This window comes from Streptacidiphilus carbonis (assembly GCF_000787775.1).
GTDB classification, from domain to species: domain Bacteria; phylum Actinomycetota; class Actinomycetes; order Streptomycetales; family Streptomycetaceae; genus Streptacidiphilus; species Streptacidiphilus carbonis.
The window spans coordinates 109,480-162,821 of record NZ_BBPM01000014.1 but is presented as its reverse complement, the minus strand read 5'-3'; the positions used below and the strand labels follow the sequence as shown (position 1 = coordinate 162,821).

The following is a 53,342-nucleotide window of genomic DNA, read 5'->3' as shown; positions in this document are numbered from 1 at the left end:
GCCCCCACCCGTACCACCGTCCCCGCCCGTACCACCGTCGGCATAGTCGGCGCCGGCCCCGCCGGTCTGCTGCTGGCCCGGCTGCTGCACGCCGCCGGCGTCGACTGCGTCGTCCTGGAGAGCCGGGACCGCGCCTATGTCGAGCAGCGGCAGCGCGCCGGAATCCTGGAGCAGGGCACCGTGGACGTGCTGCGCGAGTCCGGTGCCGGGGACCGGCTGGACCGGGAGGGCCTGCCGCACGACGGCATCGAGCTGCGCTTCGACGGACGCGCGCACCGGATCGACTTCCCCGCCCTCACCGGCGGCCGCCGGGTGTGGGTCTACGCCCAGACCGAGGTGGTCAAGGACCTGGTCGCACTGCAACTGGCCGACGGGGCACCGCTGCTGTTCGAGGCCCAGGTGACCGGCATCGACGGCCCGGACTCGGCCGAACCCACCGTCCGCTACACCCACCGGGGCGTCGAGCAGACCCTCGTCTGCGACTACGTGGTCGGCTGCGACGGCTTCCACGGGGTGGTCCGGGACGCGATACCCGCCGATGCCCGGCAGACCTTCGAGCGCACCTACCCCTATTCCTGGCTCGGCATCCTCGCCGATGTGGCGCCGTCCAGCGACGAACTGGTCTACGCCCACTCCCCGCGCGGCTTCGCCCTGCTGAGCATGCGGTCGCCCACCGTCAGCCGGCTGTACCTCCAGGTGCCCAACGGCACCGACCCGGCGGACTGGTCCGACGAGCGGATCTGGGACGAGCTGGAGGCGCGCTTCGCCCTGGCCGACGGCGACTGGAAGCTAGCCCGGGGGCCGATCACCGCCAAGTCCGTTCTGCCCATGCGCAGTTCGGTCACCGAGCCGATGCGGCACGGTCGGCTGCTCCTGGCCGGGGACGCCGCCCACATCGTCCCGCCGACCGGCGCCAAGGGGCTCAACCTCGCCGCCGCCGACGTCACCGTGCTGGCCCAGGCGTTCGCGGAGCTGCACCGAACCGGCTCCACCGAACTGCTGGACGCCTACTCCGACACGTGCCTCAACCGGGTGTGGCGGGCGGAGCACTTCTCCTACTTCATGACCACCACCCTGCACACCGATCCCGAGCAGTCCGACTTCGACACCCGGCTCCAGCTGTCCCAGCTCGACCGCATCGCGTCCTCCCCGCATGCGGCGGCCGAGCTGGCAGCGAACTACGCCGGGCTGCCGATCGTCTGACCGACCGGCATCGGATCAGCAGTCACCGCGGCTGTCAGGCAGCTACCGCCGGCCGCACCCGTCGCAGCCGCTCCGGGGTGCTCCGCGGCGGGGTCTTGTGCAGGAAGGCCCGCCGCAGTTCGTGGTACGGCTCGTCCGGTGCATAGAAGTTGCGGTACATGTGCGCCAACTCCTCGGAGCGGTACCAGGCCAGCGGGCGCTGGGCGTCGGCGTGCTCCCTGGCCCGGCGCTTGGCGGCGAGCCGGTGCGACCAGTCCGCACTGCCGGCCAGTTCCTGGCCCAGCGCTGACGCCTCCTCGGTGAACCGCTGCGGTGTGCAGGCCAGCACCCGGTCGACCAGGCCGAGCCGCAGCGCCTGGGCCGCGACCAGCGGCAGGGCGTCCGCGGTGAGCCGTTCGGCGGCGTCGGGGCCGACCCGGCGCGGCAGGGTGCTGGTCCAGTACTCCGACCCGTACAGGCCCATCAGCCGGTAGTGCGGGTTGAGCACAGCTCCCTCGCGCACCCAGACCTCGTCGGCGGCGAGTGCCAGCATCAGCCCGCCGGCCGCGGCATTGCCGCCGAGGGCTGCGACGGTGATCCGGTCGTGGGTGGTGAGGATCGCCTCCACCAGGTCGTCCATGGCGTTGATGTTGGCCCAGGACTCCCGGGCCGGGTCGGGCGCGGCCTCGATCGCCCCCAGATGGATGCCGTGCGAGAACACGTCCCTGGACGCGCCCAGCAGCAGCACCCGGGTCGGCCGGTCCAGGGCGTGCCGGTAGCCGGCCAGCAGTCGGCGGCAGTCGCCGGTGCTCATCGCCCCGCCGGGGAAGGAGAAGCGCAGCAGCCCGACCGGCCCCTGCTCCTGGTAGCGCACACTGCTCCAGGTCTGCCGGGGGCCGGAGGACGCCACGGGAGAGGCAGGCAGCTCGGGCACTCCGCGCAGGTGGGCGGCCAGCGCGTCAGCGGCCGGTACCTTCGCGGTCGGCGGCCCTCCGGGCAGCCGCCGCGGCCGCGCCGAGCTCAGCCAGACCGCGCCGTCGACGGTGGCCCGGCAGACCGCGCCGCCCCGGGTCGCCAGGAACGCCCCGGGCCGGGTGCGGCCGGGCAGCAGCGGCCCCTCCTCGGGCTGGCCGCCGAAGAGGAAGTAGCCGCGTCCGTCGATCTCGTCCAGGACGCCGGGGCTGGAGTCGGCGATGCGAAGGGCGCGTGACACGCTCGCGGTGGTGTCGCTGCGCCAGTCGATGCGGCGGTTCTCCTGCCGGTAGTAGGGCCGGGCCACCCCGTGCGGGGCCGGCCTGGGCCGGAACCCGCCGCGGGCGAAGCGCCGTACGGCCCGCTCCACGGCCCGGGAGGCGGCGTCGGAGAGCTCGTTGCGGTAGACGTCGCTCTTGCTGATGCCGCCGGAGAGTTGGGGTATCTCGAACGCCTCGGCGGCCCAGATGTCCCCGGCGTCCATCTCGGCGACCGCCTGCAGCACGGTGACGCCCCACTGGCGCAGACCCGCGCCCAGAGCCCAGTCCAGTGACGAGGGGCCGCGGTCCCCGGGTGGTCCGGGGTGCACGATCAGGCATGTCCGGGTGGACCAGACGTCCTCGGGTACGACGCTGGTCAGCATGGGGCAGACGATGAGTTCGGGGTCGTGTCTGCGGACGGCCGCCCGCAGTTCGGCGCCGCTGTCGACGGCCAGGGCCACGGCGATGTCGTGGCCGAGTGCGGCCAGTTCCAGGGTGATCCGCTGGGTGAGACTGTTGAAGGCGCTGGCGTGGACGAGAATGCGTAGCCGCCGCTCGTGCAGGGGTTGGGACATGCTGGCCTCCGGCCGGACCGATGGGGTGCGTGCGGTGTGTGCGGTGCATTGCGGAAGGGGTCCCGCATATGCCGCCGTCCATACCCGAGCGGGGGGTTCGCTACGCTGCGGATCCGATGCATCACACTGCGTCAAAACCCTTGACGGCCGTGCGAAGTGACGCACCGTATGCCCTCATCCGCACCACCGCCGGCCACCGGCACCCCGCACCCCAGCCACCGCCCGGCCCGGTCGCTCCCCGCAACCGCCCCGCTCCCCGTCCCGACCGAAGCACGCCCGGCGCTCCTTCCGCCGCCCGTGCTTCCGCACGCCCCCCGCTCGGCCCTTGCGCTGGGCCGCGACCGCCGGTGGAGAACCCCGCTCAGTCGAAGGTCAGCTCGAACGGGCGGGACGGGACGGAGTCGAGTGCGGCGAGAGTCGTGTCGTCGAAGGTGACGGCGCCCGCGGCGACATTGGCTTCGAGGTGCCCGGCGTCCGCGGTGCCCGGGATGAGCAGGGTGTTGGGGGCGTGCCGCAGCAGCCAGGCCAGGCCGATCTGCGACGGGGTGCGGTCGAGGGACTTCGCCGCGGCCTGGACCGCGGGCTCGTCCGTCACCTTCGGCAGGCCGGGGAAGGCGCCCCCGAGCGGGAAGTACGGCACCCAGGCGATGCCCTCGGAGGTGCAGAGTGAGAGCAGGTCCTCGTCGTCGCGCGACACCAGGCTGTAGGCGTTCTGCACACAGGCGACGCCGACCGGGAGGGCCCGGCGCAATGCGTCCGGGGTCACGCTGCTCAGCCCGATCGCGCCGATGCTGCCCTCGTCGCGCATCGCCGTCAGCACCGCGAGCTGGTCGTCGAGGTCGACCAACTGGTCGCCCTCGGCGCGGAGCCCGGGGCCGATGTCCGCGCGGCGCAGGTTCACCACCGGGATCCGGTCGAGGCCGAGGCTGCGCAGGTTGGCCTCCACGCTTGCCCGGAGCTGCTCGGGACGCTGAGCGAGCCGGATCGGGATCCGGCCGCCCGGGTCCGGGTCGGCACCGACCTTGGAGACGACCACCACGCCGTCCTCGGGATGAAAGGCCTCCCGGATGAGGCCGTTGACGAAGCCGTCGCCGTAGAACTGGGCGGTGTCGACATGGTCGACGCCGAGTTCCACGGCCCGGCGCAGCAGCGCCACGGCCGCGGCGCGGTCGCCGTGCAGCCGTTCCAGCTGCATGGCGCCGTAGCCGATCCGGGAGACGGTGCGGCCGGCCAGGGGGCCGGGGCCGCCGGGGTGCGGAACGCCGGGGGCCGTGGCGGCGGAATCGGTGTTCGCTGGCGTGTTCACGGGCATGTTCGCGGGCGTGTTCGCGGGCATGTCGGACTCCCCGTCCTATGGGATGATGACGGAAGCGGAGGTTCCTCCGCTCCATCGACCGTAGCACTAACGGAGGTCCCTCCGCTTTGTCTGGCACGGACCCGTCCCCGACCGAACCGACGACCCCCCCTCGCCCGCTGCGCGCGGACGCGCGGCGCAACCGCGAGAAGCTCGTCGCCGTCGCCCGGGCCGCCTTCGCCGCAGCCGACGACAGCGTTCCGCTGGAGGACATCGCCCGCGAGGCCGGCGTCGGCATCGGCACGCTCTACCGCCACTTCCCGACCAGGGAGGCGCTGGTCGAGGCGGTCTACGCCGCCGAACTCGACGCCATCGCCCTCAGTTCGCGCGCCCTGCTCGAAGAACTGCCGCCCGACCGCGCGCTGCGGGCCTGGATGGACCGCTACGGGCAGTTCGCCGCGGTGAAGCGCGGGATGGTCGACACGCTCCGGGCCGGCTGGGCCGCCGGTCGCATCGCGACGCCGTCCACCCGGGAGCGGGTCACCGGCGCGATCGCGGCGATCCTCGGCGCCGGGGCGGAGGCGGGCTCGCTGCGCCCTGACGTCGACCCCGACGACGTCACCGCCATGCTGCTCGGAGTGTTCCTGTCCACGGCGGGCAGCGACAGCCGGGAGCAGACCGGACGACTGCTCGACCTGCTGGTCGACGCTCTGCGGACAGGGCCCGCCGGAGCGTGATCGTCTCCTCCCTGAGGAGGAGAAGGGGTGCATCTCTCGGACCACCACCACGGCCCGTTCGGTACATCGCTGGCGGCTCGTGCCGGGGTGTGGCCGGAAACTAGCGTGAGGGCGTCCGCGTATACGCCCGCTGAAGTCCGTCGAGGAACCCACGTCATGATCGAAGCTGTCGGCCTGACCAAACGCTATGGCCCCAAGACCGCGGTGGAGGACCTGAGCTTCACCGTCCGCCCCGGCATCGTCACCGGCTTCCTCGGCCCCAACGGCGCCGGCAAGTCGACCACCATGAGGATGCTGCTCGGTCTGGACGCGCCCACCGAGGGCCACGCCACCGTGAACGGCCGCCGCTACGCCGACCACCCCGCGCCGCTGCGCGAGGTCGGCGCGATGCTGGAGGCCCGCGCCGTCCACACCGGCCGCAGCGCCTGGAACCACCTGGCCGCACTGGCCGCGACGCACGGTCTGCCGATGCGCCGGGTCGACGAGGTGGTGGACCTGGTCGGGTTGCACGAGGTGGCCCGCAAGCGCGCCGGCGCCTTCTCGCTCGGCATGGGCCAGCGCCTGGGCATCGCCTCCGCCCTGCTCGGCGACCCGGCCACGGTGATCCTGGACGAGCCGGTCAACGGCCTGGACCCGGAGGGCATCCTCTGGATCCGCAACCTGATGAAGTCGCTGGCCGCCGAGGGCCGCACGGTGCTGGTCTCCTCGCACCTGATGAGCGAGATGGCCCTGACCGCCGAGCACCTGATCGTGGTCGGCCGGGGCCGGCTGATCGCCGACACCTCGGTCGCCGAGTTCACCTCGCGCGCCTCGGTCGGCCAGGCCGTACGGGTCCGCACCCCCGACTCGGTGCGCCTGGGCGAACTGCTGCGCGACCTGCCCGGCGTGCTGGCCACCCCGGACGAGGAGCGCGCGGACGTCCTGGACGTCACCGGCGCCGACAGCGAGCAGATCGGCCACCTCGCGGCCCGGAACCAGTTGGTCCTCTTCGAGTTGACGCCGCACCAGGCCTCGCTGGAGGAGGCGTTCATGGAACTCACCAAGGACGCCGTCGAGTATCAGACCGGCACCGCAGCGCGGACCGCCGACCAGCGCGTCAAGGAGACCGCAGCATGAGCGCCGTTCTGGAAGCAGCCCGCATCCCCACCACCCTGCCGCCGGAGAGCGAGACCAAGGTCAGCCTGGGCCGGGTGCTGAAGTCGGAATGGATCAAGTTCCGCTCGCTGCGGTCGACGTACTGGACCCTGGCCGCCGGCATCGTGCTGACGGTGGGCTTCGGCGCGCTGCTGTGCTGGGCCATGCTGGACCACTTCAGCCAGCTGCACGCCGAGGAGCGCGCGTCCTTCAACCCGACCGACCACAGCCTGCGCGGCTACTACCTGGCGCAGATGGCGATCGGCGTGCTCGGCGTGCTGATGTTCACCGGTGAGTACTCGACCGGCATGATCCGCGCCACCGTCTCCGCCGTGCCCCGACGGCTGCCGGTGCTGTGGGCCAAGGCGATCGTCTTCGGCGTGGCCACCTGGGTGGTCGGCACGCTCTCCGCGCTGGCCGCGTTCTTCATCGGGCAGGCGATCTTCAGCAGCAAGCACATCGGCGCCTCCTTCGGCGACCCCGGGGTGCCGCGCGCGGTCTTCGGCCTGGGCCTCTACCTCACCGCCATCGGGCTGATCGCGGTGGGCCTGGGCGCGCTGCTGCGCAACACCGCCGCCGGCATCGCCTCGCTGTTCGGCCTGCTGCTGGTGCTGCCGCTGCTGGTGGAGTCGCTGCCGTCCAGCTGGCAGAGCAACATCTCGCCGTACCTGCCCGGCAACGCGGGGGGCGCGCTGTTCACCCTGCACGGCGATCCCGGCCAGCTGAGCCCCTGGGTCGGCTTCGGTGTGCTGTGCATCTATGTGGCCGCGGCCCTGATCGGCGGCGCCGCGGTGCTGCGCCGCCGGGACGCCTGAACACGTCGGTGTGACTGCCCCCGCGGCGAGGAGTGTGAGACTGGTGCCCATGACCGGGAAGCGTTTCGACCTCACCTCGCTGCGGGGGCTCGCCACGAGCGCGGGTCGCGGCCGCTATGCGGTTGCCGTCGACGCCGTGGTCGCCCTGCTGCTGATGTTCCTCTCGCTGGGACGCGCCTTCGCGAGTCACTCGGCGATCCTGCTGGTGCTGACCGTGGGTCTGACGGTGCCGCTCGCCCTGCGCCGGATCGCGCCGTTCCCGGTGTTCTGCGTGGTCGCCGGCTCGGCCTTCGTCCAGTGGCTCACGGTGCAGGGCGGCCTGCCCAGCGATCTGGCCGTGCTGCTGGCCCTGCACACGGTGGCGGTGCACTGCCGACGCGCGCAGACGTGGCTCGCCTACGCGGTGTGCGAGCTCGGCGCCCTGCTCGCCGCCCTCAGCTGGCCGGACCTGGCCAACCGGCGCTTCGAGAACGGTCCGGTGATCAGCCCGACCGACGCGGCCTTCGACATCGTCAAGGTCTTCCTGCTCTTCTCCGGCACGGTCACCGCCGCCCTGGTGCTCGGCTTCAACGTCAGGGCCCGTCGCGGCAGGCTGGCCAACCTGGAGCAGCGGGCGCTGGACCTGGAGCGGCAACGGGACCAGCAGGCGGCGCTCGCGGTGGCCGAGGAGCGCTCACGGATCGCACGTGAGATGCACGACATCGTCACCCACAACCTCTCGGTGATGGTCGCCCTCGCCGACGGCGCGGTCTACGCCAACCCGCACAGCCCCGACCGGGCCACCGCGGCCATGCGCCAGTCCGCCGAGACCGGCCGCCAGGCGCTCACCGACATGCGCCGCTTCCTGGGTGTGCTGCGCGCGGACGAACCCGAGGCGCTGCGGCATCCGCAGCCCGGGATCGGGCAGCTGGAGGCGCTGGTGCGGCAGGTCCGGGCGGCCGGACTGCCGACCGGGCTCTCGGTGTCGGGAGCGATGGAGTCGGTCTCCCCCGGAGCCCAGCTGACGGTGTACCGACTGGTACAGGAATCGCTGACCAACACCCTCAAGCACGCCGTCGGGGTTTCCGGGGCCCGGGTGACGGTCCGGGTCGACGGCGCCGCGATGACGCTGGAGGTCACCGACGACGGCCACGGCACCGCTCCGTCCGACAGTGGGAGTCACGGCCAGAGCCAGGGCCACGGCCTGATCGGCATGCGCGAGCGCGCGGCCGCGTTCGGCGGCGGCCTGACGGCCGGCCCCGGCCCGGGCGGCCGTGGCTGGCGCGTCAGCGCCACCTTCGACCTGGCCGAACCGGCCCCGGAGGCTGCTGCCCCGGAACCCGCTCCCCAGCCCGACACCGCCGAACTGGAGCCTGCGTGACCATCCGGGTGCTGCTCGTCGACGACCAGCCGCTGCTGCGCGTCGCCTTCTCCCTCGTCCTGGAGTCCCAGCCGGACCTGGCCGTCGCCGGGGAGGCCGCGGACGGCGCGGAGGCCGTCCGGATCGCCCTGCGGGACAAGCCCGAGGTCGTGCTGATGGACGTCCGGATGCCCGGCATGGACGGGATCGAGGCCACCCGCCGGATCGTCGCCCAGTGCCCGGGCACCAGGGTGCTCATCCTCACCACTTTCGACCTGGACGAGTACGCCTTCGCCGGGCTGCGGGCCGGGGCCTCCGGCTTCCTGCTGAAGAACGCCCGCCCGGAGGAGCTGCTGGAGGCGATCCGGGTGGTCGCCGCCGGCGAGGCCGTGGTGGCGCCCAGGATCACCCGACGGCTGCTGGACACCTTCGCCTCCCGGCTCCCGGTCGAGGGCGGCGAGGCCGCGGCCGCGCTGCTGACGCTCACCCCGCGCGAGCACAGCGTCCTGGTCCAGGTCGCCCGCGGGCTCTCCAACGCCGAGATCGCGGCGGCCCTCAACCTGGCCGAAACCACGGTGAAGACCCACGTCAGCCGCATCCTCATGAAGCTGGGCCTGCGCGACCGGGTCCAGGCCGTCGTCTTCGCCTACGAGAACAACCTCGTCACCTCCGCCTAGCGCGCAGCACCCCGCTGATCGGGCAGAGTTGGGGCATGGGTACAGGATTCAGCGGTGAGGTGGCCGAGTACTACGCCAAGTACCGGCGCGGGTATCCCTCCGAACTCTTCGACGCGCTGCAGGCGGAGTTCGCATGGACAAAGGAAGATGCCGTACTCGATCTGGGCTGCGGAACCGGCCAGTTGGCGGTGCCGACCGCGGCGAGGGTGCGGGCCGTGGTCGGGATCGACCCCGAGCCCGACATGCTGCGGTTCGCCGGGGAGGCGGCCGCCCGGGCCGGGGCCGGGAACACGGTGTGGGTGCTGGGGTCCGACGCCGACGTCCCGGAGATCGGCGCGCAGATCGGGGCCGGTGCGCTGGCGTCGGTCCTGGTCGGGCAGGCGCTGCACTGGATGCAGCACGAGCTGCTGTTCCCCCGGCTGCTCCCGCTGCTGCGCCCCGGCGGGGGAGTCGCAGTCGTGGCCGACAGCTCCCCGCTGTGGCTGCAGAACTCCGACTGGTCGAACGCCCTGCGGGACTGCCTGGAGGCGCACTTCGGCACCCGGCCCGGCCCGATCGGCGGCAGCTCGCCGCAGGACCGGTCCCGCTACGCCCGGGCCCTGGCGGCGGCGGGCTATGTCGACGTCCATGAGATCACGGTGCGCCGCACCGACGAGTTGACGGTGGATCAACTCATCGGCGGGGTGTTCTCGACCTTCTCCGCCCAGTCGCTCCCCCCGGAGCCCGAACGCGGCGAACTGGCCCAGCGGATCCGCTGGTCGCTGCCGTCCGGCAAGCCGCTGATCGAGGACGCCGAGATCACCGCGGTGCTGGCGCACGCTCCGGCAGTTCTACCGCATCCTCGCTGACCGTCGGCTCCGCAGCACCGGCCGCAGTCGACCGCGCCCTGGCAACGGCCGCGTGGGCCTGGGCCGTTGCCTCGGCCGGGGTGCCGGTGAGGTGGATCGGGGCGCCGAGGTGGACGTGCAGATCGGGTCGGCGCAGCGGCGAAGTGGCCAGCCCGGCCAGCTGCTTGGCGCGGCTGCCGGAGGTGATCCGGCGGGCGCCGGTCTGGCCGAGCGGCACCACCGGCGCCCCGGTCGCCAGCGCCAGCCGGGCCAGTCCGGTGCGGAAGGGCTCGGGGTCGCGGTCGCCGGAGTCGAGGCGGCGCGGCAGCCGTCCCTCGGGGTAGACGACCACCACCCGTCCCTCGGCCAGGGCCTCGGCGGCCAGGTCCAGCGCGTCCGATGCCCGACGGTCGCCGCGGTGCACCGGGATGTGGCCCTCGGCGCGCAACCGCCCGCCCAGCAGCGGTATCCGCCACAGCCCGGCCGCCGCCAGCACCACCGGGTCGTGCACCCCGCGCCGGGCCAGCGCCGCCAGCACGACGCCGGGATCGATCAGTGAACTGTGGTTGGCGGCCACGATGCTGCCGGGCCCGGGACCGTCCGGGACGTCACCGGTGACCTGCAGGTGTCCGAGCAGGGGCAGGACACGTCGGGCGAAGTCGCTGAGCATGGGGCCATTGTGGCGGGGGCCGCACTCTCGGGTCCTGAGTACTTCCACCCGGGTCAATCCGGACGATCACTCGGGGTGCGCACTCGGTCGGATCCACTGACAGGCGGATTCACTGACAGAAGGTGTCAGTGGATGTTCCGAGACTGGTGCCATGGACTCCAGCCACCACCAGCGGCGCAGAGCCGAGCGCCTGCTCGTACCCGCCGCCTTCGCCACCGCCCTCGGCGACAACGTCCAGCTGATCGCGGGCGCACTGCTGATGATCAGGGAGCAGCGGACCATGATGGCCGTCGGCTGGCTCTTCATCGCCGTCGCCGGCCCGCAGGCCCTGCTGTCACCGCTGTGCGGTCGGATCGCCGACCGCTTCGACCGGCGGAAGCTGTGGATCGGCTGCGATGCCGCCAGCGCGGTGCTGGCCCTGGGGCTGCCGCTCTGGCTGGCCTGCGGGGGCGATCCCGGACCTGGGATCTACACCGCCAATCTGGCCCTCGCCGTCGTCAGTTCCCTGTTCTTCCCGGCCAGTTCGGCGCTGATCAAGGAGCGGGTGGCACCGGACCGGCTGCGGCGCTTCAACGCCCGCTACGAGACCGGGACGCAGGCGGGCATGCTGCTGTCGGCGACGGTGGGCGGGCTGGCCGTGCAGGCCTTCGGGGCGGTGCCGCTGCTGGTCTTCAACGCCGGCACCTTCGTGGTCTCCGCCCTGTGCGTCGCGTCGGTGGGGCGCAAGTACGGAGCGTCGGCGGTTGTCGTGGAGGCAACTGCTTGTCCGGCCTCCGCCGTTCCGGCACAGCCGCTCCGGGTCCGCCGCTTCATCCTGCTCTATGCGCAGGGGAGCGTGGTCGTCACCGTGTTCAACGCCCTGCTGCCGACGGCGGTCATCGGTGAACTCCACCTGGGTGCGGGGACGTTCGGTGCCGTGGACGCCCTCGGCAGCCTCGGCTTCCTGGCTGCCACCGGGGTCTACCGGATCGTCAGCAAGCGGTACCCGGACCTGCGCATCGCCGTGGTCGGCTTCCTGCTCTGCAATGTCGGACTGGTGCTGCAGAGCCAGTTCGGGATCGCCGGCTATCTGATCGGAGTGCCGCTCGGCGCCTTCGTCTTCGGACAGGCCCGGATCGCCTCCCGGACCATGCTGATGGCCTCGGCGGACGAGGCCTCGGTGGGCAGGGCCTTCGGCCTGGCGAACGGCGGCGGGCTGGCGGCCACGGTCGCCGTGATGCTGCTGGTCGCGACGGTGACCGACCACAGCGACACCCGCTACGGCTTCGCCCTGCTGGCCGCACTGGCGCTGCTGGCGACCCTGGCCTCGGCGGTGTTGCTGAGACCGTCCTCGGCCCGGGCAGCGTCGCCCGGCCGGTATCGGGCGAGAGTGGCTGCCGCCGCCTCGGCGACCGCACAGCGCAGCTCTTCGGGGGCCAGCACCTCGATGTCGGCCCCGAGCGACAGCAGCGTCGGCACCGCCAGCTCCACCGACTCCAGCGGAACCGTCGCGGTGACCCAGCCTTCGGCATCCGGCGGCCCGGCCGAGGCCTGGACCGCGCGTACCAGGGCTGCGTCGAGCCGGTCGGGGAGCGAGGCCAGCATCGCCGGGCCGATCCGCACCGAGGCCTGAAGCCGCAGCCTGCGGGCGTCATAGGCCTCCAGATAGTCCCGCCAGAAGACCGCGAGGTCGAATCCGGAGGGACGCTCGAAGGTGGTCTCCGCGATCACGTCCAGGCTCAGGATCTGCGACACCCGGTAGGTCCGTACCGGCGCGTGATCGGTGCCTCCGGCCACCGCCGGAGCCACCGCCGGAGCCACCGCCGCGACCAGGTACCAGACGCCGGCCTTGAGAACCAGCCCGTAGGGGTCGAGTTCGCGCTCGACCTCCTGCGGCGCGGCCCAGCGGTGGTAGCGCACCCGGATCCGGTGCTGGTTCCACACGGCGTCGGCGAGCACCGCGAGACCGGGCGGCGAGTCCTGCTCCCGGTACCAGCCGAGGGCGTCGAGGTGGAAGCGCTCGCGGATCCGCCCGGACCGGTCCCGCAGCGGCGCCGGCAGCGCGGCGGTCAGCTTCAGCTGCGCGGCGGCAAGCACCTCGCCCAGCCCCAGGTCGGCCGCCGCACCCGGCAGCCCGGCCAGGAACAGCGACTCCGCCTCGTCGGCGTGCAGCCCGGTCAGCCGGGTGCGGTACCCGTCGAGCAGCCGGTAGCCCCCGCTGTGTCCGGCGTCCCCGTAGACCGGGATCCCCGCGCCGCTCAGCGACTCGATGTCCCGGTAGATGGTGCGCGCCGAGACGCCGAGCTCCTCGGCCAGCTCGTCGGCTGTCATCCGCCCCCGGTTCTGCAGCAGCAGCACGAGCGACATCAGTCGACCGGCACGCATCGACGCCTCCTCCAGCCCGGGACGGGTCCGTCAGGCTACCCGAGCGGGTCCCCTGACGGACCGAGCCGGGCGAGCGCTCTCAGTAGGGTGGCGCGCATGGACGACCGGACGCCCGAAGAGCTGCTCGCTGTCGCCGCCGCCGTACTGCCCGGCACCGACCTGCGGGACGCGAGCTTCGCGCAGGGCGGCTCGCACACCGTGGTGCTGCTGCCGGGCAGCGCGGTGGTGCGGATCGCCAGGACCCAGGCGGCCGCCGCCCTGCTGCCGCGCCGGACCGAACTACTGCGCCGACTGGGCGGGCTGGACCTGCCCTTCACGGTGCCCACGCCGCTGTCCGAGGTGGTGACGGCGGGCGGCTGCACCGCCGTGTCGCTCTCCTGGCTGGACGGCAGCCCCAGCCCCAAGGGCGAGGGCGGCGACGCCAAGGAGCTCAGGGCGCTGCTGGAGGCGCTCCGCTCGGTCGACACCGCGCCGATCGCCCATCTCCTCGCCCGACCGCTCGAGTACGCGGGCGGTGACCGCTGGGCCGAGGTGATGCTGCACCAGGCCGTGCCCCGGCTCCCGGCCGAGTGGCAGGCCGAGGGCCGACGGCGAGTGCAGACCGTGCTGAACCTGCCGCCGGTGCCGCACTCGCTGGTCCACGGGGACCTCGCCGGTGACAACATGCGCTGGGACGCCGACGGACGGCTGCTCGGCGTCCTGGACTGGGACCTGGCCCAGGAGTACGACCCGGCCGTCGACGCAGCGGCCCTGGCCTGGCACGGCTGGGACAAGGTCGCCGCGGTGGTCGACGCCGACACCTTCCGCCGCGCCCACGCCCACTACCTCACCGCAGGCCTGCAACAGATCGCCTTCGCGATCCTCAACGACCGGGACGAGGACTACATCGAAGAGCGCACCCGTGCCATGACGGCATGGCTGGCCCGTACCACCGCGTGAGCGGGGGCTTCTGACAGCAGCGGTTCGACCGCGGCTTGTGCACGGCTTGTCGCGCAGTTCCCGCGCCCCTGGATGGTGCAACTTGCTCGCAGCGGTTCAGTTGCACCATCCAGGGGCGCGGGGAACTGCGCGGTCAGCCACGCAGACGCCGCAGTCAAGATCCCTCATCAGCGACCGTCACCGCGGTGCCACCCGGCGCCCCCCGTCGACCAACAGGTCGCTTCCGGTGACCCACCCGGCCGCAGGGGACAGGAGCCAGACCACGGCCGCAGCGATGTCCTCCGGCTCGCCGAGTCGCTGCATCGGAGTGGCGGAGGCCAGCCGCTGTTGCGCCGACTCCCAGTAGTGCCGGGCCAGTTCCGTTCGCACCAGCCCCGGGGAGACCGAGTTGACCCGTACGCCGGGGGCCAACTCGGCGGCGAGATGACGGGTCAGCTGCAGCAGCGCCGCCTTGCTGGTCTCGTACGCGGCCAACCCCGGTCCCGCCCCGTGAACGCCCTCGGTCACCACATTCACCACCGCGCCGCCGTGCTCCCGCATCCACGCCGTCCACGCGGCACGCACCAGCGCGAGCGGCCCGTGCACATTGACGGCGAAGGTCTCCAACCACACCGCCGGATCCCCGTCGACGGCCGGAGCCAACGGCTGGTTGGCCCCGGCGTTGTTGACGACGAAGTCCACGGAGCCGAACAGCCGCACGCAGCTGCCTACCCACTCAGCTACGGCAGAGGGGTCCCCCGCCGAGCCGGTGCCGCCGTCGACCCTGCCGCGCCGCTCACCCGTGACCGCCCGCAGCCTCTTGACGGCCGCCTCGACACCGGCGCTGTCCCGCGCGGTCACCAGCACATCCGCCCCGGCCGCCGACAATCCTTCGGCGACAGCAAATCCGATACCCCGAGAGCCCCCGGTGACGATCGCCGCCCGCCCGTCCAGTCGCATCCCGCCAGGGTGGGCCGCCCCCCGGAAGAAGGGAACCCCCACGGCCACCCGCCCCTGATCGCTGCGCTCGGATGCGGTCCGGTGTCCGGTGCGCCCCGAGCGCGCACACTGGAGGCATGTGCCGAAGCATCAAGACGCTCCGCCCGCCGGTCATGCCCGAGGTGGAGGACGAGGACATCAGGGCCGCGGCCCTGCAGTACGTGCGGAAGGTGTCGGGGTTCCGGGCGCCGGCCGCGCACAACAAGGACGCGTTCGACGCCGCCGTCGAGGCGGTGGCGGAGGCCACCCGGACGTTGTTGGACGAGCTGGTGGTGAAGGGAGCGCCCAAGGCCAGGGCCGAGGCGGCGGTGGTCCGGGGCTGAGGCCCGGCGGAAGCGGGATCAGACCGCCGACCAGCCGTTGTCGACCGGGAGGATGACGCCGTTGATGTTGCTGGCGGCGTCCGAGGCGAGGAAGAGGATCGCGGCGGCCTGCTCGGCGGCGTCCGCGGTGCGGCCGACGTTGCCCATGTAGGAGCCGAGGACGGCGGGGCCCTGGGCACCCGCGTCCGGCTGGACCTGGATGTTGGTGACGGTGCCGCCGGGTGCGATGGCGTTGGCGCGGATGCCCTTGTCCCGGTACATCACCGCGAGGGACTTGGTGAGCCCGGCCACCGCGTGCTTGGACGCGGTGTAGGCGGCGCCGGCCGCGCTCCCGCGCAGGGAGGCCTCGGACGCGGTGGAGACGATGGTGCCCTTGCCCGCCGCGAGCATGTGCGGCAGGGCGGCGCGGGTGAGCAGGAACGGCGCGGTCAGGTTGATCCGGATCACCCGCTCCCACTCGGCGTCGCCGGTCTCGCCGAGGGCGGACATCCGGTCCATGATGCCCGCGTTGTTGACCAGGACGTCCAGGCCGCCGAAGGAGGCCACAGCGGTGGCTACGACCTCGTCCACCACGCTCTGCTCGCTCAGGTCGCCGACGACCGCGAGGGCGGTGCCACCGGCGGCCTCGATCTCCTCGACGACGGCCTTGGCGCCCTCGGCGTTGAGGTCGGCGATCAGGACCTTCGCGCCCTCGGCGGCGAACTTCAGGGCGGTGGCGCGGCCGATGCCCGAGCCTGCGCCGGTGACGACGACGCTCTTGCCGGTGAGGCCGGTGCTGCTGCTCATGACGTGCTCCCTGCTTACGTGCTGCTTCCTTGCCCATGCGCTGGCGTGCTGGGTCCGACGCTACAACTTTGTGGCAGGAAGTGCCAGAAAGTCAGTGAGTGACGAAAAGCGCTAGCCTGGGGGAATGGAACAGGGGACGGGGCAGCAGGCGTCGGCGCGAATGGGACGGCCGCCGCTGACCGAGCGGCGCAAGGCCGCCACCCGGCTGGAGATCGCCCAGGAGGCCGTGCGGCTGTTCGCGGCCAAGGGCGTGGCCGCCACCTCGGCAGAGGAGATCGCCCAGGCCGTCGGCATCTCCCAGCGCACGCTGTGGCGCTACTTCGCCAGCAAGGAGCAGTGCGTGGAGCCGCTGCTGGCCTCCGGGGTCGGCGTGTTGGCGGAACGGCTGCGCGAATGGCGCCCGGGCACCCCGCTGTTCACCGTGGGTGCGGGCGCGGGGAGGCTGCTCACCGTCACGCCCGAGCAGGCGGAGGCGCTGCGCGGACTGATCCGGCTCACCAGGGACGAGGACGGGCTGCGCGCCGTCTGGCTGCAGGTCCACCAGCAGGCCGAACCGGTCTTCGCCGAGGCCGTGGCCGAAGGCACCGGCCGCGGCGCGGGCGACCTGGAGCCGCGGGTGCAGGCCGCAATGATCAACACCGCGCTGCGGGTCGCGGTGGAGGAGTGGGCGTGGAACAGCGCCGACGGGAGTGCGGCCGGGCTGCACGCCGTACTGGAGCGGGCGTTGCGGGTGGCGGCAGCGGGGCTCCCGGGCTGACGGCCGGTTCAGAGAGTTGGATCCTGCAGCTCCTGCCGGTCGGGCGGGTTGGCGCCGGCGCGGGAGACGGTGACGGCGGCCGCCCGGCCGGCGTGGGTGAGGACGCGGTCCAGGGCGGGGGCCGTCAGGGCGGCGAGGCCGGGACGGGCCGGGGCGCCGAGCAGGTCCAGGGCGGCGAGGGCGTCCAGGGTCGCGGACATGAAGGAGTCGCCGGCGCCGACGGTGTCGACCACCGTGGTGGGGACGGCGGGGGAGGCCACCTCCTTGGCTGCCCCGTCACTGAGGACGAAGGCCGAGGCGCCGTCACCACCCCTGGTGACCAGCACCAGCGCGGGGCCGAGGGCGAGCCAGCGGTCGGCGACCTCCGGAACCGGGAGCCCCGGGTAGAGCCAGGCCAGGTCCTCGTCGCTGGCCTTGACCAGGTCGCTCAGCGCCACGCACCGCTCGACCCGCCGCACCGCCTCCCCGTGAGCGCCCATCAACTCGATCCGGACGTTGGGGTCGTAGCTGACTGTCGCCCGCCCGCGCAGCGATTCGGCGAGTGCGGCGGTGGTCTCCGCACCCGGTTGCTTGACGGCCGCGATGGAGCCCAGGTGGACGTGGCGGGGGGTGGACGGCGGCTGCGTGGGGCGCAGCGTCCAGTCGATGTCGAAGGCGTACTCGGCATGGCCGCCGCCGTCCAGGGTGACCACCGCCGTCGGCGTCCGCACGTGCTGCTGACCGTCCGAGAGCAGCCGCACCCCTGCCGAGCGCAGGTGCGCGGCGATCAGCTCGCCCATCCGGTCGGCGCCGAGCTGGGTCAGCAGTGAGGCGTCGTGGCCGAGCCTGGCCAGGCCGTAGGCGACATTGGCGGGGCTGCCGCCGGGATGCGGCACATCGTCCCGCCCGGGCGTGCGGACGATGTCGGCGACGCTCTCGCCGATCACAAGGAAGTCGGTCATCAGGCCATTCTCCACACCGGGGTGAGCACGGTGGAGTGCGAGACTGCCCCAATGAACCCCGCCTGGCTCGACCTCCCCGTCCGCTCCGCCCTGCCCGGGCTGCGGCGCGCGCTCGCGGAGCGCGGTGCCGCCGTGCTGGAGGCGCCGCCCGGGACCGGGAAGACCACGCTGGTGCCGCTGGCGCTGGCCGGGCTGCTCGGCGGCGGGTCCGAGACCCGGCGGCGGGTGCTGGTCGCCGAGCCGCGGCGGCTGGCGGTGCGGGCGGCGGCGCGGCGGATGGCCTGGCTGCTGGGGACGCCGGTGGGGGAGGACGTCGGCTTCACCGTGCGCGGGGAGCGCCGGGTCGGTCCGAGCGCCGTGGTGGAGGTGGTCACCACCGGGGTGCTGCTCCAGCGGCTGCAGCGGGACCAGGAGCTGGACGGGGTGGACGTCGTGCTGCTGGACGAGTGCCATGAACGCCATCTGGACGCGGACACGGCGCTGGCGTTCCTGCTGGACGTGCGCGCCGCGCTCCGCCCGGAGCTGCGACTGGTCTGCGCCTCGGCGACCTCGGACACCGCCGCCTGGGCCGGACTGCTCGGCGACGGCGCCCCGGCGCCGGTGGTCACGGCCGAGGGGATCCAGCACCCGGTGGAGGTTGTCTGGGCCCCGCCGCCCCGTCCGGTCCGGCCGCCGCAGGGCCTGCGGACCGATCCGGCCCTGCTGGAACATGTCGCCGCGACCGTGCTCAGGGCGCTGCGGGAGCGGGACGGGGACGTGCTGTGCTTCCTGCCGGGGGCGGGTGAGATCGCCCGGGTGGCCGGCCTGCTGGCCGGGGCGGACGGCGCCGAGGTGCTGCAGCTGCACGGCCGGGCCGACCGGGCCGTGCAGGACGCGGTGCTCGGCCCGACCGGTGACCGGCGCCGGGTCGTGCTGTCCACCTCGGTGGCCGAGTCGTCTCTCACCGTCCCCGGGGTGCGCAGCGTGGTCGACTGCGGGCTGGCCCGGGAGCCGCGCACCGACCACGCGCGGGGGCTGTCCAGTCTGGTCACGGTGCGGGCCTCGCTGGCGACCGGGCGGCAGCGGGCCGGTCGCGCCGGGCGCGAGGCCCCCGGTGCGGTCTACCGCTGCTGGGCCGAGGTCGAGGACGCCCGGGCCAGGGCACTGCCGACGCCCGAGATCCTGCTGGCCGACCTCACCGCCTTCGCTCTGCAGGCCGCCTGCTGGGGCGCGCCCGGCGCGGTCGGGCTCGCCCTGCCCGACGCACCGCCGGACGGTGCGATGGCCGCCGCGCGGGAGTCGCTGACCGCGCTGGGCGCGGTCGACGCCGATGGACGGGCGACCGGACGCGGCGCCGGGATCGCCCGCACCGGGCTGCACCCCCGGCTGGCCCGGGCACTCCTGGACGGCGCGCCGCTGGTGGGGGAGCGCCGGGCGGCGGAGCTGGTGGCGCTGCTCTCCGAGGAGCCGCCACGTGCCCTCGGCGACGACCTGGGCGCCGTCTGGCGCACCGTCAGGAACGGGCGCGACCCCTATGCCGCCCGGTGGCGCGAGGAGGTCCGCCGGCTGCGGCGCAATGCCGGTGCTGACGATCCGGACCAAACGGGACCGGGGAGCAGCACGCATATCGCGGACGCCGCCGCGGCCGGCCTGCTGATCGCGCTGGCCTTCCCCGAGCGCATCGCGCGGGCGCGTGGCGGGGCGCCTGAGCCGGGGGCGCGCGCCTCCTACCTGATGGCCTCCGGCACCGCCGCCGAGACCGCCGCGGGATCCGCACTGTCCGGCGCCGAGTGGATCGCGGTGGCCGTCGCCGACCGGCCCGCCGGATCGCCCTCCGCCCGGGTGCGGTTGGCCGCAGCCCTGGACGGGGCCACCGCACGGCGCGCGGGTGCCCCACTGCTGACGGAGCGTGAGGAGGTCCGCTGGGCGGTGCCGCCGGGGGCGCGGCGCGGCGATGTGGCCGCCCGCAGGGTGGAGTCGCTGGGGGCGGTCGAACTCGCGGCCGAGCCGCTGTCGGCCCCGGACCGGACCCTGCTGCGGACGGCGCTGCTGGACGGGCTGGCCGCCGAGGGCGTCGCCCGAATGCTCAGCTGGTCGGCGGAGGCCGACGGACTGCGGCAGCGGCTGGCGTTCCTGCACCGCGAGCTCGGCGACCCCTGGCCGGACGTGTCCGACGCGGCGCTGCTCGACCGGGCCGCCGACTGGCTGGACCCCGAGCTCTCCCGGGCCCGGCGCCGCGCGGACCTGGAGCGGATCGGCACCGCCTCGGCGCTGGCCCGGCTGCTGCCCTGGGCCTCCGGCGCGGCCGGACGGCTGGACGAGTTGGCCCCGGAGCGGATCGCGGTCCCCTCAGGATCCCGGATCCGGGTCGACTACTCCGGCGACCGGCCGGTCCTCGCGGTCAAGCTGCAGGAGCTGTTCGGCTGGCAGGAGACCCCGCGGCTGGCGGGCGGACGCGTCCCGCTGACGGTGCATCTGCTGTCGCCCGCCGGCCGTCCGGCCGCCGTCACCGGCGACCTGGCCTCGTTCTGGCGCGAGGGCTACCGCGCCGTCCGGGCCGACCTGCGCGGCCGCTACCCGCGCCACCCCTGGCCGGAGGACCCCACCGCCGCCCAGCCGACCCGGCGGGCCAACCCGCGCAGGGACGCCTGACGGGTCCGCTCCAGAGCACGTCAACGGGTCAGCACCACAGCGGGTCAGCACCAGAGCAGGCCGAACAGGCCGGACGCCCGCGGGGCCGGACGCGGCGGCGCCAGTGGTGCCGAGGCCGAGCCCAGGACGGTGCCGGGGTCCATGCCCAGGACGATCCGGTCGTAGGCGCGCAGCTGTGCGCGTCCGGACCCGCCGTCCTCGACGGACCCGGCGAACGGGCCCGGACTGCGGGTGTCCCTCGTGTGCCGTTGCGGTACCACGGTCGGTCTCCTTCGCCCCAGGGGTGTACTGCTCCCGGGCGGTCCCGAACGGCCGTCGGACCACCCGCCCCCGTGGGTTCTGGCCGGGCCCAAGAGTACGCCAAACAAAGCAAGTTGGGTGCATATGCCAGATCCGCCGCAGGCGGCCCGGGGCCGGGGGCGGTGCGGCGGGCGGCGATCGGGTACTGTGGCGCTCAGCCAGTGAGGCGCCGACCGGGGAGGTGAGACCGATTACCGCTGTCGCAGTAGTCCGGGTGCTCTCCTCCCGAGCCTCCTAGGCCCTCGCAGAGCCTTCTGGGCCGGTACGGGACGAGCATCCTTCGGTACACCGAAAGGCTTCCCGTATGTCCTCTCCCGTTCTGCCGTCCTCGTTCGACGCCGTCGTCACCAGGCTCCGCGCCGCCGGCTGCGTCTTCGCCGAGGACGAGGCGGCGCTGCTGACCGCCGCCGCGACCACCCCGGCCGAGCTGGACGCCATGGTCCGCCGCCGCGCCGAGGGGCTCCCGCTGGAGCATGTGCTCGGCTGGGCCGAGTTCTGCGGCCTGCGGATAGCTGTTGACCTGCAGGTCTTCGTCCCCCGGGTGCGCACGGGGTTCCTGGTGCGGCAGGCCGCCGCGCTGGCCCCGCCGGACGCGGTCGTCGTCGACCTGTGCTGCGGCACCGGCGCCGTGGGCGTCGCCCTGCTCGCCGCCCTGGCCGCCGCCGGAACCCCCGCCGCCGAGCTGCACGCCGCCGACATCGACCCGGTGGCCGTGCGCTGTGCCCGCCGCAATGTCACCGCCGCCAACAGCCGGGTCCACCTGGGCGACCTCTACGACCCGCTGCCGCCGCGGCTGCGCGGCCGGGTGGACCTGCTGGTCGTCAACGCCCCCTATGTGCCCACCGAGGCCATCGGCCTGCTGCCGGCCGAGGCCAGGGTGCACGAGGCCAGGGTCGCCCTGGACGGCGGCTCGGACGGTCTCGACCTGCAGCGGAGGGTCGCCGCCGGGGCGACCCGGTGGCTGGCGCCCGGCGGCCGGCTGCTGATGGAGACCAGCGGGCGCCAGGCCGCGCAGACCGCCGCGGTCTTCGCCGACGGCGGTCTGCTGCCCCGGATCGATCGCTCGGACGAGCTGGACGCCACCGTGGTCACCGGCTCCAGGCCCTGACCGGGCAGGTTCGGCCCAGCCGCGGTTCCGCCGCGCCTCAGCCCTGCGCCAACGCCTCCCGCAGCTGGTCGGCGGTGAGGCGCGGGCCGTAGGCGGGCTTGTCGCGGTCGAAGCGTCGGCCCTCGACCAAGGGGCCGACGTCGACCACGTCGAAGCCGAACTCCTCGATCAGCGCGGCCACGGTCTTCTTGGCCTCGGCGTCGTCCCCGGCGATGGGCAGCGCGCGGCGGCCCGGGGTGCCGGCCGGGGCGGCGTCCTCCGCGATCGCCGGGGCGGCGATGTTGTTGAACGCCTTGACCACCTTGGAGTCGGGCAGGTGCGCGGCGAGCATGCCGCTCACCGTGGCCTGTCCGCTGTCGATGTCCGGGAAGTGGCCGTCCCGTTCGAAGTAGTAGTTGTTGGTGTCGATCACGGTCTTGCCGCCCAGCGGCTCGGCCGGGATCCGGGTGTGGTTCTTGAACGGGACGGTGACCACGACCAGGTCGCCCGACGCGCCCGCCTCCGCGGCCGTGGCCGCGCTGGCCAGCGGACCGAGTGCCGACACGAGGTCGGCCAGGGTCTCCGGGCCGCGCGAGTTGCTGAGGACGACGTGGTGTCCGTGGGCGACCGCCTGCCTGGCGATGGCCTGGCCGATGTTGCCGCTGCCGATGAGTCCGATGGTTGCCATGGAGGGAGTCCTCCCCCACGGGCGGGCGCTGAACCGGCGATCCCCCCGTACGGCGGTTACGTTGGTCCGGACGGCGCCGGTCCCGGCGCCGCGGCCCCGCGCGGCGCCGGCTGCTGCTGGCGCCGCGCTGGGTCCACCGCTCCCGCAGTGCCGACCGGCGGTTGTGGACGGCTTGACGGCCCGTTCAGTAGCCGCCGCCACCGCCGGAGGTGCTGGGTGAGGTGCTCGGTGCGGACCCGCTGCCGGTGACCGCGGTGCCGTTGGGGGCGACCAGGTACCAGGCGCCGCCGAAAGCGGTCAGGCCCTGCCCGTTGATGTCCCCGGCCTTGGTGTCCTTCTGGAAGTAGTACAGCGGATGGCCGTTGTAGGTGGCCTGGGTCGACTTGTCGGCCCTGGTGCTGGTTCCGACCATGGAGGCGGTGAGGCCGCTGCTGGTGGGCTTCCCGGTGGCGTGGTCAGGAGGCCAGGCCACGGCGCAGGGGCCGTTGCAGTTGGAGGTGGTGCCGGTGTCGGCCTCGAACAGGTAGAGCGCCCGTCCCGATGCGTCGACCAGGATCTGGCCGTCGGGGGAGGAGGCGGTGTGCAGCGCGGCGCCGCCGGCCGCCGCGGACCCGCTCGTCGCGGCAGGCGACGAGGAGCCGTTGCTGGTACCGCTGCTGGAACAGCCGGCCGCGAGGGCGGCGACGGCACCCGCTGCGAGGATTCCGGTGACAACGCTGTTCTTCTTGAGCATGACGGATCTTCTTCTGCCGGGACCGCCGCCGCGCCCTCTGCGTCGCAGCCGGTCCACCGGCCCGCCGAAGCGGGTCCGCACCCTGAGGTACGCGCAGGCGGGGATGCGGGTTCAGCGATTCCACAGAGGATCCACAGCGCTACCGGCCGCGCAGCCAGACCCGGGCGGCGGCGGTGTCGGCGACCACCGGGACACCGGGGGGCGGGGCCGGGCGGCGCACCACGACCACCGGGATCCCGGCTTCGCGGGCGGCGGTCAGCTTGGGGGCGGTGGCCGCGCCGCCGCTGTCCCTGGTGACCAGGATGTCGATGCGGTGCTCGCGGAGCAGCTCGCGCTCGCCGCCCAGGGTGAACGGGCCGCGGTCGAGCAGGACCTCGACCGCGGTCGGCAGCGGTGGCCCGGGCGGGTCGACGGAGCGCAGCAGGAACTGCTGCGGCAGCCCGGCGAAGGCCGCCAGCCCGCCCCGGCCGGTGCTGAGGAACACCCGTCGGTCCGCGCCCAGTGACGGCAACAGCTCCGCCGCTGCCTCCAGCGAGTCGACCGGATGCCACCGGTCGCCCGGACCGGCGGTCCAGCCGGGCCTGCGCAGCGCCAGCAGCGGGACGGCCGTCGCCGCAGCCGCTGCGGCCGCGTTGGCGCTGATGGCGGCGGCGAAGGGATGGGTGGCGTCGACGAGCGCCGCGACCCGGTGCCCGCGCAGCCAGTCGGCCAGGCCGTCGGCGCCGCCGAAGCCGCCGGTCCTGACCTGTCCGGCGGGCAGCAGCGGCTCGGCCACCCGGCCCGCGAGCGAGCTGGTCACCGTCAGCGACGGGTCGTCGGCGAGCTCCTCGGCCAGTTGTCTGGCCTGGGCGGTGCCGCCGAGGATCAGGACGTGGGCCGGCCGGTCGCGCCGCCCGGTCGTCACGGCCGGCGCAGCAGATAGGTGTCCATGATCCAGCCCTTGCGGGTCCTGGCCTCCGCCCGCAGCGCCAGGATGCGCTCGGCCACCTCGGCGAGTTTCCCGGAGACCAGGATCTCGTCGGGGGTGCCGATGTAGGCGCCCCAGAAGATCTCCAGCTCCGGATCGATTCCGGCGAAGGACTGGCGCGCGTCCAGCATCACCACCAGGTCGTCCACGCCCTCCGGCAGTCCGCCGGCCTCGGCCAGTCTGCGTCCGGTGGTGACCTGGAACGGCCGGCCCACCCGGTTCAGACCGGTGCGGTGCCGGGCGGCCAGCGCGGAGACGCTGCTGATGCCCGGGACCACCTCGTAGTCGAAGTCGACCGAGCCGCGCCCGCGCACCTCCTCCAGGATCGCCAGCGTGCTGTCGTAGAGGGCGGGGTCGCCCCAGACCAGGAAGGCGCCGCAGCCGCCTTCCGGCAGCTCGTCCCTGACGAGGTGTTCGTAGATGTCGGCTCGGCGGCTGCGCCAGTCGTCGACGGCCGGGGTGTAGCCGGGGGTGGCGGCGCCTCGGTCGCGCTCGGGGTCGGCGGCCTGCACCACGCGGTAGGGGTGATCGACGTGCTGGTCCAGGATGGATTCGCGCAGCCGGGTCAGGTCGGACTTCTGCTCGCCCTTGTCGAGCAGGAAGAACACCTCGGCCCGGTTGAGCGCCTTGACCGCCTGCAGGGTGAGGTGGTCCGGGTCGCCCGCGCCGATGCCGACGACGCAGATCATCCTTCTGTCGTTCATGGCCGAGAGTCTGCCAGGCAGGAGATAGGTTGCCAGGTACCGGGTCGTCGCCCGGCGACAGGTGTGAGCAGCGGCGCAGTGGAGCAGCGGGAGGTGGACGATGCCGGGCGGGCAGAAGCAGCGGTCGCGGTGGGGCTGGTTCCTGGTGCTGGCGGCGGTCGTGGTGATCGGCTGGATCGTCCGGCCCGGCGGCGGCCATGACTCGGGGACGGCGGCAGCGGCACCGTCGGGGTCGGCGGCCTCCGCGGCGCACGGGTCCGGGAGCGCCTCGGCGTCGGCGTCCGTGCCGGCCACCGGGGTGATCGAGCCCTACGATCCGGCGGACTACGCCGCCGACGCCGTCAAGTACGGCAAGCAGGCCGGGATCGACCCGCAGCTGCTGATGGCGATCCTCTACAACGAGTCCTACAAGCCGCACGACGCGGTCACCGAGCGGGCCTGGCAGAAGCTGAAGCCGACCGCCTCCTTCGGGATCGCCAATATGCACGAGGCGGCCTTCGACGAGACCAAGCAGGGCCGCGACTTCGCCGGGCGCAGCTGGACCGAGCTGCCGGACCGTCCCGACCTGGCGATCGAGGCCGAGGCCTGGTTCCTGCACGACCTCAAGGCGCAGCTGCCCCCGGCGGCGGACCGTTCCACCAGCCTGACCCAGGACGAGCTGCTGGCCCTCGGCTACAACACCGGCGGCTCCAACATGCGGGCCTTCGCGCGTGGGGTGAAGCTCGGCTCGATGGCCCAGACCTACCTGGACACCCTCCGGCAGAACTGGGCGAAGGCGGGCAAGGCCGTCGGCGCGGTCTGAACGCCTCCGCCCGAGGTGTGGCCCAGGCGCTCTCGGGAAGACCTGGGGAGGAGGAGAGGGGGCGGGCGATGATCATACTGATCGTCATCGCACTGCTGTGGGGGGCTTCCATGGGGCTGACGCGTCGCTGCGGAGCCTACGACCGGGCCACCAGGACCCGCTGCCGAAACCCCGCCAAGGGCTACTTCAAGCGCTGCTCCAAGCACCCGGCCCGAGCGGCGGTCGGACCGGACCTGGTGGCGGTGCTGCTGGTGGTGGTCGCCATCGTGGTCGCGGTCAACACGGTGCACGCCGGCCATCCGGGCCACTCCTGAGCCGACGGCAGGGCGGCGGGAGGCAGGACGGGGCGTCAGCTGTCCTCAATATCCTGAATGCCGGTTCTGCTGTGACAGTCTGACTCCATGTCGGACTCCCGTCGCTCGCCCTTCCTCTCCTGGACGGTCATCGCCCCGGCGATCGCGCTGGTCCTGCTGGTGCTGACCTGGGGGCGGCACATCGACCCCGTGCTGGCCGTCGTGATCGCGGCGGTGCTGGCGGCTGCGGTGCTCTCGGCGGTGCACCATGCCGAGGTTGTCGCGCACCGCGTCGGCGAACCGTTCGGGTCGCTGGTGCTCGCGGTGGCGGTGACGGTGATCGAGGTGGCGCTGATCGTCACCCTGATGGTCTCGGGGGGCGGCGACACCGACTCGCTGGCCAGGGACACCGTCTTCGCCGCCGTGATGATCACCACCAACGGCATCGTCGGGATCTCGCTGCTGGTCGGCGCGCTGCGCCACGGGATGGCCCTGTTCAATCCGGAGGGCACCGGGGCGGCGCTGGCAACCGTGGCCGCCCTCAGCGCGCTGAGTCTGGCGCTGCCGACCTTCACCACCAGCGCGCCCGGGCCGGAGTTCTCCTCCACCCAGCTCACCTTCGCCGCGCTGGCCTCGTTGGTGCTCTACCTGCTCTTCGTGTCCACCCAGGCGGGCCGGCACCGCGACTTCTTCCTGCCGGTGGCCCTGCCGGAGGCCCCCAGGCGGCCCGGGCAGCCCGAGCGGCCCGAGTCGGAGTCGCACGCGGGCCCGACCACTGCCAGGGCCGCCTACCTCAGCCTGGTGCTGCTGCTGGTGGCCCTGGTCGACGTGGTCGGACTGGCCAAGGTCGAGTCGCACACCATCGAGGACGCGGTGGCGGCGGTCGGCTTCCCGCAGTCCTTCGTCGGCGTGATCATCGCCCTGCTGGTGCTGGCCCCGGAGACGCTGGCGGCGGTGCGCGCGGCCCACCGGCACCGGGTCCAGATCAGCCTCAACCTCGCCTACGGCTCGGCGATGGCCAGCATCGGGCTCACCATCCCGGCCATCGCGGTGGCCACCGTCTGGCTCAAGGGGCCGCTGCTGCTGGGGCTCGGCGCCACCCAACTGGTGCTGCTGGGGCTGACGGTGGTGGTCAGCATCCTCACCGTGGTGCCGGGCCGGGCCACCCGGCTGCAGGGCGGGGTGCACCTGGTGCTGCTGGCGGCGTTCGTGTTCCTCGCCATCAATCCGTGAGTGGAACCGCGAGTCGAGGTTGGCACCCCATCTCCTGTTAGCTAAGGTAAGCCTTACCTAATCAAATGGAGGACTGAATGAGGCCTGCCGAGAGCGCCGTCGACGCTGTCCCGTCCGTCGAGCCCACCGACGCCGAGCGGGTGCGCAGCGTGCTGCAGGCAGCCACCTCGTTGACGGCCGCCGCCAATGGCGGCCGCCACGATCTGCACGGCTGCGACCTGCTGGTCGCCGACGCGGCCGGCCTGGCGGTGCGGGCCCCGGCCGAGTGCCGGCTCACCCGGGAGACGGCGATCGCGGGCTCGGCCGGACTGCCGGTGCTGCTGGAGTGGACCGACCTGGCCCCGCTCCCGGCCGGCAGCCGGGTCCGCGCCCAGGTCTGCGTCGCCGGCCGGCTGCGGGCCTCCCGGCCGACCCGGGACGGGCTGCGGCTGCTGCGCCTGGATGTGCGCCAGGTCGTCCTCGACACCGGCGGGGCCGAGGTGCTGGTGGACCCGGCCGAGCTGGTCCGGGCCGAGCCGGACCCGCTGGCGACCGTCGAGGCGGCGCTGCTGCTGCACCTGGACGAGGACCACCAGGACCATGTGGCGGCGCTGACCGGACTGATCGGCCCGCGACTGCTCCGTGGCGCCCGCCGCCTTGTGCCGTACGCGCTCGACCGGTACGGCATCGTGCTGCGGCTGGAGTACGCCGACGCCCATCGGGACGTCCGGCTGGCCTTCGGTGAGCCGCTGCCCGACGCCGAGCAGGTCGGCCACAGGCTGCACGCCCTGATCGCCGCGGCGGTGGCCGCGCCGAGCCGGACCTGGAGCTCCTGACGATCAAGTTGGGTGTTGAGGTCTGTTGACTACTGTTTCGGTCCTCTGTTCTGATCTGTCAGTACCAGTCAGGCAGCCCGGCCGAACATGGGAGTCGTCGTGCCGCAGATCGTCCACGTCCCCGATCAGCAGCTCTGGATCCTCAGCGGACCCGCGGCCAGCTACGTCCTGCACCTCGACCCCGAGGGCCTGCTGCACGGCCTGCACTGGGGCCCGCGGCTGGACCCGGAGCAGGCCGCCTCGCTGCTCGACCTCCCGGCGCCGATCCACCGCGGCCACCAGGTGGCCGCCGACGGGCGGCTCGACCTCGCGGCGGCGGGTGGCGCGCGCTTCGGCCACGCCGGCATCCAGGTCCGCTTCGCCGACGGAACCCGGGACCTGGAACTGGAACTGACGGGCCACCGGATCGAGTCCGCCGCCGGCTCGGTCGAACTGGTCCTGGACTTCGCCGACCGCCACTACCCGCTGTCGGTAGAGACCCGCTATCTGCTGCGCCCCGGCAGCGATGTCATCGAGCGCCGGGTGCGGCTGCGGCACACCGGCGCCGCGGGGACGGAGCCGGTGTCGGTGCTGCGCGCCGACTCGGCCACCTGGGTGCTGCCGCCGCTGGACGGCTACCGGCTCAGCCAGGTGCACGGCCAGTGGGCCGCCGAGAGCCAGCTGACCCGCACCGAACTCGCCTACGGCGAGACCGTGCTGACCAGCCGTCGGGGTGTGAGTGGCCACCAGTCGCAGCCGTGGGCCATGCTGGACGACGGCACCGCGACCGAGACCGAAGGTGCGGTCTACGGCTGCGCCCTGGCCTGGAGCGGCAGTTGGCAGCTCACCCTGCAGCGCCTGGCGGGGGACGAGGTGCTGATGTCAGCCGGCGCCCAGCACACCCCGACGGTGCATCTGCTGGCCCCCGGCGAGGAGTTGGAGACCCCGGCCAGCCTGGGCCTCTACAGCGAGGGCGGCTTCGGCGCGGCCAGCCGCGCCTGGCACCGGCACATCCGCTCCCAGGTGCTGCCCCACCCGGACGAGTTGCGCCCGGTGCTCTACAACTCCTGGGAGGCCACCTTCTTCGACATCGGCCTGGAGAACCAGAAGGCGCTGGCCGACCGCGCCGCCGCGATGGGCGTCGAGCTGTTCGTCATGGACGACGGCTGGTTCGGCTCCCGTACCCATGACGCCGCCGGGCTCGGCGACTGGACGCCCAACCCCGACCGCTTCCCGGACGGCCTCGCCCCGCTGATCGACCATGTGCACGGCCTGGGCATGGAGTTCGGCCTGTGGGTCGAGCCGGAGATGACCAACCCCGACAGCGACCTCTACCGGGCCCACCCGGACTGGGTACTGCACCAGCCGCACCGGCACCGCACCGAAATGCGCAACCAGCTGGTGCTCAACCTGGCCAGGCCGGAGGTGGCGGACTGGCTGCACGCCACCATCGACGGACTGCTGCGCGACAACGCCATCGACTTCCTCAAGTGGGACATGAACCGTCCCTTCACCGAGGCCGGACCGGTCGGCGAGGGCGGCGACGACCGGCTCTGGGCCGACTACACCCGCAACCTCTACGCCGTCCTGGACCGGCTCCGCGCCGACCACCCGGCGGTCAGGATCGAGGACTGCGCCAGCGGCGGCGGACGGATCGACCTCGGCCTGCTGGCCCGTACCGACCAGGTGTGGACCTCGGACAACACCGACCCGGCGGACCGGCTGCACATCCAGTACGGCTTCTCGCAGCTGTACCCCGCCCAGGTGATGGGCGCCTGGGTGACCGACAGCCCCAACCCGTTCACCCGCCGCAGCACCCCGCTGGACTTCCGGTTCCACTCCGCGATGGCCGGGGCACTGGGCATCGGCGGGGACCTGTCCGAGTGGACCAAGGAGGAGCTGGCGCGGGCCGCGGAGCTGGTCGCCGCGTACAAGACGGTCCGGCCGCTGGTGCAGCAGGGGCTGCAGTACCGGTTGCGCGGGCCCGAGCAGGAGCTGAGCGCGGTCCAGTTCGTGGCGGAGGACGGGACCGGGACGGCGGTCCTGGCCTACCGGCGCTCACGCTCCATGGGCGAGGGCGCGCCGGTGCTGCGGCTGCGCGGGCTGCGACCCGAGGCCCGCTACCGCGAGGCGGCCAGCGGCCGGCTGCACCACGGCGCGGTGCTGCTGGCGCGGGGGCTTCCGCTGGAGCTCCCGGAGGGCGACTGGGCCAGCGCGTTGGTGCATCTGACCGTTGTCTAGGCCCGTACTTCGCAGGTCACCGTTTTAGGTCCGGGCGGATCAGCACCGGCTCGTCCTGGTCGCTGTAGTCGATCCGGAGGTCGGAGAGCAGATCGGTGCCGTGGACCAGCGCCCGCTCCGTACCCGGGGTGCCCTCGTCCAGTGCCATGCCGGTCACCCCTCATCAGGCCTCCCGCCATGGTCCGCGACCACCCCGTGCGAACACCACCCCGGGGAGCTTGCCGCCGCATGGCCGTCAGGTTGCCGAAGGGCGCAACACGGGGTGGCCGACGGGAGTTGGTGGCAGAGTGGCAGCCACCGATCCCGCCCGACGGAAGGCCCCGCATGAGCCCCTGGCCCACAGTCAGTCGACACCAGCTCACCGAGGGGCGCTTCATCAGCGCCTTCCGGGACGAGGTCCTCGTCGCCGAGGGCGTCACCGGTTCCTGGGAGTGGGTCGACATGGCCGACGCCGTCCGGGTGGTGGCTGTGGACGGGGAGGGGCGGATCGCCCTGGTGGAGGACGAGTTCTACCTGCAGCGGCGGCGGTTGCTGCTGGTGCCGGGCGGGGGAGTGGAGCGGACCGAGGAGCCGGCCGCCGCGGCGCGGCGCGAGCTGGAGGAGGAGACCGGCTGGCGCGCCGGACGGCTGGAGCCGCTCGGCGTGGTCGAGCAACTGCCCACCGCCACACCGGCGAGGGCACATCTGTTCCTGGCCCGGGAGCTGACCCCGGGGAGGCTGGCGCGGGAGGCGAGCGAGGCCGGGATGACGCTGTCCTGGCGGCCGCTGGACGAGGCGGTGGCGGCGGTGCGGGAAGGTGTCGTCACCGAGGCGGGCAGCGTCAGCGCGATCCTGCTGGCGGCGCTCAGCCTGAAGGCGTAGGGCTGTTGTCGTCCTCGGACGGCTCGCGGCGCAGCGCGCGGACGGTGCTGCCGATCGCCGCGCCGACCACGCCCGCGGCCACCAGTGCGGCCAGTCGGATCATCGTGTGGCCGTCCCAGCTGAGGACACCCCAGCGGTCGGCGTCGAAGCCGTCGAAGAACAGCCAGAAGACCAGGCCGACCACCACGCTGCCGGCCAGGTCGGCGACCCAGCCCACGGCGAGGGCGGCGATGCAGACCACCACCAGTTCGAAGGTCTGGTACGGCCGTTCGCCGATGGCGGAGAGCAGGATCGACAGCGGCGCCGCGACCGCGAAGGACAGCACCGTCAGCAGCGGGGCCCGCAGGCCGGTGCGGTGGTGGCCGGCCGCCGGGACGGCGCGGACGGCCGAACCGCGGGCCGCGGGGCGGAGGAGTGTGTACGACATGGTGGCCTCCCGCTCGCCTGTTCGAGGGTGCAGTCCGATGCTGGGCCGCATCTGCTGCCGCCTCTATTACAGGTCGGCGCCGGGGCCTTGGTAGGCGGCGTTGACGGCCCCCTGACGGGGCCGCCGCTCATCTTTACGCAATCCTGACGCGTCGCCCGGGACCGTCTCAGTCCGGGCGTGAGCCGCCCAGGTCCAGGGCGTCCGGGTTGGTGTGCCGGACCAGTCGTCGCAGCAGTCCGGCGAGCACGGCCTCGTCCTCCTCTGACAGCGCCTCGAAGAGGTTCGCGTTGGACTCCTCGATGGCCGCCTGGGAGAGCTGGACCAGGGCCGTCCCCGCGCCGGTCGGATGCAGCTGCATCACCCTGCGGCTGGTGGGGTGCGCCCGGCGTTCGAGCAGTCCCCGTTCGATCAGGCCGTTGACGGCGGTGCCCATGGACTGCGCGGTCATCCCGGCCCGCCGGGCCACCGCGGCGCTGGAGATGCCGGGGGTCAGCTCCACCTGCACCAGGGCGTTGTGCTGGGCGAGGCTGAGGTCCAGCGGACGCAGCGCCCGCTCCAGGCGCAGCGCCACGGCCTGGGCGAACTGCCAGGCCAGATAGCTGGTACGGGTGGACGGATCGTCGATCACCTGAGGAGGTCTCCTGGCTCGAAAAGAACGTTATAAGGCAGCTGATGGTCGACTGATATGATTAACAGGCACCTTATATTTACCCAGTCATGCGAAAGGCCCCGCTCGTGTCCTCAGTCGCGTCCGACCATGATGCCGAAACCACGGCGCGGCACGCCCGCCCCCACCCCCATCCGCACGAGCACGAGCACCGCGACCACGAGCACATCGAGGACGCCCCCGCCGCGCGCGTCGGCGCGACCGGGGCCAAGGGCGCGCTGCTGCCCGCGCTCGTCGTCCTGGTGATCGGGGCCGTCTTCGTGAGCGTGTACCTCGCCGCCTTCCACGCGCCCAGGCCGCACCGGCTGCCGGTGGGCCTCGTCGGCGCCGCCAGCCGGCAGTACCCCGGTTTCGAGCTGCAGAGCTACCCCGACCTGGCCTCCGCCCGCAGCGCGGTGCAGCACCGCGAGGTCTACGCGGCCTACCAGGCGTCCGGCCCGGCCGGCAGCCCGGTCCTGCTCTACAGCAGCGCCAACGGACCCTCCGTGACCTCGCTGCTGGAGGGCACCTTCCTGCACGGGACGACGGCCGGCGCCACCGTCCAGGACGTCCTGCCGGCGTCGAGCGGCGACACCCGGGGCCTGTCGGTGTTCTACTCCGCGTTCGGCCTGGTCCTGGCCGGCTTCCTGTTCGGCACCATGACCTACCAGGTGGCGCCCCGGCTGGAGTTCCGCTGGCGGATGGCCGGGCTGGCGTTCTTCAGCGCGGTCGGCGGAGTGGTCGTCGCCGCCATCGCCGGCTCCGTGTTCGGCGCGCTGCCCGGTCCCTTCCCCGCCGTCGCCGGGCTCACCGCGATGATGGCCGCGGCCGTCGGCGGGGCGACCATGGCGCTGGTGCGGCTGCTGGGCCCGGCGGGGGTGAGCGTCTCGTCCGTGCTGCTGCTGATCCTCGGCAACGCCACCAGCGGCGGCATCCTGCCCCCGGAGTTCCTGCCGGCCTGGCTGCACCCGCTCTCCTCGGTGCTGCCGGTGGGTGTCGGGGTCCGCGCGGTCCAGGGTGTGGCGTACTTCCACGACGACGGGCTGGTCCGGGGGATCGTGGTGCTGGCCGTCTGGGTCGCGGTCTGCGTGGCCGTCCTCTGGCACCGCGACGTCAGGGCGGCCCGGGTGCGTACGGCCTGAGAAAGAAACTCGTCCGGGCGATTCCGCGCTCGACCGCCGTCCGACGGGGCACAACTCAGATATGAGCGGTACGGAGACGGGGCGCCGCGGGCCCGGGCGCGGATGCGGGTGCGGGCCCCTGGGGCTGCTGGTGCTGGTCGTCGTCCTGGTGGCGGCGATCTGGGCGAGCAGCCGGGACGGCCACGGCGGCGGCTCGGGTGGTGCGAGGTCGGCCAAGGCCTCTCCCTCAGCCACCGTGATCAAGGTCGCCACGGTCGACAAGGGCCTGGTCGACATCAATGTCGTCCTCGGCTACCAGCAGATCCGGGGTGCCGCCACCGGCATGGTGCTGACCCCCACGGGCGAGGTGCTCACCAACAACCACGTCGTCAACGGGGCCACCGAGATCTCCGCCGTGGACATCGGCGACGGGCGCAGCTATCCGGCGACCGTCGTCGGCTACGACCGCGGGCACGACCTGGCGGTGCTCCAGCTGAAGGGGGCCTCGGGGCTGGCGACGGTGCGGCTCGGGGACTCGTCCGGGCTGGCGGTCGGCGACGCGGTCACCGCGGTGGGCAACGCCGGCGGTAAGGGGAGCGTGCCGACTGCCGCGCCGGGGAAGGTGACGGGACTTCAGCGGTCGATCACCGCGGGGGACGACACGACCGGCGAGTCCGAGCAGCTGACCGGCATGATCCAGGTCGACGCCGCGGTGCAGCCGGGAGACTCCGGCGGTCCGCTGCTGGACGCCTCGGGATCGGTGGTCGGGGTGGACACCGCCGCGTCCGAGGGCTTCAGCTTCCGTGGCGGCACCGGCAGCACCGGCGCCGCGGGCTTCGCCACGCCGATCGCCACCGCGCGGACCGTGGTGGACGACATCGACGGCGGCCGCGCGGTCGGCGGCATCCACATCGGGCCGACCGCGATGCTGGGGCTCCAGGTCGCCGTGGACCAGTTCGGAACCCCGGGGGCGCTGGTGGTGGGAGTGGTCGACGGAACCCCGGCGGCGCGGGCGGGCCTGGTCGCCGGGGACCTGATCACCTCGTTCGACGGGCGGCCCGTTCCCGGCCCGGGCGAGCTCACCGCGATGGTCACCGGCCACCGCCCCGGTGACCGCGTCACGCTCCGCTGGACCGACCCGGCCGGAGCCGGCCACAGCGGGACGGTGACGCTGGCCGCGGGGCCGGCCGACTGATCCGGCGGGACGGTAAGAGGTTCCCTCCGAACGGGCGTGGACCGGCCGGTCCGGGCATGAAGATCGCGGGAACGGGGAATGCGCGCCGCATGAGCTCACCCGGCACCAAGGCGGCCCTCGGCCTGCCGGACACCGTCTCGGCCTGCCTGTTCGACATGGACGGGGTGCTGACCCGCACCGCGGTCGTCCATGCGGCGGCGTGGAAGCAGATGTTCGACGAGTTCCTGCGCGGGCGCGACGGGGACGGCTTCAGACCCTTCGACGCGACCGAGGACTACGACGAGTACGTGGACGGGCGGCCGCGCGCCGACGGCGTCCGCAGCTTCCTGGCCTCGCGCGGCATCGAACTGCCCGAGGGCGGCGCGGACGACCCGCCCGACCGGGACACCGTGCACGGGCTGGGGACCCGCAAGAACCTGCTGGTGCAGCAGAAGATCCGGACCGAGGGTGTCGAGGCCTACCCGGGAACGGTGCGCTACCTCAAGGCGGTGCGCGCGGCCGGGCTGGCCACGGCGGTGGTCTCGTCCAGCGCCAACTGCCACGACGTGCTGGTCTCGGCGGGCATCGAGGACCTGCTGGACGTACGGGTGGACGCCGGCGTCGCCGACCGGCTCGGGCTGCCGGGCAAGCCGCACCCGGACACCTTCCTGGAGGCGGCCAGGGAGCTGGGCGTGGAACCGGGCGCCGCCGCGGTCTTCGAGGACGCCCTGGTCGGCATGGAGGCCGGGCGCTCGGGGCGGTTCGGCTTCGTGGTCGGGGTGGACCGGGTCGGCCAGGCCGACGAACTGCGCGCCCACGGCGCGGACACCGTTGTGCAGGACCTCGCCGAACTGCTGGAGGACCACCCGTGCTGCGATTTCCCGGGGAGCGACCCCCCGAACCCCCACGAACCCCAGGGACGGCGGGCACCGGGCGGCCAGTCACTGCTTGGAGGGGCTGAATGATTCCGCATCCCGCATACATGGTCGACCCGTGGACCCTGCGCGAGACCGAGCTCGACCTGGACCTGCTGGCCCAGAGCGAATCGCTGTTCGCGCTCTCCAACGGCCACATCGGCTGGCGCGGCAACCTGGACGAGGGCGAGCCCAACGGGCTGCCCGGCAGCTACCTCAACGGCTTCCACGAGCTGCATCCCATGCCCTACGCCGAGGCCGGCTACGGCAACCCGGAGTCGGGGCAGACCCTCGTCAACGTCACCAACGGCAAGATCATCCGGCTGCTGGTCGACGACGAGCCCTTCGACCTGCGCTACGGCGTGCTGCGCAACCACGAGCGGGTGCTCGACCTGCGGGCCGGGGTGCTGCGCCGCAGCTGCGAGTGGACCTCGCCGGCCGGACGCACGGTCAGGGTCAGCTCCACCCGGCTGGTCTCCTTCAGCCAGCGCTCCGTCGCCGCCATCGCCTACGAGGTCGAGCCGCTGGACGGCGACGCGCGGATCGTGGTGCAGTCCGAGCTGGTCGCCGGCGAGGAGGTGCCGCCCCAGTCGGACGACCCGCGGGTCTCGGCCGCGCTGGACCGCACCCTGCAGCCCGAGGCCGGGTACGCGACCGGGACCCGGCTGGCACTGGCCCACTCCACCCTGCGCAGCGCGCTGAAGATGGCCGTCACCGCCGACCACCGGATCGACGGACCCGAGGGCACCACCAGCTTCGCGGAGTCCAGCGAGAACGTCAGCCGACTGGCCGTCACCTCGGTGCTGCGGCCCGGGGAGCGGCTGCGGCTGGAGAAGTTCGTCGCCTACGGCTGGTCGGCGGAGCGCTCGCTGCCGGCGCTGCGGGACCAGGTCGAGGCGGCGATGGCGGGCGCCCGCAGCACCGGGTGGGACGCGCTGCTGCGGCAGCAGCGGGACTTCCTGGACGACTTCTGGGCGGGCGCCGACGTCGAGGTCGAGGGCGACGCGGAGATCCAGCAGGCGGTGCGGTTCGCGCTGTTCCATGTGCTGCAGGCCGGCGCCAGGGCCGAGCAGCGGGCGCTCGGGGCCAAAGGCCTGACCGGTTCCGGCTACGACGGGCACAGCTTCTGGGACACCGAGACCGTGGTGCTGCCGGTGCTCGCGGCCACCCGTCCGGACGCGGTCTCGCACGCGCTGCGCTGGCGGCACTCCACCCTGGACGCCGCCCGGGAACGGGCCCGGCTGCTGGGGCTGGCCGGGGCGGCCTTCCCCTGGCGCACCATCAACGGCGACGAGGGGTCCGGCTACTGGCCGGCCGGCACGGCCGCGTTCCACATCAACGCCGACATCGCCGACGCGGTGGTCCGCTACACCGCGATCAGCGGCGACCCCGACTTCGAGCGCGAGGTCGGGGTGGAGCTGCTGGTGGAGACCGCGCGGCTGTGGCGCTCCCTGGGCCACCACGACAGCGCCGGCGCCTTCCACATCGACGGGGTCACCGGCCCGGACGAGTACAGCGCGGTCGCCGACGACAACGTCTACACCAACCTGATGGCGCAGGCGAACCTGCGCGCCGCGGCGGACGCGGTCGAGCGGCACCCGGAGCAGGCGCACACCCTCGGCGTGGACGCGGAGGAGACCGCCGCCTGGCGCGACGCCGCGGCGGCCACCGCCGTCCCGTACAACGAGGACCTCGGGGTGCACGAGCAGTCCGCCGACTTCACCGGCCACCAGACCTGGGACTTCGAGCACACCGACCCGGAGCACTACCCGCTGCTGCTGCACTTCCCCTACTTCGACCTGTACCGCAAGCAGGTGGTGAAGCAGGCCGACCTGGTGCTGGCGATGTACCTGCGCGGGGAGGCCTTCGACTCCGGTCAGAAGGCACGCAACTTCGCCTACTACGAGGCGCTGACGGTCCGTGACTCCTCGCTGTCCGCCTACTGCCAGTCGGTGATGGCCGCCGAGGTGGGCCACCTGGAACTCGCCTACGACTACCTGGGCGAGGCCGCCCTGATGGACCTGGAGAACCTGGAGCACAACACCCGCGACGGGCTGCACATCGCCGCCCTGGCCGGGACCTGGACGGCGCTGGTGGCCGGCCTCGGCGGGATGCGGCTGCAGGGCCGGCAGCTGGCCTTCGCCCCCAGGCTGCCGCAGCGGCTCACCCGGCTGGCCTTCCGGCTCCAGGTCCGCGGCCGCTGCCTCCAGGTCGAGATCACCCCGGCCGGCGCCACCTACACCCTCCTCGGCGGTCGGCCCCTGGACCTGCTGCACTGCGGCGAACCGATCACGGTCACCCCCGACAAGGCCGTGACCTGCGACCTGCACCCGCTGCCCCATCTCCCCGAACTCTCCCACCCCAGGGGCCGGGAGCCGCTGAAGCGCCGGCTGGGCCCCCAGGCCTGAGCAGCACAACACGCCGCCGGAGTGGGCGGATCGCTTGCAACACGCGGACACAATATGACTAGTCTTGTAGTCAGATGCGTTCGGTGTGCGGGGGGTGGCAATGGCGATCGAACTGCCCGGGGCGGTGGTGACGTTCCTTCAGGTCATCGGCATCAAGTGGCCGCAGGTCAATGAGGACTCGGTACGTCAGTTCGCGACGCATGTAAGGGACTTCGCCGCGGAGATCGACGCCACCCACCAGCAGGCCACCGCGACGGTGACCGCGATGAAGGAGTCGTACCAGGCCAACTCGTACGAGCTGCTGGTGTCGAAGTGGGCACACCTGTCGCAGGGGCACATGAGTGAGCTGCAGACCGGCTGCTCGCTGCTGGCGACGGCGCTGGACGCGGCGGCGGACTACATCGTCGCGATGAAGCTGGAGTGCATCGCGGACCTGGGGGTGCTGGCGGCCTCGTTCGTCGCCGACCAGGCGGCCGCGGTGGTGACGTTCGGGCTGGCCGAGGCGGCCGAGGCGGCGATCGTCGAGGCGGCGGACCTCGCCGTGGAGTACCTGAAGCAGATGGTCATCCAGTACATCACCGCGCAGGTGCTCGAAGCCGCGCTGACCCCGCTGCTGGGCACGGTCGAGAAGGCAGTGGCGGGGATGAGCTACTCGGCGCTGGAGGACATGCTGGGTGTGTCCGGCAGCGGGCCGGGGGACGGGTTCCAGATCCACCCGGCGGATCTGTCGGCGCACGCCAAGGTGTTCGGGCAGCACGCCGAGGCGGTCCGGGGCCACGCCGAGACGTTCGCCGGCAAGTTCGCCGGCTTGGACTTCTCATGAGCGGGGAGATGGGCCAGGTCCTCAAGAACGCGGCGGTGAAGGTCGGCAAGGGGCTGACCGAGGACTTCACCAAGGCCTACCACGGCATCCTGAAGGACACCGAGGAGAAGACCGGTCAGGTGGCCAAGAACGTCGCCGAGACCGAGGCCGAGCACGCGGCCAAGCTGGCCGCGCTCAACAAGGCCCGTGCGGACCTGCACGGGACGATCGGGGAGACTCCGGTCTACCGGCTGAACGACGACCTGTCGGTCGACCGGCTCACGACCCAGGGCCCGGTGCGGCTCACCGACGAGGAGCGGGCCAAGCTGCCCCTGGGCCTGGACGGGGACGACAAGGTCCCGCAGCGTCCGGTCGGCAAGGACAGCCCGTACAACCTGCCCGCGATCGAGGAGGGCGAGGCCCGTCCCCGGGTCCACTCGGACCAGGTGGCCCCCGGCAGCACCGACCTGGCCGCCGCCACCCAGCTGGCCCGGCACGAGTCCGGCGACTACGGGACCTACCGGGGAAAGAAGTTCACCAGCAAGAACTACGCCGCCGTCAGGTACGGCGAGCCCGGTGCCGACGGTGGATTCATCCTGGTGGGACGCAGCAAGTACCCCACCCACTCCGAGCGCGCGCTGGGGATCCCCTTTCTGCAGCAGGGGACATCGAAGGGGGTGACGGAGCTCTACACGGAAAGAGCTCCCTGCACGAACAGTGTCAACTGCAGTGCGTGGATGAGCGAGTACATGCCCTCGGGCATGAAGGTCTCGCACAGCTTCGAGTACGGCAGTACCGAGGGCTCCCGCACGGCCGGCAACGAGGCGATGCGCAACTACCTGGACGGACTCGTCCCCGGCGGCCGCTGAACCGGCACCGGCTGGCCGCTGTACGGTGGTTGTACCGGAACAGATAGGATATGAGGCATGCCGCAGACCGTCGACCGGGCTCTGATGGAGTCGGTCTTTCCAGCCGCTGACCTGGTCACCGTACCGGAGAGCGCACTCGCCCCGGTCTCCCACGGGCGCACGCGTGAACTGCTGCGGGACGTCGGCCTGCCGGACCAGAGCACCGGATGGTTCCAGACGGTCAAGGACCTTCCCGCCGAGATCGCCGACAAGGGCTGGCCGCGCGGGCGCGAACTGCACCCGTCGGCGGTCCTCGTCTTCGACGAGTGGTTCTCCATCGGAGGAATCCCCTACGACGCCATGGTGGTCGACGCGGCGAGCGGCGCGGTCTACTGCATTCCGGGCAGCGGAGCCGAGCCCTATCTGCTGAACAGCAGCCTGGACGCCTTCCTCTACTTCCTCTACAGCGTCGAGGCCGAGCGCCCCAACTACGACGCCGAATTCGCCGAGGAGAACGGGTACGAGGACGACGAGGACTTCGGCGTGGGGGTGGACGAGCGGCTTCTCGCGGTCATGCGCGCCGAGGACCCGGTAGCCCTGCAGAATCCCGAATCCACCTGGTACATGGTGCTGGAGTACGTCAGGACGTTCGGCGAGTGAGCGCCGGGCTCGGGGGCGGCCCGCTCGACCCCGCCCTGGTCTCCCGGTTCGGCGAGGCCGGACTGCGCAGGTTCGGCGCCGACCCGGCGGCCGGCGACCCGGCGGCTCCGGAGGCGGCGGTGCTCGCGGGGATCGCCGAGCTGGCACTGCCGGTCGAGGTCGGGCCGTACTTCCGCACCGCCGGGAGCGAGCCGAGCGCCCTGCGCGAGTACGCGGTGGCGGTCTCGCGGTCGTTGACCTCGGCCGACCAGCTCTCCTGGGCCCGGCTCGGATCGGACCGGGCCTACGAGATCGTCGTCGACGCCGGGGGCCGGGTCCTGGCGATGCTGCTGGGGTACCGCGAGCCGCTGCGCTTCGTCAGTTCCGCCCCGGAGGAGTTCGCAGCCGCACTGCTCGGGCTGGACGACCTGCTGGGCACCATCGGTGCGACCGAGGACCCCGAAGTGGCGCAGGCCGCCTTCGAGACGTTCCGGCGCCGGCTGCAGGAGTCCGACCCGGCGGCCTTCGCCGACCGGGAGAGCTGGTGGCCGCTGGTGCTGGACGACGTACGGGACACCGCCGGAGTGGAGAACTTCGCCGCGTTCGAGATCGTCGACGAGAACGGCAAGAAGAAGATCTTCACCGCCTCGGGCGCGGTCTCGCTGCACCCGGAGGAGCGGCTGTGGTCCTCGCTGGAGGGGGCCGGCGTAGCACCCGAGCAGGTGACGGGTATTCACACCGACCTGGAGCCCTGCTTCCTGCCGGGCCACTACTGCTCCATGTGGCTGGCACAGCGTTTCCCGCAGGCGCGGCTCACGCACTCCTATCCCTACGGCGAGACCGCCGCGTCCCGGGGTGAGGGGATCGATCGGCTGCGCGCCGCAGCGGCCCAGCAGTCCCGAGGGGCGGAGTGACGGCCCCGCAGGCCCTCGGGCCGGTGATCGGCGACTGGCCGGTACTGGACGGAGCCGCGGCGGGGCTCGCCCCGGCGCTGCTGGACTGGGCCTCCCGCGACGATCCGGCCTGCCCGCGGCTGTGCCTGGTCACCGGAGGACGGGGCACCGGCAAGAGCCGACTGCTCGCCTGGCTGCTGGCAGGCTCCGACAGCCACCCGGCCACCACCGTCCACGCCACGGTGCCCGCGCGCGGACAGATCGCCCTGACGCTGGCCTGGGAGATCGGCCGCCAGCTCGGCTACGGCCCGACCGGCCCCGGTGAACTGCTGGAGCGGGTCGAGGCCGACCCCCGCCCGCTCCGCGTGATCATTCCGGATCTGCACCTCGCCGGACGGGGCCCCGCCGACCTCCCGGCGGCGGATCCCCGGACCGTCGTCGCCGAACTGCTGGCGCCGCTGCTGTCCTTGCCCGGCGTCCGTGCCGCCGTCGAAGTCGAACGGGCCGAGCTGTTCCCCGGACCCGGCCGGCCGCTGGTGCTCGCACTGCCGCAGGGCGCCCCGGCGTTCACGCGTCCCGACCCCTGGGAGACCGGACCGGACCGGACGGACCCCCGCGCGACCGCCGGGGTCCGGGACTGGGAGCAGGCTCCGGCGGCCGTCCGTGAGACCGCCCTCGACCGGGCCGTCCGCCAGGGGACCGGCTCCGTCCTGCTCACGGATCCCGGATACCTGGCCCACGGCTCGGCGGCGGCCATAACAGCCGCTCTCGCCGACAGCAGGATCGCCGTGCCGAGGAGCCTGCGTACCGTGTGGGCCTCTGCCGGGCCCGTGCTCAGCTCGGCCGAACTCAGCTACTCCGAGCGTGCCGCAGTGCTCCACGCCGCGGCTGTGGCCGTCGACCCGCCCCTGGCGGAGTACCTGCGCCCGCGTGCGGAGCAGCACTCGTGGACCGCCCGGTGGACCCGGGCCGAGCTCCGTACCGCGGGACTGACGCTCGATCAAGGATCGCTGCTGGTCGTGGACCTGATCGGGCGGCTGCACGAGCACGACCCGGCCGACGGCCGGCCCGTCGCCCGCCGCCCCGTCGGACCGGGCTTCCGGCCGGTGCACATCGCCGCCGTGGGCGCGCGGCGGCTGCTCGCCGTCGACGCAATGGGTCGTCTCCAGCTGGTACCCGCTCCTGGGGCCGCCCCCGGCACCGGTGCAGCGGATCCGTTCCCGGACCACCTTCGCGACCTCGTCCTGCGGCACAACGCCGCCGTGCTCGCCGGTGGAACGGCCCCGGTCACCGCGGTGGCCGCGGACCGGGGGAACGTGGCGGTCGCGGACGCGGGGGGTGGCTTCCAGCTCTGGTCCGCGGAGCAGGGGACCGCCGGCGCGCGCAGCCATCGTGCGCACCGGGTTCCGGTCACCGCCATCTCCTGCCTGGTGCCGCCCGGGAGCCAGGACGGCCTGTGCCTGGTGGTGACGGGTGCCGGGGACGGCACCGTTCGGCTCTGGGACTCCCGTACGGGTAGGTCCATGCCCGAACCCGTCGAACGTCGCAATGCGCTGCCCACCGCGCTGGCCCTGGCCGACACCGGGGCGGGGCTGGTCCTCGCCGTCGCCTGGTCCGATCGGCGCCTCCACCTCTGGCGGCTGTCCGAGGGCCGGGTGACGTTCGTTCCGCTGGTCCGGGACGTCGACGCCCTCGCGCTGACCGGCGACGGCCTGCTGGTGTGCGGTGGCACGGACGGGGCGTTCGCGCTCGCTCTGGACCTCGACACCCTGTGAACGGAGTCGACGGCCTGCCCCCCGCGTGATCCGAGCAGAAGGAGCCCCACCGGTATGTTCACCACCCGACCGACTCTGCAGGGCACCTTCGGCATGGTGTCCAGTACGCACTGGCTGGCCTCGCAGTCGGCGATGGCGGTGCTGGAGGGCGGCGGCAACGCGTTCGACGCCGCGGTGGCGGCCGGGTTCGTGCTGCATGTGGTGGAGCCGCACCTGAACGGGCCCGGCGGCGAGGTGCCGATCGTGTTCGCCGCCGCGGACGGTGGCGGACGGGTGCAGGTGCTGTGCGGGCAGGGGCCGGCTCCGGCCGGGGCCACCGTCGATCACTACCGGTCGCTCGGCCTGGACCTGGTGCCCGGGACCGGGCCGGTCTCGGCCGCCGTCCCCGGCGCCTTCGACGCCTGGATGGTGTTGCTGCGCGACCATGGCACCAAGTCCCTGGCCGAGGTGCTCGACTACGCCATCGGCTACGCCGAGCGGGGGCACCCGCTGCTGCCGCAGGTGACCAGGACCGTGGAGACGGTGCGCGAGCTGTTCGAGACCGAGTGGACCGGCTCCGCCGAGCTCTACCTTCCGGCGCCGCAGCCGGGCGCGCTGTTCCGCAATCCCGCCCTGGCCGCGACCTGGCGCCGACTGCTCGCCGAGACCGCCGGACTGCCCCGGGAGGCCGCGATCGAAGCCGCCCGGCGGATCTGGCGCGAGGGCTTCATCGGCGAGGCGATCCTGGAGTCCGCCGCCCGCCCCGCGCTGGACAGTTCGGGCCGTCGCCACGCCTCCACGCTCACCGGCGACGACCTCGCCGGGTACCGGGCCGGGTACGAGGAGCCCGCGGTCCACGAGTGGAACGGCTGGGAGGTCTGCAAGGCCGGCGGCTGGAGCCAGGGCCCGGCCTTCCTGCAGCAACTCGCCCTGCTGCCTCACGGGTTGGCCTATGACGCACCCGAGTACCGGCACACCCTGATCGAGGGCACCAAGCTCGCCATGGCCGACCGGGAGGCCTGGTACGGCGACGCGGGGCCCGGCGGCGCCGCAGGCTCCGTCCCGCTCTCCGACCTGCTGTCGCGCGAGTACAACGACCAGCGGCGGGAGTTGATCGGCGACACCGCCTCCTACGAGCTGCGGCCCGGCAGCCCGGGCGGACGCAAGCCGGTGCTGCCGGAACTGCCGGCCGGCGACGCGTCCGCTGGCCCGGGGACGGGCGAACCAACGGTCTCCGTCGACGGTCTGACGACCCGTCCGTCCGGCGGGACCCGGGGTGACACCTGCCATCTGGACGTGGTGGACCGCTGGGGCAACATGGTCGCGGCCACCCCCAGCGGGGGCTGGCTGCAGTCCAACCCGGTCATCCCCGCCCTGGGCTTCCCGCTGGGAACCCGGCTGCAGATGACCTGGCTGCAGCCGGGCCTGCCCAACTCGCTGACCCCGGGCCGCCGTCCGCGCACCACGTTGTCGCCGTCGCTGGCGAGGCGGGAAGGCGAGCCGGTGCTCGCCTTCGGCACCCCGGGCGGCGACCAGCAGGACCAGTGGTCGCTGCACTTCTTCCTGGCCGTGGCCCTGGGCGGGCTCACCCTGCAGGCCGCGATCGACGAGCCCAACTGGCACACGGACAGCTTCCCCAGCTCTTTCCACCCCAGGACCACCGAACCCGGCAGTGTCACGGTCGAGTCCCGCGCGGGCGAGGCGGCGTTCGCCGAACTGCGGCGCCGCGGCCACCTGGTCACCGTCGGGGACGCGTGGTCCGAGGGCCGCCTGTGCACGGTGGCGCGGGACCCGCGCACGGGGGTGCTTTCAGCAGCGGCCAACCCCCGGGGTATGCAGGGGTACGCGGTGGGGCGTTAGCTGCGGCGTGTGCCTGGTTTGTCGCGCAGTTCCCCCCTGGGGGTTGCAACTGAACCGCAGTGGGTCGGTTGCGGTTGCCCAGGGGCGCGGGGAACTGCGCAGCCCTGCTACGCCGCCGCCACGAGTCCCCCCATCGCCTCCCGGACCTCCGCCAGGGTCCGGTCGGCCACGGCGTTGGCGCGGGCGTTGCCCTCGTGCAGGATCCGCCGCACCTCCCCGAGATCCCCGGCGAGCTCCGCCCGCCTCGCCCTGGCCGGGGCGAAGTAGTCGTTGACCGCCGCGGTCACCACCCGCTTCAGCGCCGCCGCGCCGCCGTCGCCGATCTCGTCGGCCACCTCGGCCGGATCACGGTCCAGGCAGAGGCCTGCCAGCAGCAACAGGCTGGAGACCTCGGGGCGGTTCGCCGGGTCGTAGCTGATCCGCCGTTCCGCGTCGGTCTTCGCGCCGCGGATCAGCCGGGCGGTCTCGTCGGCGGACGCCCGTAGCGCGATGGCGTTGCCGCGGCTCTTGCTCATCTTGTTCCCGTCCGTTCCCAGCAGCAGCGGCGCCGGGGAGAGCAGTGCCTCCGGGACCGGGAACACCCGCCCGTAGCGGTCGTTGAAGCGGCGGGCGATGGTGCGCGTGATCTCCAGATGCGGCACCTGGTCCTGTCCCACCGGAACCAGCCCGGCCTTGCAGAACAGGATGTCGGCGGCCTGGTGCGCGGGGTAGGTGAACATCAGGCCGCTGACCGCGGACTGCCGGGACTGGGCGATCTCGTCCTTGACGGTGGGATTGCGGCCCAGTTCGGCGACCGAGACCAGGCTGAGGAAGGGGAGCAGCAACTGGTTCAGGGCGGGAACGGCGCTGTGGGTGAAGATCGTGCTGAGGTCCGGATCGACGCCGACGGCGAGGTAGTCCAGCACCAGGCCTTCGACATGTTCGCCGAGCCGCTCGGCGACGTCCCGGTCGGTCAGCACCTGGTAGTCGGCGATCACCAGCATCAGCTCGGCGCCCTGCTGCTGCAGCCGGACCCGGTTCTGCAGGGTGCCGAAGTAGTGGCCGAGGTGCAGCGGACCGGTGGGGCGGTCGCCGGTGAGGACGCGGGTGGCGGTTGCGGTGGTGTTCACGGGAGGCCTCCTGGCTGTGGTGCGGGCGGGGTGGTGGCGTGGTCCGTCCGGCTGCGGACGGGGGCCTCCACCCGGCGCGGAGCCAGCCGGGGCATGCAGAAGGGCCGTCCTCGCGAACGGCCCTCTCGTCGTGCGTGCGTGGGGAGTGGCCGCTCCTAGGAGGAGCGCCACCAGCTCAGGCGACAGGACGACGGATGCATACCACCACTGTACCGGGTCCGGTCAGCCCGCGGCGGGCCGCACCCTGAGGCGGCCGGCCGGGGCGCGGGCCGCCGGAGCCGCCGAGTCCGCCGGGGCTACTGGGGCCACTGGGGCTACTGGGGCGGTGTCAGTCGGGCCGTGAGGAGGGTCTGCTCCTCGGGGGTGAGGTCGAGGCCGTAGGTGTCCCGCAGGGCGGTGAGGAAGGCGCCGTCCTGGAGCTGGATCGTCTCGGTGGGGCGGCCGGGGACCACCACGGAGAACTGGCGGCCGATCAGCTCCCGGCCGGCGCCGGCCTCGCGGCGGATCAGGATCGGTCGCTGCAGGAACGGGGAGCTGGGCCAAGTGGTGGTGTAGTGGTTGGACATCACCACGTCCACCGCGTGCTGCGGTTCGTCGGTGAAGCGGTAGCGGGTCTGCCACTCGCCGCCGCTGAGCTCCTGGAAGCGGCGGACGCCGGTCGCGTCGGGTCCCTGGGTCCGGTAGGTCCACACGCCCTGCTGCTGCGGGCCGTCCGGTTCCAGCGGGATCGGCTCCAGCAGTCCGTTGCCGAAGCCGGTGTCGGCGAGCATCCGGCGTCCGCCGACCTCGACCGAGAGCACCATGTGGGTGCGCGGGCGCAACGGCTCCTGGTCGGAGCCGACCCGGGCCAGCAGCCGGTCCAGCCGGAAGCCCAGGCGCTGCAGCACCGCCCCGAAGAGGGTGTTCTGCTCGTAGCAGTAGCCGCCGCGGCCCTGGTGCACCAGCTTGTCCTGGACGCTGCCCAGGTCGGTGCGGACCGGGCGGTCCAGCATCAGCGCGAGGTTCTCGAACGGGATGGTCGCCACGTGCGCCCGGTGCAGGGCGGTGAGCGTGGCGGCGTCGGGCGCCAGGCCACCGGTGTGGCCGATGCGTTCGAGGTAGGCGTCGAGGTCGAGCAGGTCCGCCTGCCACTCGTCGGCCGGCTGGTCCATCGGCTCCGCTGCCATCGGCTGGTCCGCTGTCGTCCCCATGGCGGCGATTGTGCCATCCGTTCGCCCGGCGGACCCGGCGGACCCGGCGGATTCAGCGGACGGCGGTGAGGAGCATGAAGGGGGGTCTCTCTCGTTCGGCGGTCCAGGGGCGGGAGGCGATCAGGGCCGGGTCCGCGACACCGGGGGCGTCGGCGAGCAGCGGGGTCAGCTCGGTGAAGCCGCCGAAGCCGGCCGCGCCGAGCACCTCGTGGAAGGTCTCCCGGGGCCAGTAGGTGTTGGTGACCGCGGCCCAGCTGCCGTCCTCGCGGCGGACCCGGATCGGCATCGTGTCACCGGAGCGGTAGCGGACGCCCGGCTCGCCGCGGTGGAAGCCCTCGAAGGCCGCGTCATGGGCCTGGTCCGGGTTGGGCATCAGGATGGTGAAGCGCCCGCCGGGGCGCAGCACCCGGGCGACCTCGTCCACCAGCCGCTGCATCAGCAGCCGGTCGTCTATGCAGGTGAAGAGGAAGGAGGCCATCGCCGCGTCGGCACTGGCGTCGGCGAGGAACGGCATCGCGTCGCCGACGCTGAGCCGGTAGTCGACGGCCGGGTGCGGGTGCTGGGCGCGGGCCAGTTCGAGCATGGCCGCCGAGGCGTCGACGGCGGTGGTGCGCACCGGGTGGCGGCCGGCGATCCAGCGGGTGAGCTCGCCGGGTCCGCAGCCGAGGTCCACCAGGTGCGCGCCCGGCATGTCGTCCAGGCCCAGCGCCACCGGGATGAACGGGTAGCCGAGCAGCCAGCTGCCGGCGTCGTCCCAACGGCAGTAGTCGTCGGCGACCTGCGGGGTCTCGTAGGAGATCACCCCGGACATGAGTGGTTCGGCGATGAGCGTTCCGGTGTTCTGCACGGTGTCCGCCGTCCTTGGTCCCGATGGGCGATCCCCTGATGGGTGATCAAAGTCCGGCAGAGCATAACCACGCGGCATTAGCGCATCGGCGGGCGCCAGGGAACACCGTCCGGGAGGGCAATTGCGGGCAAGCGGAACAGTGCGATCCGGTGTTACCGGGGCTGAGCTGCGGAGTCCGGTCGCGGTTCGGGAGGGGGCGATGGCTCGGATCCGGTCACACGGTCCGAAATAATGTCCTGAATCCATACGGTTGAGCGACGACTCCGGTGGTGTCAGGGCGTCAGAGGTGCTTGCGGTCCTTGGCTGCAAGGGCAGTCAGCAGTTCCTCGATCGCCGCCAGCCTGGCCTGGATGGCCACCACATCGCCGTGGGTGGCGGTCTGGTCCGTCTCCTTGAGGGTCACGATCAGCTGGCCGCCCGGCTCCAGTCGCGCGTCCGCGACCTCCTCGACGCTGTCGCCGTTCTGCACCCGCACCGCGTGCTCGATCTCGCTGGTGCGCAGGGCCAGCCGGCGCAGTGCGCCCGGAACGAAGGAGCCGTCGGTGATCAGCGTGGTGGCGGTGCCCTCCAGCAGCCGCTCGGCCCGCGGGTCGGAGGCCGCCCAGCGGTTCATCGCCGCGTTGACGGCGACCAGGGTGACCGCCCCGATCACCCCGCCGAGCAGGCTGTTGTCGGCTCCGATGACGGCGTTCTGCACCACGTTGGAGAGCAGGAACATCACCACGAAGTCAAAGGTGTTCAGGTTGGCCAGTCCGCGTTTGCCGGCCACCCGGAAGAGCACCAGCACCAGCGCGTACACCAGCACGGTGCGGATGATCTTCTCAAGGATCGGGATCTGTACGGCCCACAGGTCATGATTGATCATCAGAAGGTCCTTTCGGCGCTGTAACGTACGTGATCACAGGGCACTCTCCCACGACCGGCAGGTGATCAGCAGTGCTCAAGGCCGGTACCGCGGCAGGTGACGTCCGGCTCTCCGGGGCGGCCGGGCGCTGGGTGCTGCTCGCGACACTGCTCGGCTCGGCCATGGCGATGCTGGACGGCACCGCCATCAATGTCGCGCTGCCGCACATCGGCGCCACCCTGCACGCCTCCATCGGCTCGCTGCAATGGGTGGTCAACGCCTATCTGCTGACCCTGGCCGGGCTGATCCTGCTGGGCGGGGCGCTGGGCGACCGCTACGGCCGGCGCCGGGTGTTCGTGGTCGGGGTGGTCTGGTTCGCGGTCTGCTCGGCGGCATGCGGCCTGGCGCCGGACGTGCAGGTGCTGATCACGGCGCGGGCCCTGCAGGGTGTCGGCGGAGCGCTGCTGACGCCGGGATCGCTGGCGCTGATCCAGGCGGTGTTCCACCCGGACGACCGGGCCGAGGCGGTGGGCCTGTGGTCCGGGCTGGGCGGCGTCGCGGGCGCGGTCGGCCCGGTCCTCGGCGGCTGGCTGGTCGGCGGACCCGGCTGGCGCTGGGTGTTCCTGATCAACCTCCCGCTGGCGGCCGCCGTGGTGGCGACGGCGCTGCGGCACGTCCCGGAGAACCGCGACGACAGTGCGACCGGCCGCTTCGACCTGCGCGGCGCGGTGCTGGCCGCGCTGGCGCTGGGCGCGCTCACGGCGGCGCTCACCAGCGCCGGGGGCGATCTGCTCGGCGCGGGCGTGGCCGCGGTTCCGGCCGTGGCGGCGGGCACGCTGTTCGTCCTGACCGAGCGTCGGGCGGCGGCGCCGATGCTGCCGCTGGGACTGTTCGCCTCCCGGCTGTTCACCGTGGTGAACATCGCCACGGTGCTGATCTACGGGGCGTTGGGCGGGCTGCTCTTCTTCCTGGTGCTGCAACTGCAGATCTCCGCCGGGTTCTCCCCGCTGCTGGCGGGCCTCGGCACACTGCCGCTGACCCTGCTGATGCTGCTGTTCTCGCCCACCGCGGCCAAGCTCGGCGAGCGCATCGGCCCGCGCATCCCGCTCACCGTCGGTCCGCTGCTGGCGGCCTCGGGCGCCCTGCTGATGCTGCGGATCGGAGCACACGCCTCCTATGTCACCGACGTCCTGCCCGCCTCGATCGCCCTGGGCGCCGGGATGACCCTGCTGGTGGCCCCGCTCACGGAGACCGCCCTCAACGCGGTGGAGACCCGCCGGGCCGGCATCGCCAGCGGCGTCAACAACGCCGCCGCCCGCACCGGCAGCCTGCTCGCCGTCGCCGCCCTCCCGGCCCTGGTCGGCCTGACCGGCGAGCAGTACCGCTCCGCCCACGCGGTCGACCACGCCTTCCGCCAGGCGGTCAGCGTCTGCGCCGCGCTGATGGCCGCAGCGGCACTGCTGGCCTACGCCGCCATCCCGCACCGGCTCCCGGAGCGCCCCGAACCGGACCCGGAGCCTGAGCCCGAGCCGGTCCCGTGAGCGGCCGTCAGCGGGTGCCCGCCGTCCGGACGGACGAGTTGGCGCCGGCTCCGGGCGCGGCGTTGCGATGAGTTCCGGGTGGCCCGGCAGTCTGCCCTTGGCGGAACGACCGCTGAGCAGAGGGAGAGACGGCTGATGGCGACCTATGTGCTGATTCCCGGAGCAGCATCCGACGCCTGGTTCTGGCACCGGGTGGCGCCGCTGCTGCAGGCGCGCGGCCACCGGGTGGTGCTGCCGGAGCTGCCGGTGGAGGATGACGCGGCCGGGCTCGCGGAGTACGCGGACGCGGTGGTGGCTGCGGTCGGCGAGCTGCTGGAGCGGGACGGCGACCTGGTCGTGGTGGCCCAGTCGATGGGCGGCTTCACCGCGCCGCTGGTGTGCGGGCGGCTGCCGGTAAGGCTGATGGTGCTGCTCGCGGCCATGGTGCCGGCGCCGGGCGAGTCGCCCGGCGACTGGTGGGGCAACACCGGCCAGGCCGAGGCCAAGGCGGAGCTGGACCGCAGTGAGGGCCGGGATCCGGGCGCCGACTTCGACCTGTCGGTGACCTTCTTCCACGACGTCCCGCCGGAGGTCACCGCCGAGGCGATGGCGCGGCCCCAGCGCGGCCAGTCCGACACGCCCTTCGCCAAGCCCTGGCCGCTGGACCGCTGGCCCGACGTCCCCACCCGCTTCCTGCTGGCCCGCCAGGACCGCCTCTTCCCCGCCGCCTTCCAGCGCCGCGTGGTGCGGGACCGGCTGGGCATCACCCCCGACGAGATGGACGACGGCCACCTGGTGGCCCTGTCCCGCCCGGAGGAGCTGGCCCGTCGCCTGGAGGCCTACCGCGAGGGCGCCGGGCTGCGCTAGCGGGACCCGCCGCCCGGGCCGTGGACGACTCGGGCTCAGCCGCCCAGGTGCGGCATCACCCGGTCGCGGAAGAGCCGGAGGCTCTCCCATCCGGCGTCGACCGGGAGGCCGCCGCAGAGGGGGTGGAGCAGCAGGCTGCCCATCGGACCCTCGGCGGCGGCCAGGGCGAGGCATTCGTCGGGGGTGAGGCAGGCGTAGATGCCCTCGGCGCGCAGCTGCTCGACGGTGATGGAGGCGGAGGCCATGGCCGAGTGGATGTCGGAGGTCTGCCAGTCGGCGTAGGTGCGGGCCTCGTGCAGGAAGTACTCGCCGTACTCGGCCCACGCCTTGTCGGGGTCCTCGGTGCAGTGGATCATCGCGGTGCGTTCCGGCGGCAGGGTCGCGAAACCGCCCTCGAAGCCCGCCTGCTCGGCCAGTTCGTCGTAGTGGGCGACCAGTTCGGGCGAGTGGGCCGAGGTGAAGAAGGGCAGTCCGAGCCGTACCGCGCGGCGGACGGCGACCTTGGAGGAGCCGCCTACCATCAGCCCGGGGTGCGGACTGGTCCGCGGCGGCGGGGTGACCCGCACGGTCCGGCCCCGGTACTCGAACGGCTCGCCGGTCCACGCCGCCAGCAGGGTCTCCAGCACCTCGTCCTGGAGCCGCCCGCGCTCGCTCCACTCCCGGCCGAGCATCGCGTACTCCTCGGGGCGGTAGCCGATCCCGGCGACCACGGTGATCCGTCCCGCACCGCCGATGTGGTCCAGGACGGCGATGTCCTCGGCCAGCCGGAGCGGATCGTGGAGGGGTGTGATCAGCGCGCAGAGCATCACCCCCAGCCGCTCGGTGCGGCCGAGCACGGCGGCCGCGGTGAGCAGCGGCGAGGGGCTCCAGCCGTCGTCGGCGCCGTGGTGCTCCTCCAGGGTGACCAGGTCGAACCCGGCCTCGTCGGCGAAGGCGGACATCTCCACGGTGGCCCGGTAGCGGGCGGAGAGGTCGCGGGGGTCCAGGCCGGGGGTGACCTGGTTGAAGCGCAGAGTGGTGATGGTCATGGGCACGCACCTCCGAAACTGACGGTATGTCAGACAAGGAGATGCCTACCATGCCACGTTGTTGATTGACAGAGCGTCAGATCACGGGCCGTCGTAGTAGCGGCGCTCCTCGACGATCTCCTGCTGGGCGCCGGGGCGGCCGCCGAAGCGGCGGCGGTAGATCCCCGCGTAGGTGGCCAGGCCGAGCAGCCCGGCGGCCATCAGGATCACTCCCACGATATGGATGTTCATCCCGCTGATATGCCAGTTCACGCCGAAGGTCAGGATCGCCCCCAGGGCGAACACGATGATGCAGCCGCCGATACCCATGGTCGAACCTCCGTCGTGTGGTGCGTCTGTCCTCACTGGTGCGGCTGTCCTGATGCGGCCGGTCCAAACCCGGCGCTCTGAACGACCGGCGGCACCTGGACAACAGATGTTGTCGCGGGATCGGGCCAGGGCATACCCTGAGCCGCATGCCCGGCACCCACTTCGCCCTCGTCCTCACCGAAGCCGAGATCGCGGCCGTCGCCGACGCCACGGTCGCCGATCTGGCCGATCGGCTGGCCAGACGTGCCTTCCGCCCGCTCGGCGACCCGGCGGTGCTGCCCGGCGGCGCGGAGGAGGGCGATGCGCTGGCGCACCTTCACGCGCTGGTGCACCTGCAGCGGGCGGTGGAACGGCAGGTCGACCGGGCGGCGGAACACGCCGTCGAGGTCGGTGCGGGATACCCCCAGCTCGGGCAGGTCTGCAATATGAGCCGTCAGGGAGCGCGACGGCGCTGGCCCGGACTGGTCGCACCGGCCCGGCACCCGCACGGCCCCGCCACCCGTACCGCCACCCGCCCCACGGTCCGGGACGGGGACCAGTGACCGGGGCCGCACTGGCTGCCGGCGCGCGCAGGTGCGACATCCTGCTGGTCGAGGACGACGCCGCCGACGCGATGCTGATCGAGGAGGCGCTGCTGGAGCACGGGACCGCCCGGATCCTGCACAAGGCGGTCGACGGCATCGCCGCGCTGGAGCACCTGCGCGCGCCGGGGACCGACCGTCCCGACCTGATCGTGCTGGACCTCAACATGCCGAGGATGAACGGACGCGAACTGCTGGCGGTGCTGAAGACCGACGAGCGGCTCAAGGTCATCCCGGTGGTGGTGCTGAGCACTTCCAGCGCACCGGAGGACGTCGCGGAGGCCTACCGGGGCCACGCCAACGCCTTCATCACCAAGCCGGTCACCCTCGACGCCTTCGCCGAGACGGTGCGGAGCATCGACGCGTTCTTCCTGGACACGGCGACGCGGGTGCCGAGGGTCTGAAGCCGCGGGACGTGGTCGGCCGCGCGGTTCCCCGTGCCCCTGTCCCCAGGGGCACGGGGAACCGCGCGGCCGACCACGCACCAGCCGCAGTCGGAAACCCGGCGCTCAGGCGTCGAGCAGACGGTTCAGTATCGAGCGGTACTGCTGCAGCGTCACCCGCAGCTGCTCGGTCGGCGACCCGCTGTCGTCGGCGGCGCTGCCGGCCCCCTGCTTGTCCCAACCCTCTCGCAGAGAGCGGCGGTGGCGGGGGGGG

The 53,342-nt window shown here is 73.1% G+C and carries 53 protein-coding genes and 1 pseudogene; 33 read left to right on the top strand and 21 right to left on the bottom strand.

The genetic code is table 11. The annotated features are described in order from the left end of the window. On the top strand, window positions 1-1,203 hold a 1,203-nt coding region (locus TR46_RS13845; RefSeq protein WP_042399400.1), incomplete at its 5' end, for a 4-hydroxybenzoate 3-monooxygenase. A 34-nt stretch (window positions 1,204-1,237) separates the two neighbouring features. On the opposite strand, the gene TR46_RS13840 is transcribed toward TR46_RS13845, so the two are convergent. Together TR46_RS13840 and TR46_RS13835 are read right to left on the bottom strand one after the other, a co-directional pair. Continuing rightward, complete coding sequence (locus TR46_RS13840) at window positions 1,238-2,989, bottom strand: enoyl-CoA hydratase-related protein (protein ID WP_042399397.1); 1,752 nt, start codon at window positions 2,987-2,989, stop codon at window positions 1,238-1,240. A 361-nt stretch (window positions 2,990-3,350) separates the two neighbouring features. Beyond that, window positions 3,351-4,301, bottom strand: a complete 951-nt coding sequence (locus tag TR46_RS13835) for an aldo/keto reductase (RefSeq protein ID WP_042399560.1) — start codon at window positions 4,299-4,301, stop codon at window positions 3,351-3,353. 110 nt (window positions 4,302-4,411) lie between these two features. Between TR46_RS13835 and TR46_RS13830 the strand changes: the two genes are divergently transcribed. From TR46_RS13830 to TR46_RS13805, 6 genes are all read left to right on the top strand, one after another. Continuing rightward, a complete protein-coding gene (locus TR46_RS13830; RefSeq protein ID WP_042399394.1) occupies window positions 4,412-5,020 on the top strand; it encodes a TetR/AcrR family transcriptional regulator in 609 nt (202 codons plus the stop codon). 156 nt (window positions 5,021-5,176) lie between these two features. Continuing rightward, complete coding sequence (locus TR46_RS13825; RefSeq protein WP_042399391.1) at window positions 5,177-6,136, top strand: ABC transporter ATP-binding protein; 960 nt, start codon at window positions 5,177-5,179, stop codon at window positions 6,134-6,136. After that, window positions 6,133-6,969: an ABC transporter permease subunit gene (locus tag TR46_RS13820; RefSeq protein WP_052432775.1), complete on the top strand. Its 837-nt coding sequence runs from the start codon at window positions 6,133-6,135 to the stop codon at window positions 6,967-6,969. The genes TR46_RS13825 and TR46_RS13820 overlap by 4 nt, the downstream gene beginning before the upstream one ends. A 49-nt stretch (window positions 6,970-7,018) precedes the next feature. Beyond that, window positions 7,019-8,329, top strand: a complete 1,311-nt coding sequence (locus TR46_RS13815) for a sensor histidine kinase (RefSeq protein ID WP_063770587.1) — start codon at window positions 7,019-7,021, stop codon at window positions 8,327-8,329. After that, entirely contained in the window at window positions 8,326-8,985 is a 660-nt protein-coding gene (locus TR46_RS13810; protein WP_042399388.1) for a response regulator, read from the top strand. The genes TR46_RS13815 and TR46_RS13810 overlap by 4 nt, the downstream gene beginning before the upstream one ends. Before the next feature lie 35 nt (window positions 8,986-9,020). After that, window positions 9,021-9,833, top strand: coding sequence for a class I SAM-dependent methyltransferase (locus TR46_RS13805; protein WP_042399385.1), 813 nt, complete (start codon window positions 9,021-9,023; stop codon window positions 9,831-9,833). Here TR46_RS13805 and TR46_RS13800 read toward each other — a convergent pair. Then, on the bottom strand, window positions 9,784-10,482 hold the full coding sequence (locus TR46_RS13800; RefSeq protein WP_042399383.1) for a lysophospholipid acyltransferase family protein: 699 nt from the start codon (window positions 10,480-10,482) through the stop codon (window positions 9,784-9,786). The genes TR46_RS13805 and TR46_RS13800 overlap by 50 nt on opposite strands. Window positions 10,483-10,633: 151 nt before the next feature. Here TR46_RS13800 and TR46_RS45320 point away from each other — a divergent pair. Continuing rightward, window positions 10,634-11,782: pseudogene (locus TR46_RS45320) on the top strand (MFS transporter); the annotation flags it as partial. Here TR46_RS45320 and TR46_RS39420 read toward each other — a convergent pair. Next, window positions 11,740-12,846: a helix-turn-helix transcriptional regulator gene (locus tag TR46_RS39420; protein ID WP_084718447.1), complete on the bottom strand. Its 1,107-nt coding sequence runs from the start codon at window positions 12,844-12,846 to the stop codon at window positions 11,740-11,742. The pseudogene TR46_RS45320 and the gene TR46_RS39420 overlap by 43 nt on opposite strands. Window positions 12,847-12,942: 96 nt before the next feature. Between TR46_RS39420 and TR46_RS13785 the strand changes: the two genes are divergently transcribed. Further along, a complete protein-coding gene (locus TR46_RS13785; RefSeq protein WP_042399375.1) occupies window positions 12,943-13,785 on the top strand; it encodes a phosphotransferase family protein in 843 nt (280 codons plus the stop codon). A gap of 177 nt (window positions 13,786-13,962) precedes the next feature. Here the strand turns inward: TR46_RS13785 and TR46_RS13780 are convergent, their stop codons facing one another. Beyond that, window positions 13,963-14,724, bottom strand: a complete 762-nt coding sequence (locus tag TR46_RS13780) for an SDR family oxidoreductase (RefSeq protein WP_042399370.1) — start codon at window positions 14,722-14,724, stop codon at window positions 13,963-13,965. Window positions 14,725-14,840: 116 nt separating this feature from the next. Here TR46_RS13780 and TR46_RS13775 point away from each other — a divergent pair, with 116 nt between their 5' ends. After that, window positions 14,841-15,086, top strand: a complete 246-nt coding sequence (locus tag TR46_RS13775) for a DUF2277 domain-containing protein (protein WP_042399367.1) — start codon at window positions 14,841-14,843, stop codon at window positions 15,084-15,086. Window positions 15,087-15,104: 18 nt separating this feature from the next. On the opposite strand, the gene TR46_RS13770 is transcribed toward TR46_RS13775, so the two are convergent. After that, window positions 15,105-15,872, bottom strand: a complete 768-nt coding sequence (locus TR46_RS13770; protein WP_042399365.1) for an SDR family NAD(P)-dependent oxidoreductase — start codon at window positions 15,870-15,872, stop codon at window positions 15,105-15,107. Window positions 15,873-15,996: 124 nt separating this feature from the next. Between TR46_RS13770 and TR46_RS13765 the strand changes: the two genes are divergently transcribed. Further along, window positions 15,997-16,629 carry a TetR/AcrR family transcriptional regulator gene (locus TR46_RS13765; protein ID WP_042399362.1) on the top strand — a complete coding sequence of 211 codons (633 nt, stop codon included), beginning with the start codon at window positions 15,997-15,999 and terminating at the stop codon, window positions 16,627-16,629. Window positions 16,630-16,637: 8 nt separating this feature from the next. Here TR46_RS13765 and TR46_RS13760 read toward each other — a convergent pair whose 3' ends face one another. Then, window positions 16,638-17,570: a carbohydrate kinase family protein gene (locus TR46_RS13760; protein WP_042399359.1), complete on the bottom strand. Its 933-nt coding sequence runs from the start codon at window positions 17,568-17,570 to the stop codon at window positions 16,638-16,640. Between the two features lie 51 nt (window positions 17,571-17,621). Between TR46_RS13760 and hrpB the strand changes: the two genes are divergently transcribed. Continuing rightward, window positions 17,622-20,201: an ATP-dependent helicase HrpB gene (gene hrpB / locus TR46_RS13755; RefSeq protein ID WP_042399356.1), complete on the top strand. Its 2,580-nt coding sequence runs from the start codon at window positions 17,622-17,624 to the stop codon at window positions 20,199-20,201. Window positions 20,202-20,245: 44 nt separating this feature from the next. On the opposite strand, the gene TR46_RS13750 is transcribed toward hrpB, so the two are convergent. After that, on the bottom strand, window positions 20,246-20,461 hold the full coding sequence (locus tag TR46_RS13750; RefSeq protein WP_042399353.1) for a hypothetical protein: 216 nt from the start codon (window positions 20,459-20,461) through the stop codon (window positions 20,246-20,248). A gap of 344 nt (window positions 20,462-20,805) precedes the next feature. Here TR46_RS13750 and TR46_RS13745 point away from each other — a divergent pair, with 344 nt between their 5' ends. After that, window positions 20,806-21,609 carry a putative protein N(5)-glutamine methyltransferase gene (locus tag TR46_RS13745; RefSeq protein WP_042399338.1) on the top strand — a complete coding sequence of 268 codons (804 nt, stop codon included), beginning with the start codon at window positions 20,806-20,808 and terminating at the stop codon, window positions 21,607-21,609. A gap of 37 nt (window positions 21,610-21,646) precedes the next feature. Here TR46_RS13745 and TR46_RS13740 read toward each other — a convergent pair whose 3' ends face one another. The 4 genes from TR46_RS13740 to cobF form a co-directional block, all read right to left on the bottom strand. Next, window positions 21,647-22,477, bottom strand: coding sequence for an NADPH-dependent F420 reductase (locus tag TR46_RS13740; protein WP_269084256.1), 831 nt, complete (start codon window positions 22,475-22,477; stop codon window positions 21,647-21,649). Further along, complete coding sequence (locus tag TR46_RS13735) at window positions 22,461-23,009, bottom strand: COG4315 family predicted lipoprotein (RefSeq protein WP_042399333.1); 549 nt, start codon at window positions 23,007-23,009, stop codon at window positions 22,461-22,463. Before TR46_RS13735 ends, TR46_RS13740 begins: the two co-directional genes overlap by 17 nt. A 139-nt stretch (window positions 23,010-23,148) precedes the next feature. Then, complete coding sequence (locus TR46_RS41035; protein ID WP_042399331.1) at window positions 23,149-23,913, bottom strand: cobalt-precorrin-6A reductase; 765 nt, start codon at window positions 23,911-23,913, stop codon at window positions 23,149-23,151. Beyond that, window positions 23,910-24,680 (bottom strand): precorrin-6A synthase (deacetylating), encoded by a 771-nt coding sequence (cobF, locus tag TR46_RS41030; protein ID WP_042399328.1) that lies wholly within the window; start codon window positions 24,678-24,680, stop codon window positions 23,910-23,912. The genes TR46_RS41035 and cobF overlap by 4 nt, the downstream gene beginning before the upstream one ends. A 100-nt stretch (window positions 24,681-24,780) precedes the next feature. Here cobF and TR46_RS13720 point away from each other — a divergent pair, with 100 nt between their 5' ends. The 5 genes from TR46_RS13720 (at window position 24,781) to TR46_RS13700 (ending at window position 30,043) form a co-directional block, all read left to right on the top strand. Next, window positions 24,781-25,482 (top strand): transglycosylase SLT domain-containing protein, encoded by a 702-nt coding sequence (locus TR46_RS13720; protein WP_042399325.1) that lies wholly within the window; start codon window positions 24,781-24,783, stop codon window positions 25,480-25,482. A 68-nt stretch (window positions 25,483-25,550) separates the two neighbouring features. Next, window positions 25,551-25,796: a hypothetical protein gene (locus TR46_RS13715; RefSeq protein ID WP_042399322.1), complete on the top strand. Its 246-nt coding sequence runs from the start codon at window positions 25,551-25,553 to the stop codon at window positions 25,794-25,796. Window positions 25,797-25,883: 87 nt separating this feature from the next. Beyond that, the gene (locus tag TR46_RS13710; protein WP_042399319.1) at window positions 25,884-27,008 is read left to right on the top strand and encodes a calcium:cation antiporter; all 1,125 of its coding nucleotides are present in this window, start codon (window positions 25,884-25,886) and stop codon (window positions 27,006-27,008) included. Between the two features lie 77 nt (window positions 27,009-27,085). Beyond that, a complete protein-coding gene (locus TR46_RS13705; RefSeq protein ID WP_042399316.1) occupies window positions 27,086-27,823 on the top strand; it encodes a DUF2470 domain-containing protein in 738 nt (245 codons plus the stop codon). Window positions 27,824-27,922: 99 nt separating this feature from the next. Continuing rightward, window positions 27,923-30,043 carry an alpha-galactosidase gene (locus TR46_RS13700; protein ID WP_369405990.1) on the top strand — a complete coding sequence of 707 codons (2,121 nt, stop codon included), beginning with the start codon at window positions 27,923-27,925 and terminating at the stop codon, window positions 30,041-30,043. Between the two features lie 16 nt (window positions 30,044-30,059). On the opposite strand, the gene TR46_RS45030 is transcribed toward TR46_RS13700, so the two are convergent. Further along, window positions 30,060-30,191, bottom strand: a complete 132-nt coding sequence (locus tag TR46_RS45030) for a hypothetical protein (protein WP_269084255.1) — start codon at window positions 30,189-30,191, stop codon at window positions 30,060-30,062. 176 nt (window positions 30,192-30,367) lie between these two features. On the opposite strand from TR46_RS45030, the gene TR46_RS13695 reads away from it, so the two are divergent. Next, window positions 30,368-30,904, top strand: a complete 537-nt coding sequence (locus TR46_RS13695; protein WP_042399310.1) for an NUDIX domain-containing protein — start codon at window positions 30,368-30,370, stop codon at window positions 30,902-30,904. Here the strand turns inward: TR46_RS13695 and TR46_RS13690 are convergent. Together TR46_RS13690 and TR46_RS13685 are read right to left on the bottom strand one after the other, a co-directional pair. Further along, window positions 30,888-31,331, bottom strand: a complete 444-nt coding sequence (locus TR46_RS13690) for a hypothetical protein (RefSeq protein ID WP_042399307.1) — start codon at window positions 31,329-31,331, stop codon at window positions 30,888-30,890. The genes TR46_RS13695 and TR46_RS13690 overlap by 17 nt on opposite strands. 166 nt (window positions 31,332-31,497) lie before the next feature. Next, window positions 31,498-31,959, bottom strand: a complete 462-nt coding sequence (locus TR46_RS13685) for a MarR family winged helix-turn-helix transcriptional regulator (protein WP_052432773.1) — start codon at window positions 31,957-31,959, stop codon at window positions 31,498-31,500. Window positions 31,960-32,066: 107 nt separating this feature from the next. Between TR46_RS13685 and TR46_RS13680 the strand changes: the two genes are divergently transcribed. From TR46_RS13680 to TR46_RS13635, 10 genes are all read left to right on the top strand, one after another. Beyond that, the gene (locus TR46_RS13680; protein WP_236655324.1) at window positions 32,067-33,119 is read left to right on the top strand and encodes an ABC transporter permease; all 1,053 of its coding nucleotides are present in this window, start codon (window positions 32,067-32,069) and stop codon (window positions 33,117-33,119) included. A gap of 61 nt (window positions 33,120-33,180) precedes the next feature. Beyond that, window positions 33,181-34,293, top strand: a complete 1,113-nt coding sequence (locus TR46_RS13675; protein WP_084718441.1) for a S1C family serine protease — start codon at window positions 33,181-33,183, stop codon at window positions 34,291-34,293. Window positions 34,294-34,382: 89 nt separating this feature from the next. Continuing rightward, window positions 34,383-35,237: an HAD family hydrolase gene (locus TR46_RS13670; RefSeq protein WP_084718439.1), complete on the top strand. Its 855-nt coding sequence runs from the start codon at window positions 34,383-34,385 to the stop codon at window positions 35,235-35,237. Continuing rightward, on the top strand, window positions 35,234-37,594 hold the full coding sequence (locus tag TR46_RS13665) for a glycoside hydrolase family 65 protein (RefSeq protein WP_042399302.1): 2,361 nt from the start codon (window positions 35,234-35,236) through the stop codon (window positions 37,592-37,594). The genes TR46_RS13670 and TR46_RS13665 overlap by 4 nt, the downstream gene beginning before the upstream one ends. Before the next feature lie 100 nt (window positions 37,595-37,694). Then, a complete protein-coding gene (locus tag TR46_RS13660) occupies window positions 37,695-38,417 on the top strand; it encodes a WXG100-like domain-containing protein (RefSeq protein ID WP_042399298.1) in 723 nt (240 codons plus the stop codon). Then, entirely contained in the window at window positions 38,414-39,265 is an 852-nt protein-coding gene (locus TR46_RS13655; RefSeq protein WP_152626455.1) for a nucleic acid/nucleotide deaminase domain-containing protein, read from the top strand. Before TR46_RS13660 ends, TR46_RS13655 begins: the two co-directional genes overlap by 4 nt. A gap of 57 nt (window positions 39,266-39,322) precedes the next feature. Then, window positions 39,323-39,904: an SUKH-4 family immunity protein gene (locus TR46_RS37875; protein ID WP_052432771.1), complete on the top strand. Its 582-nt coding sequence runs from the start codon at window positions 39,323-39,325 to the stop codon at window positions 39,902-39,904. Beyond that, window positions 39,901-40,797, top strand: coding sequence for a nucleic acid/nucleotide deaminase domain-containing protein (locus TR46_RS41025; protein ID WP_042399292.1), 897 nt, complete (start codon window positions 39,901-39,903; stop codon window positions 40,795-40,797). Before TR46_RS37875 ends, TR46_RS41025 begins: the two co-directional genes overlap by 4 nt. Continuing rightward, window positions 40,794-42,551 (top strand): PQQ-binding-like beta-propeller repeat protein, encoded by a 1,758-nt coding sequence (locus tag TR46_RS13640; protein ID WP_052432770.1) that lies wholly within the window; start codon window positions 40,794-40,796, stop codon window positions 42,549-42,551. Before TR46_RS41025 ends, TR46_RS13640 begins: the two co-directional genes overlap by 4 nt. Before the next feature lie 54 nt (window positions 42,552-42,605). Next, window positions 42,606-44,390, top strand: coding sequence for a gamma-glutamyltransferase family protein (locus TR46_RS13635; protein ID WP_042399289.1), 1,785 nt, complete (start codon window positions 42,606-42,608; stop codon window positions 44,388-44,390). 107 nt (window positions 44,391-44,497) lie between these two features. Here TR46_RS13635 and trpS read toward each other — a convergent pair whose 3' ends face one another. From trpS to TR46_RS13615, 4 genes are all read right to left on the bottom strand, one after another. After that, window positions 44,498-45,499, bottom strand: coding sequence for a tryptophan--tRNA ligase (gene trpS, locus TR46_RS13630; protein WP_084718437.1), 1,002 nt, complete (start codon window positions 45,497-45,499; stop codon window positions 44,498-44,500). Window positions 45,500-45,813: 314 nt separating this feature from the next. Then, on the bottom strand, window positions 45,814-46,689 hold the full coding sequence (locus TR46_RS13625; protein ID WP_084718435.1) for an arylamine N-acetyltransferase family protein: 876 nt from the start codon (window positions 46,687-46,689) through the stop codon (window positions 45,814-45,816). A gap of 52 nt (window positions 46,690-46,741) precedes the next feature. Continuing rightward, window positions 46,742-47,536, bottom strand: a complete 795-nt coding sequence (locus TR46_RS13620; protein WP_042399283.1) for a class I SAM-dependent methyltransferase — start codon at window positions 47,534-47,536, stop codon at window positions 46,742-46,744. Window positions 47,537-47,816: 280 nt separating this feature from the next. Continuing rightward, window positions 47,817-48,401 (bottom strand): DUF421 domain-containing protein, encoded by a 585-nt coding sequence (locus tag TR46_RS13615; protein ID WP_369405989.1) that lies wholly within the window; start codon window positions 48,399-48,401, stop codon window positions 47,817-47,819. A 71-nt stretch (window positions 48,402-48,472) separates the two neighbouring features. Here TR46_RS13615 and TR46_RS13610 point away from each other — a divergent pair, with 71 nt between their 5' ends. Then, window positions 48,473-49,921, top strand: coding sequence for an MFS transporter (locus TR46_RS13610; protein ID WP_042399281.1), 1,449 nt, complete (start codon window positions 48,473-48,475; stop codon window positions 49,919-49,921). A gap of 135 nt (window positions 49,922-50,056) precedes the next feature. Continuing rightward, window positions 50,057-50,767 (top strand): alpha/beta fold hydrolase, encoded by a 711-nt coding sequence (locus tag TR46_RS13605; RefSeq protein WP_042399280.1) that lies wholly within the window; start codon window positions 50,057-50,059, stop codon window positions 50,765-50,767. A gap of 35 nt (window positions 50,768-50,802) precedes the next feature. Here the strand turns inward: TR46_RS13605 and TR46_RS13600 are convergent, their stop codons facing one another. Next, complete coding sequence (locus tag TR46_RS13600; protein WP_042399278.1) at window positions 50,803-51,795, bottom strand: LLM class flavin-dependent oxidoreductase; 993 nt, start codon at window positions 51,793-51,795, stop codon at window positions 50,803-50,805. A gap of 81 nt (window positions 51,796-51,876) precedes the next feature. Further along, the gene (locus tag TR46_RS13595) at window positions 51,877-52,104 is read right to left on the bottom strand and encodes a hypothetical protein (RefSeq protein ID WP_042399276.1); all 228 of its coding nucleotides are present in this window, start codon (window positions 52,102-52,104) and stop codon (window positions 51,877-51,879) included. A gap of 146 nt (window positions 52,105-52,250) precedes the next feature. On the opposite strand from TR46_RS13595, the gene TR46_RS44225 reads away from it, so the two are divergent. Continuing rightward, window positions 52,251-52,646, top strand: a complete 396-nt coding sequence (locus TR46_RS44225) for a hypothetical protein (RefSeq protein ID WP_052432769.1) — start codon at window positions 52,251-52,253, stop codon at window positions 52,644-52,646. Beyond that, the gene (locus tag TR46_RS44220) at window positions 52,643-53,089 is read left to right on the top strand and encodes a response regulator (protein ID WP_236655323.1); all 447 of its coding nucleotides are present in this window, start codon (window positions 52,643-52,645) and stop codon (window positions 53,087-53,089) included. The genes TR46_RS44225 and TR46_RS44220 overlap by 4 nt, the downstream gene beginning before the upstream one ends. The last annotated feature ends 253 nt before the right edge of the window (window positions 53,090-53,342 follow it).

Excerpts from the sequence above, each read along its gene's own strand:
- TR46_RS13665 (WP_042399302.1), top strand. The coding sequence starts at position 35,234 with ATGATTCCGCATCCCGCATACATGGTCGACCCGTGGACCCTGCGCGAG.
- TR46_RS13785 (WP_042399375.1), top strand. The coding sequence starts at position 12,943 with ATGGACGACCGGACGCCCGAAGAGCTGCTCGCTGTCGCCGCCGCCGTA.
- TR46_RS13695 (WP_042399310.1), top strand. The coding sequence starts at position 30,368 with ATGAGCCCCTGGCCCACAGTCAGTCGACACCAGCTCACCGAGGGGCGC.
- TR46_RS13625 (WP_084718435.1), bottom strand. The coding sequence starts at position 46,689 with ATGGGGACGACAGCGGACCAGCCGATGGCAGCGGAGCCGATGGACCAG.
- TR46_RS44225 (WP_052432769.1), top strand. The coding sequence starts at position 52,251 with ATGCCCGGCACCCACTTCGCCCTCGTCCTCACCGAAGCCGAGATCGCG.
- TR46_RS13605 (WP_042399280.1), top strand. The coding sequence starts at position 50,057 with ATGGCGACCTATGTGCTGATTCCCGGAGCAGCATCCGACGCCTGGTTC.
- TR46_RS13635 (WP_042399289.1), top strand. The coding sequence starts at position 42,606 with ATGTTCACCACCCGACCGACTCTGCAGGGCACCTTCGGCATGGTGTCC.
- TR46_RS13770 (WP_042399365.1), bottom strand. The coding sequence starts at position 15,872 with ATGAGCAGCAGCACCGGCCTCACCGGCAAGAGCGTCGTCGTCACCGGC.
- TR46_RS13600 (WP_042399278.1), bottom strand. The coding sequence starts at position 51,795 with ATGACCATCACCACTCTGCGCTTCAACCAGGTCACCCCCGGCCTGGAC.
- TR46_RS13835 (WP_042399560.1), bottom strand. The coding sequence starts at position 4,301 with ATGCCCGTGAACACGCCAGCGAACACCGATTCCGCCGCCACGGCCCCC.
- TR46_RS13690 (WP_042399307.1), bottom strand. The coding sequence starts at position 31,331 with ATGTCGTACACACTCCTCCGCCCCGCGGCCCGCGGTTCGGCCGTCCGC.
- TR46_RS13705 (WP_042399316.1), top strand. The coding sequence starts at position 27,086 with ATGAGGCCTGCCGAGAGCGCCGTCGACGCTGTCCCGTCCGTCGAGCCC.
- TR46_RS13805 (WP_042399385.1), top strand. The coding sequence starts at position 9,021 with ATGGGTACAGGATTCAGCGGTGAGGTGGCCGAGTACTACGCCAAGTAC.
- TR46_RS13800 (WP_042399383.1), bottom strand. The coding sequence starts at position 10,482 with ATGCTCAGCGACTTCGCCCGACGTGTCCTGCCCCTGCTCGGACACCTG.
- TR46_RS37875 (WP_052432771.1), top strand. The coding sequence starts at position 39,323 with ATGCCGCAGACCGTCGACCGGGCTCTGATGGAGTCGGTCTTTCCAGCC.
- TR46_RS13840 (WP_042399397.1), bottom strand. The coding sequence starts at position 2,989 with ATGTCCCAACCCCTGCACGAGCGGCGGCTACGCATTCTCGTCCACGCC.
- TR46_RS13670 (WP_084718439.1), top strand. The coding sequence starts at position 34,383 with ATGAGCTCACCCGGCACCAAGGCGGCCCTCGGCCTGCCGGACACCGTC.
- TR46_RS13735 (WP_042399333.1), bottom strand. The coding sequence starts at position 23,009 with ATGCTCAAGAAGAACAGCGTTGTCACCGGAATCCTCGCAGCGGGTGCC.
- TR46_RS13615 (WP_369405989.1), bottom strand. The coding sequence starts at position 48,401 with ATGATCAATCATGACCTGTGGGCCGTACAGATCCCGATCCTTGAGAAG.
- TR46_RS13595 (WP_042399276.1), bottom strand. The coding sequence starts at position 52,104 with ATGGGTATCGGCGGCTGCATCATCGTGTTCGCCCTGGGGGCGATCCTG.
- TR46_RS13745 (WP_042399338.1), top strand. The coding sequence starts at position 20,806 with ATGTCCTCTCCCGTTCTGCCGTCCTCGTTCGACGCCGTCGTCACCAGG.
- TR46_RS13765 (WP_042399362.1), top strand. The coding sequence starts at position 15,997 with ATGGAACAGGGGACGGGGCAGCAGGCGTCGGCGCGAATGGGACGGCCG.
- TR46_RS13720 (WP_042399325.1), top strand. The coding sequence starts at position 24,781 with ATGCCGGGCGGGCAGAAGCAGCGGTCGCGGTGGGGCTGGTTCCTGGTG.
- TR46_RS13780 (WP_042399370.1), bottom strand. The coding sequence starts at position 14,724 with ATGCGACTGGACGGGCGGGCGGCGATCGTCACCGGGGGCTCTCGGGGT.
- TR46_RS13760 (WP_042399359.1), bottom strand. The coding sequence starts at position 17,570 with ATGACCGACTTCCTTGTGATCGGCGAGAGCGTCGCCGACATCGTCCGC.
- hrpB (WP_042399356.1), top strand. The coding sequence starts at position 17,622 with ATGAACCCCGCCTGGCTCGACCTCCCCGTCCGCTCCGCCCTGCCCGGG.
- TR46_RS45030 (WP_269084255.1), bottom strand. The coding sequence starts at position 30,191 with ATGGCACTGGACGAGGGCACCCCGGGTACGGAGCGGGCGCTGGTCCAC.
- TR46_RS13655 (WP_152626455.1), top strand. The coding sequence starts at position 38,414 with ATGAGCGGGGAGATGGGCCAGGTCCTCAAGAACGCGGCGGTGAAGGTC.
- TR46_RS13820 (WP_052432775.1), top strand. The coding sequence starts at position 6,133 with ATGAGCGCCGTTCTGGAAGCAGCCCGCATCCCCACCACCCTGCCGCCG.
- TR46_RS13710 (WP_042399319.1), top strand. The coding sequence starts at position 25,884 with ATGTCGGACTCCCGTCGCTCGCCCTTCCTCTCCTGGACGGTCATCGCC.
- TR46_RS39420 (WP_084718447.1), bottom strand. The coding sequence starts at position 12,846 with ATGCGTGCCGGTCGACTGATGTCGCTCGTGCTGCTGCTGCAGAACCGG.
- TR46_RS13715 (WP_042399322.1), top strand. The coding sequence starts at position 25,551 with ATGATCATACTGATCGTCATCGCACTGCTGTGGGGGGCTTCCATGGGG.
- TR46_RS13675 (WP_084718441.1), top strand. The coding sequence starts at position 33,181 with ATGAGCGGTACGGAGACGGGGCGCCGCGGGCCCGGGCGCGGATGCGGG.
- TR46_RS13825 (WP_042399391.1), top strand. The coding sequence starts at position 5,177 with ATGATCGAAGCTGTCGGCCTGACCAAACGCTATGGCCCCAAGACCGCG.
- TR46_RS13660 (WP_042399298.1), top strand. The coding sequence starts at position 37,695 with ATGGCGATCGAACTGCCCGGGGCGGTGGTGACGTTCCTTCAGGTCATC.
- TR46_RS13775 (WP_042399367.1), top strand. The coding sequence starts at position 14,841 with ATGTGCCGAAGCATCAAGACGCTCCGCCCGCCGGTCATGCCCGAGGTG.
- TR46_RS13815 (WP_063770587.1), top strand. The coding sequence starts at position 7,019 with ATGACCGGGAAGCGTTTCGACCTCACCTCGCTGCGGGGGCTCGCCACG.
- cobF (WP_042399328.1), bottom strand. The coding sequence starts at position 24,680 with ATGAACGACAGAAGGATGATCTGCGTCGTCGGCATCGGCGCGGGCGAC.